General features: G+C 64.3%; 53 protein-coding genes (2 of these 53 cut by a window edge). 35 read left to right on the top strand and 18 right to left on the bottom strand.

Going from position 1 to position 56,374, the window contains the following annotated elements; all coding sequences use genetic code 11:
• On the bottom strand, positions 1-634 hold the 5' portion of the coding sequence (locus tag ACOZK4_RS16285) for a TetR family transcriptional regulator (RefSeq protein ID WP_421592783.1). The gene continues 8 nt to the left of window position 1, outside the view; only the first 634 of its 642 coding nucleotides appear in the window; the start codon lies at positions 632-634; the stop codon falls past the left edge of the window.
• Positions 635-721: 87 nt separating this feature from the next.
• Between ACOZK4_RS16285 and ACOZK4_RS16280 the strand changes: the two genes are divergently transcribed.
• The 3 genes from ACOZK4_RS16280 (at position 722) to ACOZK4_RS16270 (ending at position 2,796) form a co-directional block, all read left to right on the top strand.
• Positions 722-1,378, top strand: coding sequence for an O-methyltransferase (locus ACOZK4_RS16280; RefSeq protein ID WP_421592782.1), 657 nt, complete (start codon positions 722-724; stop codon positions 1,376-1,378).
• A 44-nt stretch (positions 1,379-1,422) separates the two neighbouring features.
• Positions 1,423-2,316 (top strand): SDR family oxidoreductase, encoded by an 894-nt coding sequence (locus ACOZK4_RS16275; protein WP_421592781.1) that lies wholly within the window; start codon positions 1,423-1,425, stop codon positions 2,314-2,316.
• A gap of 174 nt (positions 2,317-2,490) precedes the next feature.
• The gene (locus ACOZK4_RS16270; protein WP_421592780.1) at positions 2,491-2,796 is read left to right on the top strand and encodes a hypothetical protein; all 306 of its coding nucleotides are present in this window, start codon (positions 2,491-2,493) and stop codon (positions 2,794-2,796) included.
• A 45-nt stretch (positions 2,797-2,841) separates the two neighbouring features.
• Here ACOZK4_RS16270 and ACOZK4_RS16265 read toward each other — a convergent pair whose 3' ends face one another.
• Positions 2,842-3,408 carry a helix-turn-helix domain-containing protein gene (locus ACOZK4_RS16265; protein ID WP_421592779.1) on the bottom strand — a complete coding sequence of 189 codons (567 nt, stop codon included), beginning with the start codon at positions 3,406-3,408 and terminating at the stop codon, positions 2,842-2,844.
• A gap of 54 nt (positions 3,409-3,462) precedes the next feature.
• Here ACOZK4_RS16265 and ACOZK4_RS16260 point away from each other — a divergent pair, with 54 nt between their 5' ends.
• Positions 3,463-4,863: an L-lactate permease gene (locus ACOZK4_RS16260; protein ID WP_421592778.1), complete on the top strand. Its 1,401-nt coding sequence runs from the start codon at positions 3,463-3,465 to the stop codon at positions 4,861-4,863.
• A gap of 92 nt (positions 4,864-4,955) precedes the next feature.
• Here the strand turns inward: ACOZK4_RS16260 and hutC are convergent, their stop codons facing one another.
• Positions 4,956-5,711 (bottom strand): histidine utilization repressor, encoded by a 756-nt coding sequence (gene hutC, locus ACOZK4_RS16255; RefSeq protein WP_421592777.1) that lies wholly within the window; start codon positions 5,709-5,711, stop codon positions 4,956-4,958.
• 173 nt (positions 5,712-5,884) lie between these two features.
• Between hutC and ACOZK4_RS16250 the strand changes: the two genes are divergently transcribed.
• The 6 genes from ACOZK4_RS16250 (at position 5,885) to solA (ending at position 11,685) form a co-directional block, all read left to right on the top strand.
• Positions 5,885-6,727 (top strand): transporter substrate-binding domain-containing protein, encoded by an 843-nt coding sequence (locus ACOZK4_RS16250; RefSeq protein WP_421592776.1) that lies wholly within the window; start codon positions 5,885-5,887, stop codon positions 6,725-6,727.
• Between the two features lie 94 nt (positions 6,728-6,821).
• Entirely contained in the window at positions 6,822-7,547 is a 726-nt protein-coding gene (locus ACOZK4_RS16245) for an ABC transporter permease (RefSeq protein ID WP_421592775.1), read from the top strand.
• Positions 7,547-8,254 carry an ABC transporter permease gene (locus ACOZK4_RS16240; protein ID WP_421592774.1) on the top strand — a complete coding sequence of 236 codons (708 nt, stop codon included), beginning with the start codon at positions 7,547-7,549 and terminating at the stop codon, positions 8,252-8,254. The genes ACOZK4_RS16245 and ACOZK4_RS16240 overlap by 1 nt, the downstream gene beginning before the upstream one ends.
• A 12-nt stretch (positions 8,255-8,266) precedes the next feature.
• On the top strand, positions 8,267-9,043 hold the full coding sequence (locus ACOZK4_RS16235; protein ID WP_421592773.1) for an ABC transporter ATP-binding protein: 777 nt from the start codon (positions 8,267-8,269) through the stop codon (positions 9,041-9,043).
• On the top strand, positions 9,040-10,527 hold the full coding sequence (locus tag ACOZK4_RS16230; protein ID WP_421592772.1) for an HAL/PAL/TAL family ammonia-lyase: 1,488 nt from the start codon (positions 9,040-9,042) through the stop codon (positions 10,525-10,527). Before ACOZK4_RS16235 ends, ACOZK4_RS16230 begins: the two co-directional genes overlap by 4 nt.
• A 12-nt stretch (positions 10,528-10,539) precedes the next feature.
• Positions 10,540-11,685, top strand: a complete 1,146-nt coding sequence (gene solA / locus ACOZK4_RS16225) for an N-methyl-L-tryptophan oxidase (protein WP_421592771.1) — start codon at positions 10,540-10,542, stop codon at positions 11,683-11,685.
• Positions 11,686-11,695: 10 nt separating this feature from the next.
• Here the strand turns inward: solA and ACOZK4_RS16220 are convergent, their stop codons facing one another.
• The gene (locus ACOZK4_RS16220; protein ID WP_421592770.1) at positions 11,696-12,730 is read right to left on the bottom strand and encodes a LacI family DNA-binding transcriptional regulator; all 1,035 of its coding nucleotides are present in this window, start codon (positions 12,728-12,730) and stop codon (positions 11,696-11,698) included.
• A 182-nt stretch (positions 12,731-12,912) separates the two neighbouring features.
• Here ACOZK4_RS16220 and ACOZK4_RS16215 point away from each other — a divergent pair, with 182 nt between their 5' ends.
• From ACOZK4_RS16215 to ACOZK4_RS16195, 5 genes are all read left to right on the top strand, one after another.
• Positions 12,913-13,818: a carbohydrate ABC transporter permease gene (locus ACOZK4_RS16215; protein WP_421592769.1), complete on the top strand. Its 906-nt coding sequence runs from the start codon at positions 12,913-12,915 to the stop codon at positions 13,816-13,818.
• Positions 13,819-13,828: 10 nt separating this feature from the next.
• Positions 13,829-14,701, top strand: coding sequence for a carbohydrate ABC transporter permease (locus ACOZK4_RS16210; protein WP_421592768.1), 873 nt, complete (start codon positions 13,829-13,831; stop codon positions 14,699-14,701).
• Between the two features lie 28 nt (positions 14,702-14,729).
• A complete protein-coding gene (locus tag ACOZK4_RS16205; protein WP_421592767.1) occupies positions 14,730-16,046 on the top strand; it encodes an ABC transporter substrate-binding protein in 1,317 nt (438 codons plus the stop codon).
• Positions 16,047-16,186: 140 nt separating this feature from the next.
• Positions 16,187-17,536, top strand: a complete 1,350-nt coding sequence (locus ACOZK4_RS16200) for an alpha-glucosidase/alpha-galactosidase (protein WP_421592766.1) — start codon at positions 16,187-16,189, stop codon at positions 17,534-17,536.
• A gap of 77 nt (positions 17,537-17,613) precedes the next feature.
• Complete coding sequence (locus tag ACOZK4_RS16195; protein ID WP_421592765.1) at positions 17,614-18,708, top strand: ABC transporter ATP-binding protein; 1,095 nt, start codon at positions 17,614-17,616, stop codon at positions 18,706-18,708.
• A 5-nt stretch (positions 18,709-18,713) separates the two neighbouring features.
• On the opposite strand, the gene ACOZK4_RS16190 is transcribed toward ACOZK4_RS16195, so the two are convergent.
• Positions 18,714-19,712, bottom strand: coding sequence for an iron ABC transporter substrate-binding protein (locus ACOZK4_RS16190; RefSeq protein WP_421592764.1), 999 nt, complete (start codon positions 19,710-19,712; stop codon positions 18,714-18,716).
• Between the two features lie 276 nt (positions 19,713-19,988).
• On the opposite strand from ACOZK4_RS16190, the gene ACOZK4_RS16185 reads away from it, so the two are divergent.
• The 3 genes from ACOZK4_RS16185 to dapB are packed head-to-tail and all read left to right on the top strand — an operon-like array spanning position 19,989 to position 23,336.
• A complete protein-coding gene (locus tag ACOZK4_RS16185; protein ID WP_421592763.1) occupies positions 19,989-21,512 on the top strand; it encodes an ABC transporter permease in 1,524 nt (507 codons plus the stop codon).
• Positions 21,509-22,552, top strand: a complete 1,044-nt coding sequence (locus tag ACOZK4_RS16180; RefSeq protein ID WP_421592762.1) for an ABC transporter ATP-binding protein — start codon at positions 21,509-21,511, stop codon at positions 22,550-22,552. Before ACOZK4_RS16185 ends, ACOZK4_RS16180 begins: the two co-directional genes overlap by 4 nt.
• Position 22,553: 1 nt before the next feature.
• Positions 22,554-23,336, top strand: coding sequence for a 4-hydroxy-tetrahydrodipicolinate reductase (gene dapB / locus ACOZK4_RS16175; RefSeq protein ID WP_421592761.1), 783 nt, complete (start codon positions 22,554-22,556; stop codon positions 23,334-23,336).
• Positions 23,337-23,390: 54 nt separating this feature from the next.
• On the opposite strand, the gene ACOZK4_RS16170 is transcribed toward dapB, so the two are convergent.
• The 4 genes from ACOZK4_RS16170 to mprF all read right to left on the bottom strand — a co-directional run bounded on the left by ACOZK4_RS16170 (position 23,391) and on the right by mprF (position 29,814).
• Complete coding sequence (locus ACOZK4_RS16170) at positions 23,391-24,902, bottom strand: DegQ family serine endoprotease (RefSeq protein WP_421592760.1); 1,512 nt, start codon at positions 24,900-24,902, stop codon at positions 23,391-23,393.
• Positions 24,903-25,112: 210 nt separating this feature from the next.
• Positions 25,113-25,526, bottom strand: a complete 414-nt coding sequence (locus tag ACOZK4_RS16165; protein ID WP_421592759.1) for a hypothetical protein — start codon at positions 25,524-25,526, stop codon at positions 25,113-25,115.
• Positions 25,527-25,846: 320 nt separating this feature from the next.
• Entirely contained in the window at positions 25,847-27,217 is a 1,371-nt protein-coding gene (locus ACOZK4_RS16160; protein ID WP_421592758.1) for an AcvB/VirJ family lysyl-phosphatidylglycerol hydrolase, read from the bottom strand.
• Positions 27,214-29,814 (bottom strand): bifunctional lysylphosphatidylglycerol flippase/synthetase MprF, encoded by a 2,601-nt coding sequence (gene mprF, locus ACOZK4_RS16155; protein WP_421592757.1) that lies wholly within the window; start codon positions 29,812-29,814, stop codon positions 27,214-27,216. Before mprF ends, ACOZK4_RS16160 begins: the two co-directional genes overlap by 4 nt.
• A 235-nt stretch (positions 29,815-30,049) precedes the next feature.
• On the opposite strand from mprF, the gene ACOZK4_RS16150 reads away from it, so the two are divergent.
• The 14 genes from ACOZK4_RS16150 (at position 30,050) to ACOZK4_RS16085 (ending at position 44,267) form a co-directional block, all read left to right on the top strand.
• Entirely contained in the window at positions 30,050-30,355 is a 306-nt protein-coding gene (locus ACOZK4_RS16150) for a putative quinol monooxygenase (protein ID WP_421592756.1), read from the top strand.
• Positions 30,356-30,377: 22 nt separating this feature from the next.
• Entirely contained in the window at positions 30,378-30,692 is a 315-nt protein-coding gene (locus ACOZK4_RS16145) for an EthD family reductase (protein WP_421592755.1), read from the top strand.
• A gap of 41 nt (positions 30,693-30,733) precedes the next feature.
• Positions 30,734-31,591: a sigma-70 family RNA polymerase sigma factor gene (locus ACOZK4_RS16140; protein WP_421592754.1), complete on the top strand. Its 858-nt coding sequence runs from the start codon at positions 30,734-30,736 to the stop codon at positions 31,589-31,591.
• Positions 31,592-31,803: 212 nt separating this feature from the next.
• The gene (locus ACOZK4_RS16135; protein WP_421592753.1) at positions 31,804-33,069 is read left to right on the top strand and encodes a DUF3419 family protein; all 1,266 of its coding nucleotides are present in this window, start codon (positions 31,804-31,806) and stop codon (positions 33,067-33,069) included.
• A 5-nt stretch (positions 33,070-33,074) separates the two neighbouring features.
• On the top strand, positions 33,075-33,734 hold the full coding sequence (locus ACOZK4_RS16130; protein WP_421592752.1) for a class I SAM-dependent methyltransferase: 660 nt from the start codon (positions 33,075-33,077) through the stop codon (positions 33,732-33,734).
• A gap of 85 nt (positions 33,735-33,819) precedes the next feature.
• Positions 33,820-35,574: an alkaline phosphatase gene (locus ACOZK4_RS16125; protein WP_421592751.1), complete on the top strand. Its 1,755-nt coding sequence runs from the start codon at positions 33,820-33,822 to the stop codon at positions 35,572-35,574.
• 78 nt (positions 35,575-35,652) lie between these two features.
• Positions 35,653-36,117 (top strand): hypothetical protein, encoded by a 465-nt coding sequence (locus ACOZK4_RS16120; RefSeq protein WP_421592750.1) that lies wholly within the window; start codon positions 35,653-35,655, stop codon positions 36,115-36,117.
• 2 nt (positions 36,118-36,119) lie between these two features.
• Positions 36,120-36,806, top strand: coding sequence for an ABC transporter ATP-binding protein (locus ACOZK4_RS16115; RefSeq protein ID WP_421592749.1), 687 nt, complete (start codon positions 36,120-36,122; stop codon positions 36,804-36,806).
• Entirely contained in the window at positions 36,803-38,059 is a 1,257-nt protein-coding gene (locus ACOZK4_RS16110) for an ABC transporter permease (RefSeq protein ID WP_421592748.1), read from the top strand. The genes ACOZK4_RS16115 and ACOZK4_RS16110 overlap by 4 nt, the downstream gene beginning before the upstream one ends.
• Positions 38,060-38,182: 123 nt before the next feature.
• On the top strand, positions 38,183-39,577 hold the full coding sequence (locus ACOZK4_RS16105) for a PLP-dependent aminotransferase family protein (RefSeq protein WP_421592747.1): 1,395 nt from the start codon (positions 38,183-38,185) through the stop codon (positions 39,575-39,577).
• Positions 39,578-39,727: 150 nt separating this feature from the next.
• Positions 39,728-40,117, top strand: coding sequence for a DUF983 domain-containing protein (locus tag ACOZK4_RS16100; protein ID WP_421592809.1), 390 nt, complete (start codon positions 39,728-39,730; stop codon positions 40,115-40,117).
• Between the two features lie 147 nt (positions 40,118-40,264).
• A complete protein-coding gene (locus ACOZK4_RS16095) occupies positions 40,265-41,611 on the top strand; it encodes an NAD(P)/FAD-dependent oxidoreductase (RefSeq protein WP_421592746.1) in 1,347 nt (448 codons plus the stop codon).
• 140 nt (positions 41,612-41,751) lie between these two features.
• Entirely contained in the window at positions 41,752-42,651 is a 900-nt protein-coding gene (locus ACOZK4_RS16090) for a DMT family transporter (RefSeq protein WP_421592745.1), read from the top strand.
• A gap of 131 nt (positions 42,652-42,782) precedes the next feature.
• Positions 42,783-44,267: an MDR family MFS transporter gene (locus tag ACOZK4_RS16085; protein ID WP_421592744.1), complete on the top strand. Its 1,485-nt coding sequence runs from the start codon at positions 42,783-42,785 to the stop codon at positions 44,265-44,267.
• 7 nt (positions 44,268-44,274) lie between these two features.
• On the opposite strand, the gene ACOZK4_RS16080 is transcribed toward ACOZK4_RS16085, so the two are convergent.
• Together ACOZK4_RS16080 and ACOZK4_RS16075 are read right to left on the bottom strand one after the other, a co-directional pair.
• Positions 44,275-45,330: a bifunctional transcriptional activator/DNA repair enzyme AdaA gene (locus ACOZK4_RS16080; protein WP_421592743.1), complete on the bottom strand. Its 1,056-nt coding sequence runs from the start codon at positions 45,328-45,330 to the stop codon at positions 44,275-44,277.
• Positions 45,331-45,401: 71 nt separating this feature from the next.
• Positions 45,402-46,070, bottom strand: coding sequence for a DUF2161 domain-containing phosphodiesterase (locus ACOZK4_RS16075; protein WP_313528481.1), 669 nt, complete (start codon positions 46,068-46,070; stop codon positions 45,402-45,404).
• A gap of 272 nt (positions 46,071-46,342) precedes the next feature.
• On the opposite strand from ACOZK4_RS16075, the gene ACOZK4_RS16070 reads away from it, so the two are divergent.
• Positions 46,343-48,091 (top strand): peptidoglycan D,D-transpeptidase FtsI family protein, encoded by a 1,749-nt coding sequence (locus tag ACOZK4_RS16070; protein WP_421592742.1) that lies wholly within the window; start codon positions 46,343-46,345, stop codon positions 48,089-48,091.
• Between the two features lie 147 nt (positions 48,092-48,238).
• A complete protein-coding gene (locus tag ACOZK4_RS16065; protein ID WP_421592808.1) occupies positions 48,239-49,186 on the top strand; it encodes a GGDEF domain-containing protein in 948 nt (315 codons plus the stop codon).
• On the opposite strand, the gene ACOZK4_RS16060 is transcribed toward ACOZK4_RS16065, so the two are convergent.
• The 7 genes from ACOZK4_RS16060 to ACOZK4_RS16030 form a co-directional block, all read right to left on the bottom strand.
• Positions 49,187-49,513: a cupin domain-containing protein gene (locus tag ACOZK4_RS16060; protein WP_421592741.1), complete on the bottom strand. Its 327-nt coding sequence runs from the start codon at positions 49,511-49,513 to the stop codon at positions 49,187-49,189. It abuts the gene before it with no gap.
• An 8-nt stretch (positions 49,514-49,521) separates the two neighbouring features.
• The gene (kduD, locus tag ACOZK4_RS16055; RefSeq protein WP_421592740.1) at positions 49,522-50,277 is read right to left on the bottom strand and encodes a 2-dehydro-3-deoxy-D-gluconate 5-dehydrogenase KduD; all 756 of its coding nucleotides are present in this window, start codon (positions 50,275-50,277) and stop codon (positions 49,522-49,524) included.
• The gene (gene kduI, locus ACOZK4_RS16050; protein WP_421592739.1) at positions 50,274-51,116 is read right to left on the bottom strand and encodes a 5-dehydro-4-deoxy-D-glucuronate isomerase; all 843 of its coding nucleotides are present in this window, start codon (positions 51,114-51,116) and stop codon (positions 50,274-50,276) included. The genes kduD and kduI overlap by 4 nt, the downstream gene beginning before the upstream one ends.
• Positions 51,117-51,140: 24 nt before the next feature.
• Entirely contained in the window at positions 51,141-51,872 is a 732-nt protein-coding gene (locus ACOZK4_RS16045) for an ATP-binding cassette domain-containing protein (protein WP_257947058.1), read from the bottom strand.
• A complete protein-coding gene (locus tag ACOZK4_RS16040) occupies positions 51,872-52,891 on the bottom strand; it encodes an ABC transporter permease (protein WP_421592738.1) in 1,020 nt (339 codons plus the stop codon). Before ACOZK4_RS16040 ends, ACOZK4_RS16045 begins: the two co-directional genes overlap by 1 nt.
• A 72-nt stretch (positions 52,892-52,963) precedes the next feature.
• On the bottom strand, positions 52,964-53,914 hold the full coding sequence (locus tag ACOZK4_RS16035) for a substrate-binding domain-containing protein (protein ID WP_313528467.1): 951 nt from the start codon (positions 53,912-53,914) through the stop codon (positions 52,964-52,966).
• Between the two features lie 125 nt (positions 53,915-54,039).
• Complete coding sequence (locus ACOZK4_RS16030) at positions 54,040-55,554, bottom strand: aldehyde dehydrogenase family protein (protein WP_421592737.1); 1,515 nt, start codon at positions 55,552-55,554, stop codon at positions 54,040-54,042.
• A gap of 124 nt (positions 55,555-55,678) precedes the next feature.
• Between ACOZK4_RS16030 and ACOZK4_RS16025 the strand changes: the two genes are divergently transcribed.
• Positions 55,679-56,374, top strand: partial view of a GntR family transcriptional regulator gene (locus tag ACOZK4_RS16025; protein WP_313528463.1) — the 5' portion only. 6 nt of this gene lie beyond the right edge of the window; 696 of the gene's 702 nt are visible here — the first part of the coding sequence; its start codon is at positions 55,679-55,681; the stop codon falls past the right edge of the window.

Here is a 56,374-nt window from a genome sequence, read left to right as displayed (position 1 = left end):
CCCCCTTGTCAGTCATGCCGCCGATATAGGTGCAGAACATATCGGCCATGGCATCGGCATAGGCCTCGATTTCCGCTTGGTTTCGCGGCGTTTCTGAAAATTCCTTGCCGACCGTGCTCATCGTCGTCAGGATCAGGTCCGCGGCCGTCTGCCGAGCGGCGGCGCTGCTGCTCGGAAGCACCTCCAGCAGGAACCGTTCGAAAATCGGATCGCCGGCCTCCTTCGCCGCGCGGGCCTCCGGCGCATCGCGATACAGCGGGGCGGCGTCGTCGAGCGCAACACGGACCGTCGCCTCCTCGCATTCGGACCGGATGAAGGCATGGACGAGGTCTCGCAATCGCTGGAGCGGCGGCTGTGTGCGGTCATCCAGAATGCGGACCAGGAGATCCGTGGTCTCCTTCCACTCGTCGCTCTGCAGGCGGAACAGGATCGAAGCCTTGTTGGGAAAGTACTGATAGAGCGATCCGATGCTGACGCCGGCTCTTTCCGCCACCCGCGCGGTGGTAAATCTCTGCGCCCCCTCCTCCGCCAGAACCTGAACAGCAGCCTGCAAAATGGCCTGAACAAGTTCGTTCGAGCGCGCCTGCCTCGGCTGTTTTCTTGAGGATATTCCGACAGTTGGCCGTTCGGTCATCGGGGCGTCCGGGAATGCGATTAGCGAATGCGATGAATTATTCGTATTTTGGATTTCAGCACAAGCCCCCTTCCTGACGGAGTTTTCATGAACACCCTGACGACAGAACCGCTCGCCTCCCTCCTCGACCGCCTGTTCGTGGAGGCCGATGCGGCCACCAGCCCGGCGATGGCATCATTTTCACGCGCCGAGCGGGAACGCCTCATCCGCAGCAAGACCGAATATCTCGATCTCTACGGGCGCCTGAAGGACCTCTGGCTCCCGGTTTCGCGCGAAACGGGGACGCTGCTTTACATGCTGACCCGCAGCAGCGGCGCCAAATCGATCGTGGAGTTTGGCACATCCTTCGGCATTTCGACGCTCCACCTTGCCGCCGCCCTGCGGGACAATGGCGGCGGGCGGCTGATCACCAGCGAGTTCGAGCCGTCGAAAGTCAAGCGGGCACGCCGGAACCTGGTCGATGGCGGCCTTGCCGATCTCGTCGACATCCGCGAGGGTGATGCGCTCAAGACCCTCAGCACCGATCTTCCCCAGAAGATCGACCTGCTGCTGCTCGACGGCGCCAAGGCCCTCTACCGCGATATTCTCACTTTGGTGGAAGACCGCCTCAAGCCCGGTGCGCTTATCGTCGCCGACAACGCCGATGACAGCCCCGACTACCTCGCCCATGTCCGCTCGGCCACCTCGGGCTATCTCTCGGTGCCCTTTGCGGACGATGTGGAACTGTCGATGCGGATCGGATGAACCCGCCTTCCCCTTACAAATCCCCCAAGACCTGGAGTAACGCCATGCATGTATTCATAACGGGAGTGACCGGCTGGGTCGGCTCGGCCATTGCCGACGACCTTCTGCGCGCCGGCCATCGCGTCACCGGGCTCGCCCGCTCCCCGGAAAAGGCAGCGCCTCTTGCCGCCGCCGGCGCCGACATCGTCCAGGGATCGCTCGAAGACATCGAGATCCTGCGCCAGGCGGCTTCGGCAGCGGATGCCGTCATCCACACGGCCTTCAACCATGACTTCATCCATTCCGTGGATCATCAGGGTTTTCCGAGGTTTCTCCAAAACGCCGCACAGGATCAGCATGTAATCGAAACGCTCGGCGGCGCGCTCGAAGGATCGGAACGGCCGCTGCTGGTCACGTCGGGCCTGTCCGGCTTGACAAGGGGCGCCACCGAGACAGACCTCCCCAATCCCGCTGCTCCTCGCAAGTCCGAAACCGCTGCAAGAGCGCTTGCCGCACGGGGCGTGCACGCGGCAACCGTGCGGCTTGCCCCATCGGTCCACGGGATCGGCGACTACGGCTTCGTGCCGATCCTCATAAAGGTGGCGCGGGAGACCGGGGTGTCGGCCTATATCGAGGATACAGAAAACTGCTGGTCAGGCGTTCACAGGCTGGATGCCGCTCGCGTCTACCGGCTCGCGCTGGAGCAGGGCGTGACGGAAGACGTCTACCATGCCGTCGCCGACGAGGCCGTTCCGTTCAAGGAAATCGCCAGCGCAATCGGCCGCCGGCTCGGCCTTGCCGTCGAGGCGCGCCCGCGCGAACATTTCGGCTGGTTCGCGGCGATGGCGGGCGCTGATATGGCAGCTTCCAGCGCACGGACCCGCACCCTGCTCGACTGGCATCCTTCCGGCTCTAGCCTTCTTCGCGACCTCGATGAACCCGCCTGTTACGGCCTGTAGTCGGCGTTCAAACGGCTTCCGCCGATATTGTTCTTACTCGGGTCAGCACCACAACAAGGGGATATTTAAGCCTGCACGACCGGCAGAAAGAAAGGAACGAAGTCGTGCAAAGTTTGGGTTGACCCGGTTCGACGGCAGCGCGACACTTCCCGCAGTGAAGCAGGAGGACAGACGATGGATCAGCCAGAGCGGTGGCGTCATATGACAAGTGCGCCGAGGGACGGCAGCCGAATCCTCGTCACGGTCCGCTCGTCGGAACAGGGTGCGGCCGAAGTCGATGTCGCCTACTGGTCGCATGGCGACCGGTTCGGCGCGGAAGGCTGGCGCGCCTCCGATTCCGCCCCCGGCTGCATCATCGAATATGCCGAACCGGAGCTGAAGTGTTGGATGCCGATGCCCTCGGCCAGTCTCAACCGCGCCGCCGCGCCCTCCCCCTGGGAAGGCGAGGACGCCCAGCAGCTCGATGGGTCCGGGATCTAGCCGATCCCGCCCCGGCCGTTTCGGCAGTGCCCGGAGGGCGCTGTTTCAAGGGCTGAGGATCGTCAGGATGAGACGCACCGGATCATCTCCGACATTGGCGAACCAATGTTCGCAATCCACGCGCAGAACGACGGTATCGCCGGTTTCCAGCGTCACCGTCTCCTGTGCATGGATTTCGAGACGGCCGGACAGAATATGGAAAATCTCCCGGCTCCCCGGTTTGTGGGCAGCAAACCGGCTCGACACGGCACCGGGCGGGACGGTGTAGGCCAGAAGCTCGATATCCGGGCTCGGCCGCGCCAGCGCGAGCCGCTCGATCCCCGTCGCTTCATCGTAGAAACGAAGGTTCTCGCCGGCCCGGATGATTTCGGCACTCTCCCGTTCGACCAACTCTGAAAGCTCGCATCCGAGACCCCGCGCGATTGCCAGCGCATTGCGCAGGCTCGGGCTGAGAAGACCGCGCTCGACGCGGGAGAGCGCGGCGGCCGAAACGCCGCTGGTTTCGGCAAGCTGATCGAGCGTCACGCCCAGCTGCGTGCGGCGCGTGCGCACCGCATTGCCGAAGCGGATGTCCTGCTCCTGTGTTTCCGTTTCCAAAGTCACCTCGATCATTGACTTTTGCACATAGGCAAAATAATTTGCATATATGCAATATTGGTATTTCCCATGATCCTCATCCTAAGCGCACTGCCGGTTCTGTCCACCATCCTCGCCCTCTCCTTCGGTGCGAGGTCTCTGCACGCCGCCCTTCTCGGCACGGGCTCGGCCATTCTGGCGATCCTTCTTGCCTTCCCGATCCCCGCCGACGGCATGGCCGCCGCCGCGATGCGGTGGCTGCCCATCATGGCGGAGGTCCTGCTGATCGTCGCCGGCGGCCTGCTGCTCTCCGAGGTACTGCGCGATGCCGGCGGACAGTCTTCGCTCGCAAAGTGGATCCGTGGACGGGCGGGGCACGGCGTCGGCGCTATCCTGCTCGTCGTGCACGGCATCACGCCCTTTGCCGAATCGCTCACCGGGTTCGGCATCGGTGTCACCATCGGCATTCCGCTTCTGGCCTACTTCGGCCTGCCGGCGCGCAAGGTGGTGGTTATCGGCCTGCTCGGATTGTGCGCCGTCCCCTGGGGCTCGATGGGTCCGGGAACCCTGATCGCCGCCACCATGGCCGGCGTTCCCTTCCCCACGCTGGGCGTCGTCTCCGGCGTCATCAGCCTCATTCCGTTCGTCGTCTCCGGCGTCGTCGCCGCATGGCTTGCCAGCCCACCGGTAAACCGGGGCACCGCCGTCCTGCAGGGCGCGCTTTCCGGCATGGCCCTGACGATCGCGGTCACGGTGGCCAACACGCTGTTCGGCACGGCACCCGCCGGCGCCCTCGGCGCGCTCGTCATGATCACCTTCCATCTGCTGCGCGGCCGCCAGCAGGACACCCTATCCCTGGGCCCTTCCGGCCGCAGGTCGCTTGGCGCCTATGGCGTCCTGCTTGGCGGGGTGCTGGCCGCAGGCCTGATCGTGAAGCTTGCCGGTTTGTCCGAAGGCTGGCGCTATATCGCATCGCCCGCCCTCTGGCTGTTCATCGCGGCCGGATGGTTTGCCCGAGGGCGACCAGCCGCGCAGCCGGTGCGGCGCGCATGGACCGCCTGGAGGCAGGTTGCGCCGGTCACGGGCCTGTTCATCCTGCTGGGCGTGCTGATGGCGATCTCGGGCATGGCGGCCTTTCTGGCGCAGACCCTGGCCGGCGCCGGCCCGCTCTATCTCGCCGCCGCCCCGTTCGTCGGCGCGATCGGCGGGTTCGTCACCGGTTCGAACAGCGGCGCCAACGCCATGTTCGCCGCCACGCAGGCGGAAATCGCCCGCTCGCTCGGCGTCGATGTGCTGTGGTTCATGGCTATCCACAATGTCGCCGCCGCGTTCCTGCTCATGGCCTCGCCGGGCAAGATCGAGATGGCCGTGCAACTCGCCCCCGCGGACACGGCCGAACACCGGCGCTGGATTCAGACGACGATCCTCGCCACCGCCTTTGTCGTCGTCACCCTGCTGGCGATCGTCAATATCGGCCTGGGATTGCGGTAACGCTGGCAAACCGGCGCTTTCGCGCCCCGCCATGCCGCGTGCCGGCTATCCGGCGCGCGAATTATGTGTAAAACGCCATGTTCCATATACAATCACGGAACTGGTATGGTTCCGCTGCGGCTTTCCAGCCGATAGCGCTGGCCGGGATAAATGATCCGGGCGGTCGAGACGATGTTGCGATCCGACCAGGTCCGGCGGCGGATCATCAGGCAGGGCTCGGTTTTCAGGATCATCAGCAGCTTGCATTCCCACGGCTGCGGCACCGTCGCCTCGACGACATGTTCCGAACCGCTGAGCGGCGCGACGGCCGAGAGATAGGCATTGGGCGTGATGGCGGAAAAATCCTGACTGAGATAATCAGGCGCGACACCCGGATGAACGTATCGATCCTCGATCTGGACCGGCACCCCCTCCTCGCTGTGAACGATGAGAGAGTGAAAGACCGGCGCGCCGATCTCCAACCCCAAAGCGTCCGCAACATCCGGCGGCGCCGAGGCTTTTGCCAGCGCAACCACCTTGGCTTCGTGGATATGGCCGCGTTCCGCGATCTCTTCGGCGATGTTGCGCACCTCGAACAGTGCCGACACACCCTTGCGCTCGGCGACGAACGAGCCGATGCCCTGGATGCGGACGAGCTCGCCTTCATTTGCCAGTTCCCGCAGTGCCCGGTTGGCGGTCATTTTGCTGACGCCGAGTTCAGCCACCAGTTCGTTTTCCGAGGGTACGCGGTATTTCGGCGGCCATTCACCGCTGTGGATGCGGTCGAGGATGATCTGCTTGACGCCGGCATAGAGGGGTGTTGCGTCGTTCGCCGCCAGCTCCCTGCGCATTTCGCCGCCACGTTTCATCGCCGCATCCTTCGATATTCCGCTCAATTTCCAAAAATCTAAACTTCCATCTTGCATAACACAAATTTTTTCTTATGGTACCATATACAACTTCCCCAGAGCATAAGCGATGGCGGCAAGCCGGCGCAGATCGGCAGGCAACGACGATCAACGAACCTCAGAGGAGTCTTCACATGGAACTGCGGAAAATCATTCTTGCGGGCGCGGCTGCTTTGGCAGCGCTCTCCGCCCCGGCCCTCGCCAAGGACTGGAAGACGGCGACGATCACGCTCGAAGGCGCCTATGCGCCCTGGAACCTCACCAATGCCGACGGCACGCTGGGCGGTTTCGAGCCGGAACTCGCCAAGGTGCTGTGCGAACGCGCCAAGATCGAATGCACGCTGGTCGCTTCCGACTGGGACGGCATGATCCCGGCCCTGAACGCCGGCAAGTTCGACGTGATCATGGACGCGCTGTCGATCACCGAAGAGCGCAAGCAGATCATCGACTTCACCATTCCCTATGCCGCAACCCCGGCGGCCTTCGCGACGGCAGCCGACAGCCCGCTGGCCAAGGCGGCCGGAACGGGCGCCATCATCAAGATGACGGCAGGCCAGACCGGCGTGAAGGAAATCGACACGCTGAAGGAAGCCTTCGCCGGCAAGACGATCGGCATCCAGGCCGCGACCGTCTATGCGAAGTTCATCTATGACAATTTCGGCGCGACCTCCGAAATCCGTGAATACAAGACCGGTGCAGAGCGCGATCTGGACCTCCAGAACGGCCGTATCGATCTCGGCTTCGACGATGCCGTCTATTTCGGCAACGCTTTTGCTGCGGCGAACGGCGCGCTGGCCTTCACCGGTCCGGAAATCGTCGGCCCGATCTGGGGCGAAGGCGAAGGTCTCGGCATCCGCAAGGCGGATACGGATCTGCGCGACAAGTTCAACGAGGCCATCAAGTCGGCGCTGGCCGATGGAACCGTAAAAGACCTGTCGATGAAGTGGTTCAAGGTCGACGTCAGCCCGGCGGAATAAGCCGCGCAATACGTCGTCGCGATCGCGGCCTCCGGCAACGCTGCCGGAGGTCCGTATCGCATTTGCTTGATGCCGCAATCGACGGGACACGGACATGGCAAGTTTGGAACTGCTGGGCTTCGGCCAGAATGGGTGGGGCGCGCTGCTTTTGGTCGCCACGCTGATGACGCTGGCGGTGACGGCGACCGCACTTCTGATCGGAGCCCTGCTCGGCACCGTGGTGGCGACCGCCAAACTATCGGGCAATGCGCTTTTGGTCAGCCTCGGCAATGTCTATACGACCGTGTTTCGCGGCGTGCCGGAACTGCTGATCATCTATCTCATCTATTTCGGCGGCTCGTCTGCGGTCACCGCCGTCGGCCAGTGGCTCGGCTATGAGGGCTTTCTCGGCCTGCCGTCCTTCGCGGCCGGGGCGCTTGCCGTCGGCATCATCTCCGGCTCCTACCAGGCCGAAGTCTATCGCGGCGCCTATCTCGCCATCGCCAAGGGCGAGCTCGAAGCGGCCTCGGCGATCGGCATGAACCGCGGGCTGCGCTTGCGGCGCGTCGTCATGCCCCAGGTGCTGCGCTACGCCATTCCCGGCCTCGGCAATGTCTGGCAGCTCACGCTGAAGGATTCGGCGCTGATCTCGGTCACCGGCCTTGCCGAGTTGATGCGAACCAGCCAGGTGGCCGCAGGCTCGACCCGGCAATATTTCCTCTTCTACATCGTCGGCGGCGTTCTCTATCTGGTGCTCACCAGCTTTTCGGACCGGGTGTTCAACCGCGCCGAACGGCGCGCCAACCGCAGCATGCCGACCGCAGCCATGGGGCAGGCCTGATGGATATCGCCTTCCTTTCCTCCGCGATGGTCACGCTCCTCAAGGCCGTGCCCATGACGCTTCTCCTCTTCTCGCTCTCGGTGTTCTTCGGCTGCCTTCTGGCGCTGGTGATCGTCACGATGCGGGTTTCCGGCAACCGGATCCTGTCCGGTTTCGCCAAGGGCTATATCTTCATCTTCCGCGGCTCGCCGCTCCTGATCCAGATGTTCCTCGTCTTCTATGGCCTCGGCCAGTTCGGCGTCATCCGCTATTCGTTCCTGTGGCCGTTCCTGCGTGAACCCGTTGTCTGCGCCGTCCTGTCACTCGCGCTCTGCACGGCCGGCTATTCGGCGGAAATCTTCCGCAGCGGCATCCGTGCCGTCTCGCCGAAGGAGATCGAGGCGGCCCGCGCCATCGGCATGTCGGGTTTCCTGCTGGTCCGCCGCATCATCGCACCCATCGCCTTCCGCCATGCGCTTCCGGCCTATTCGACGGAAATCGTGCTGATGATGAAGTCGACGGCGCTCGCCTCCCTCGTCACCGTCTGGGAAGTCACCGGCGTCGCCCAGCGGCTGATTTCGCAGACCTACCGCACGATGGAGGTCTTCCTCTGTGCGGCGCTCATCTATCTCGTGCTGAATTTCCTGATCCTGCAGGGCATGGCGCTGCTTGAATATTCGCTCTCCAAACATCGCCGCGCGGCCTCGCCGTCGGCCGTCAAAGCCTGAGGGAGACCCCCGATGCCTGGTGTGACCCGCCTTTCCGTCCGCAATATCCGCAAGAGTTTCGGCAATCACGAGGTGCTGAAGGGCATTTCGCTCGACGCCGAAGACGGCGACGTGATTTCGCTGCTTGGCGCCTCCGGCTCCGGCAAATCGACCTTCCTGCGCTGTATCAACCTCTTGGAAACGGCCAGCGACGGCGAGATATTCGTCGATGGCGAACAGATCCGCATGGTGAAAAAGAACGGCCAGAGCCGGCCGGAAAGCCAGAAGCAGGTGGACCATATCCGCTCCGAACTCGGCATGGTGTTCCAGAGCTTCAATCTCTGGTCCCATATGACGATCCTGCAGAACGTCATCGAAGGCCCCATCCATGTGTTGAAGCGGCCGAAGGCCGAATGCATCGCCGAGGCGGAAGCGCTGCTCGAAAAGGTCGGTATCGCCGACAAGCGCCATGCCTATCCCGCCCATCTCTCCGGCGGCCAGCAGCAGCGTGCGGCCATTGCCCGCGCGCTCGCCATGAAGCCGAAAGTCATGCTGTTCGACGAGCCGACGTCGGCGCTCGATCCGGAACTGGTCGGCGAAGTGCTGCGCGTCATGCGCGCGCTGGCCGAAGAGGGCATGACGATGCTTGTCGTCACGCACGAAATGAGTTTTGCGCGCAACGTTTCCAACCGCGTCGTTTTCATGCGCCAGGGCCTTGTCGACAGCAGCGGCACGCCGGATGACATGTTCGGCAGCGGCGCATCGCCGGCCTTCCGCCAGTTCATCGGCTACTTCGGCGGTGAACAATGAGCGTCGTTCTCGACGGCGGACTGTCCTGGCGGGAGGTCGCTCGGATCGGCACGGGAGACACGCTTGTCCTCTCCGACCGCGCCACCGCCCGCGTCGCGCATGCGCGAAAAATCGTCGATGCCATCGTGGCGGCCGGCATTCGCGCTTACGGCGTCAATACGGGCGTCGGCGCGCTTTCCGATACGGTCGTCGATGTGGCCTCGCAGAGCCGTCTTTCGCGCAATATCGTGCTCAGCCATGCCTGCGGCGTCGGCCCGCTTCTGCCGCCGCGCGCGGTGCGGTCGATCATCGCCGCCCAGATCGCCAATTTCAGCCATGGCCATTCGGGCGTACGCCCTGTTGTCGTCGGCCACCTCGCGGCCTTTCTGGCTGAGGATTGCATTCCCGAAGTGCCCTCCAAGGGGTCGGCCGGATATCTCAGCCACAATGCGCACATCGCCCTCGTGCTGATCGGCGAGGGCCATGCCGTCGTGCGCGGCAAGCGGATGACGGGCCGCGAGGCGCTCGCCGCCATCGGCCTCGCGCCGCTGGTGCTGGAGGCCAAGGAGGGTTTGAGCCTCGTCAACGGCACGGCCTGCGCGACGGGTCTCTCCACGCTCGCCTTGTCGCGTGCCGAGCACCTGCTCGAATGGGCCGATGCGATCGCCGCGCTGACGGTCGAAGCGGTCGGTTGCCAGATGGCGGCTTTCGGCGAGGCCGTTCTGGCGCTTCGCCCGTCCGCGGGGATTGCCAAAGTCGGTGCGACGCTGCGGGCGCGGCTTGCCGGCAGCGGCCTGATCGCGGCGGCCATCGGCAAGCGCACGCAGGATGCACTCAGCCTGCGCGCGGTTCCCCATGCGCATGGTGCGGCCTGGGATGTATTCGAGCAGAGCGGCGCGGTCGTCGATCGCGAACTGGCTTCGGTTACCGATAATCCCGCCGTTTCCGGCACACCGGATCAACCGGTCGTGTCCTCGCAGGCCCATGCCGTGGCGCCCGCGCTCGGGCAGGCGGCCGATAGTCTAGCGACCGCCATCGCCCAGATCGCGGCGATGAGCGAGCGGCGCATGGATCGGCTGGTCAATCCGCTGGTCAGCGGCCTGCCGCCCTTCCTGGCCAGCGATGCTGGCAGCCATTCCGGCTTCATGATCGCGCAATATACCGCGACGGCGCTCAGCAACGAAAACCGCCGTCTGGCCGCGCCTGCCGCCATGGACGGCGGCATTACCTCCGGCCTTCAGGAGGACTTCCTCGCGCATCCGACGGCGGCAGCCAACAAACTGCTCGCGATCCTCGACAATGCCGAACATATCCTCGCCATCGAACTGATGGCCGCGGTCCAGGCGCATGACTTCCTGACCGGCACGGCCGAACGCGCTCCCGGCACGGCGGCATTGCATGCCATGGTCCGTGCAAGAGTGGCGCACTACGAGGACGACCGGCCGCTCGGCGCCGATATCGAGGCCCTGAGAGCGTTGATCGCAGACGAAAAGCCGGCAGCCTGACCGGGAGGGACCATGCCCGCAGAATTCGACGTCGCCGTCATCGGCCTCGGCGCCATGGGAAGTGCTGCGGCATCCTTTGCCGCAGCACACGGTGCGCGTGTGCTTGGCATCGAAGCGCATTTTCCGGCCCATGCGCTCAGTTCCTCGCATGGCGACAGCAGGCTCATCCGGCTCGGCTATTTCGAGGATCCGTCCTATGTGCCGCTCTTGCGGCGCGCCTATGAAAATTGGCGGTCGCTGGAAGCGCGGCTGCGGGCGGACATCCTGACCGTCACCGGCGTGCTGCAGATCGGCCGGCCCGACAGCAAGATCGTCAGCGGCACGAAGGCCTCCTGCGACCTGCACGGCCTGGCGCATGAAATTCTCGACAAGACCGAGATGGCGCGGCGCTACCCAGCCTTCGCACTGGAGGACGGCGAGATCGGGCTGCTCGATCCGCAGGGCGGCTATATCAGGCCCGAGGCGGCGATCATGGGCTATCTCAAGCTTGCGGCGGAAGACGGGGCGGAACTGCATTTCGGCGAGCGGGTGACGGCGATCGAACCGTACGAAGACGGTGTCGATATCCTCACCACGACCGGCCGATACCGGGCGCGAAAAGTGATCGTCGCGACCGGTGCGTGGATTGCCGAACTCGTCCCCGAGCTCGCCGCCCATGCCGTGCCGATCCGTCAGGTCGTCGCCTGGTATCAGCCGGAGGACGGTTTTGCCGCCCAGCCGAGCCGCATGCCCTGCTTCCTACGCGACGAGGGCGAGAACGGTTCCTATTTCGGGTTCCCGGCCATCGGTATCGATGGCGTCAAGATCGGCCGCCATGCACATTTCCGCGAGCCGATCGATCCGACGGCCGCCAATCCGCCGGTCAACGAGGCCGATACCGCCCTGCTCGACGGTTTCGCCCGCAAACGCCTGCCGAAGGTGGCCAGCACGCGCATGCGCGCCACGACCTGCCGCTACACGATGCTGCCGAGCGAGGATTTCCTGATCGACTTCAGCCCCGCCCACCGCAATGTCGTGGTGTCCTCGACCTGCTCCGGCCATGGCTTCAAATTCACCAGCGTAATCGGCGAAATCTTGTGCGATCTCGCGCTCGACGACGGCTCGGCGCTGCCGACATCCCTCTTCACCTTCGAGCGGCATTTCGGCTCTCGGGGCTGATCGCGAGCATTCAGCCCTTGGGCGCCGCCTGCGTCGATTCCCGCACGACCAATTGCGGCTCCATGCGCACCCGCGTGTTTTCCAGCGGCCGGCGGTGAAGGCGGGCGAAGAGCATTTCGGCGGCGAGCTTGCCCTGGCTGACGCCATCCGTGCGGATGGTGGTGAGCGGCGGCGTCAGCCAGCGGGCGAAGGGCAGATCGTCGAAGCCGACGATGGAAAGGTCGGTCGGCACGCGGCGGCCGAGTTCGTGGGCGGCGTTCAGCACGCCGATCGCGATCGTATCGTTGCCGGCGAAAATGGCCGTCAGGTCGGGCCGGTGGGTGAGCAAGGCCTTTGCTGCAAGGTAGCCGCTCTCGGGACTGAAATTTCCGTCGCCTATTGCGTCCTCGTCGAGTGTCAGCCCGTGTCGGGCCAGCCCGCCGGACAGCGCCGTCAGGCGTGCATTGGTCGATACGAAATCCCGCGGCGAAAAGGTGATGGCGCCGATGCGGCGATGGCCGAGACCGACCACGTGGTCGACCGCCTTGCCGATGACGTCGCGCGTAGTGAAGGTGACGGAAACCTCGGCGGGATGGCGCACCGAGCCGACGAGCACAAGCGGAAAATCCTTCTCGATCAGCGAGACCAGCGCCCGGTCGCCGGCCCGCGGGTTGACGACGATCAGCCCGTCGATGCGACGCGATTCCACCAGATTGTCATAGGCCCCGGCCTCGCCGGTCGCCTCCAGCCCCTCGACCAGCACATGAAAGCCCATCTGCCGATTGGCCTTCTCGATGCCGTAGAGGACCTGCGGAATGAACTGGTCGACGAGCAGGATCGACGGGTCGGAGACGATGAGGCCGATCGTTTCCGACAGTCCACTGACGAGCATACGGCCGGCGGAATTCGGCTTGTAGCCAAGCTCGGCGGCGGCCTGCATCACACGCTCGCGCGTCTCCTTGCTCAGCGTCACGCTTTCCGAACGGTTGAGCACGAGGGAGACCGTGGCACGGGACACGCCGGCCAGACGGGCCACATCGTGACTGGTCACGCGGTTGCTTGCCATTCCACTCCCCGAGCTCACCAGGCGCAATTTTTTCCGAGCGTCTTCAATCTCTTCGCCCTTCCCGAGAGGTAACGCCTGTCTGCGCGCTTGACAACAGGAATATCCTCCAGCTATTCAAAGCTAACACGTGTTAGCAATGGATTTCTTGAGGAGTAACACGTGTCAGTCAGTGGAGGAAAACCATGACGAAGGCGGGCACCGGTATGTCACGCGCCCGCAGGCGGCGGAAGGAAACCCTGACAGGCCTCCTGTTCGTCGCCCCGGCGCTCGTCGGCTTCCTCGTGTTCTACCTCCTGCCGACGCTGCGGGCGGTCCAGATCAGCCTGACCGACTGGAACCTCATGCGCGCACCGAAATTCATCGGGCTTGCCAACTATGCGAAGCTGCTGGGCGACGAGAATTTCTGGCATTCCGCCTGGGTCACGCTCGCTTACGTGCTCTACAACATTCCGATCCAGACGATGCTCGGCCTACTCCTGGCCGTACTGTCCGACAGGCTCGCCCGCGCGGTATCGCTGCGTGCCGTGATCATAGCGCCCTATCTCATCTCCAATGTCGTCGCGGCCCTCGTCTGGCTGATGATGCTCGACCCGATCCTCGGTCTGGTGAACGGCTTCCTCGAAGTGGTCGGCATCGGCCGCCAGGGTTTCCTCGCCTCGCCGGATCAGGCGATGGTGTCGGTGGCCGCCATCTCGACCTGGCGGCATACGGGCCTGACCGCGCTGCTTTTCTATGCCGGCTTGCAGGCCATTCCGCGCCATCTCTATGAGGCCGCGCGGCTGGAGGGGGCCGGCGAGTGGACGATGTTCCGCCGCATCACGCTGCCGCTTTTGCGCCCCGTGCTCGCCTTCGTGCTGGTAACCAGCCTCATCGGCTCCTTCCAGGTCTTCGACGTCATCGCGGTGGCGACGGCCGGCGGCCCGTCCAACTCGACGCGCGTCATTCTCTGGTACATCTACGAGAACGCCTTCAAATTCAACAAGATGGGATATGCCTCCGCAATCTCCGTCGTGCTTTTCGTCACCCTGATCCTCGTCACGCTGCTGCAGATGCGGCTGCTGAAGGCGGATCAGTCGGATCTCACCTGAGGAGGCGGCCATGAAGACCATCACCCCGCAGGCCGCACTCGGCTATCTCGTGCTCGCCGTCTTCGTCTTTCTTTCGCTGCTGCCGCTGTGGATGGCGCTGAAGATCGCCCTGACCTATCCCAGCGACGTCTATACCAGCGCCGCGAGCCTGACGCCCGAAACCTTCACGCTCGGCAATTTCCTGCGCGTCATGGGCCTGCCCTCGGATATCGAGCTCACGGCCTCCCGCGCTTCGCCGATCGACTTCATGCTCGCGCTGCGCAACAGCGTGATCTACACGGCGCTGACGGTCTCCGGGCAGATCTTCTTCTCGGCGCTTGCGGCTTACGCCTTCGCCCGCATGAGCTTTCCGGGCCGCAACCTGCTGTTCTTCGCCTTTCTCGCCGCGACCATGATCCCGAGCATGGTGCTGTTCATCCCGAACTTCATTCTCGTCAAGCAGCTTGGCCTTCTGAACACCTTCACCGGCCTCGTCGCGCCGACCATCCTGATGACGCCCTTCGCGGTCTTCTTCCTCAGGCAGTTCTTCCTGTCCTCGCCGAAGGAGTTGGACGAGGCGGCGCGGCTGGAGGGCGCCTCGCAGTTCCAGATCTTCTGGCGCATCGCGCTGCCGATCCAGAAAGGGCCGATTGCGACACTCGGCATCCTGCTCGCCATCCAGTCCTGGAACGAGTTCTTCTGGCCCTTTCTCGTCGGCCGCGATGCCAGCGTGCGCGTCATGGCCGTCGCGCTCTCGGACTTCATGAGCCAGACCGGCCGCGGCAATCCCGACTGGAGCGGGCTGATGGCGGCCATCGTGCTCTCGATCATCCCGGTCATCGCCCTGCTCGTCGTGTTCGGCCGGCAGATCGTGGAATCGCTCCAGACGAGCGGCATGAAATAAGTCGATAAATCAAAAGGAGGAGACACCAATGAAACGATACCTGATCGGCGCGATCGCCGCCACGACGGCCCTCACCAGCCTCAGCCCTTCCTTGGTACATGCCGAGGACATCACGCTGACCTACACGATGTGGGACGGCAACCAGGCGCCCGTCTATCGCCAGTGCGCCGACAAGTTCGAGGCGGCCAATCCCGGCATCAAGATCAAGATCTCGCAGGACGCCTGGGACAATTACTGGACCACGCTGACAACGTCCTTCGTATCCGGCACCGCCCCCGACGTCTTCGTCAACCACCTGAGCCGCTTCCCGGAATTCCTGACGAACGGCGTTATGGTCGATCTGTCCGAACGCATCGCCGCCGATCAGGTCGACATGAAGGCCTATCTGCCGGGCCTCGCCGAAGTCTGGGCCAAGGACGGCCAGCAATGGGGCATGCCGAAAGACTGGGACACGATCGCGCTCGTCTATAACAAGAAGATGATCGCCGATGCCGGTATCAAGGAAGAAGACCTGAAGAATCTCGACTGGAACCCGAAGGACGGCGGCTCGCTGGAAAAGCTGCTGGCCCATCTGACGCTCGACCAGAACGGCAAGCGCGGCGACGAGCCGGGCTTCGACAAGTCCAAGGTCGCCGTCTATGGCTGGGCGACCGACCGGACGGACGGCTACGGCCAGACCCAGTGGAGCTTCCTCGCGGTCTCCGATGGTTTCAAGCCGATCGACAAGGCCTGGGGCACGCAATACGGCTATGACAGCCCGGCTCTTGCCGAAACGCTGACCTGGCAGCGCGATCTCGCCCTGAAGAAGGGCTTTGCGCTGAGCCAGGAACAGACCGGCAAGCTGAACGCCACCGCCATCTTCGCGGCCGGCAAGGCGGCGATCGTACCGGACGGTTCGTGGAACATCGGCACCTATCGCGATGCCTCCAAGATGGAGATCGGCTTTGCGCCGGTGCCGAAGGGTCCGGAAGGCCGCCGCTCGATGTTCAACGGTCTGGCCGACAGCATCTGGTCCGGCTCGCAGCATCAGGACGAGGCCTGGAAGTGGGTGAAGTATCTGAGCGGCTCGGAATGCCAGACCATTGTCGGCAAGGCCGGCGTCGTCTTCCCGGCCCGTCAGGAAGGCGTGACGGCGGCTGAAGAGGCGCACAAGGCGAGAAATCTCGACGTTTCCGCCTTCGTCATGCTGGCAACACCCGAGACGACCTTCCCCTTCCCGATCTCGGACTACGCTTCGGAAATCTCCACTGTTCTGACCACGGCGGTGGAAAACGTGCTGCTCGACAAGGGCGATCCGGCGACCCTGCTGAAGGACGCCAACGACCAGGTCAACGGCATGTTCTAAAACACAGCGCCGGCTTCATCCGGCGTTCACGCTCCCGCTCCTGGCGCGTCCTGCGGCAGGCGCATCCACCGGCGTCACCCTCCCGGACGCCGGTGGATCATTCCACACTTGACCGCAACATCATCTTTCGAGGATCCGTCATGCGACGCCCCAAAATCACGTTCATCGGCGCTGGCTCCACCGTTTTCATGAAGAACATCATCGGCGACGTGCTGCATCGTCCCGCCTTCAAAGACGCCGTCATCGCCCTGATGGACATCAATCCCGAGCGCCTCGCCGAAAGCGAGATCGTCGCCGGCAAGCTCATCAAGACGCTCGGCGCGCGCGCCACGATCGAGACCCATACGGAGCACCGCGGCGCCCTTGCCGGCGCGGATTTCGTCGTCGTCGCCTTCCAGATCGGCGGCTACGAGCCCTGCACCGTCACGGATTTCGAAATCCCGAAAAAGTTCGGCCTGCGCCAGACGATCGCCGATACGCTCGGCATCGGCGGCATCATGCGCGGCCTCAGGACCGTGCCGCATCTCTGGGCGATCTGCGCCGACATGATGGAGGTGTGCCCCAACGCGATCCTCCTGCAATATGTCAACCCGATGGCGATCAACACCTGGGCGATCGCCGAAAAATTCCCCGCCATACGCCAAGTCGGCCTGTGCCATTCGGTGCAGGGCACGGCCTATGAGCTGGCGCGCGACCTCGACATTCCCGTAAGCGAAATCCGCTACCGCGCCGCCGGCATCAACCACATGGCGTTCTTCCTGAAGTTCGAGCATCGCCAGGCCGACGGCAGCTACCGCGACCTCTATCCGGACCTCCTCGCCGGTTACCGCGACGGCCGCTTCCCCAAGCCCAGCCACTGGAACCCGCGCTGCCCCAACAAGGTGCGCTACGAGATGATGACGCGGCTCGGCTATTTCGTCACCGAAAGCTCGGAGCATTTCGCCGAATACACGCCCTGGTTCATCAAGGAAGGCCGCGAGGACCTGATCGAGAAGTTCGGTATTCCGCTCGATGAATATCCCAAGCGCTGCGTCGAGCAGATCGCCCGCTGGAAGGAAGAATCGCGCGCACTCACCGGCAGCGACACGATCGAGTTGAAGGAGAGCCACGAATATGCCTCCTCCATCATGAATTCGGTCTGGACCGGCGAACCCTCGGTCATCTACGGCAACCTGCGCAACAATGGCTGCATCACCTCGCTGCCGGCCAATTGCGCCGCCGAAGTGCCTTGCCTCGTCGACGAGAACGGCATCCAACCGACCTATATCGGCGAGCTGCCCACCCAACTCACCGCTCTGATGCGCACCAATATCAACGTGCAGGAGCTGACGGTGAAGGCACTGACGACGGAAAACCGCGAGCACATCTACCACGCCGCGATGATGGATCCGCACACCGCCGCCGAGCTGGATCTCGACCAGATCTGGAGCCTCGTCGACCAGTTGACCGCCGCTCACGGCGCGTGGCTGCCCGAATGGGCACGTGGCTGAGACCACCCTTCCCGCGACGGGCCGGCATCCGGCCCGTCCATCTGTACGTGAAAACCGGCAAGAGCAGGCGAAACACCATGTCCTTCCTGAAGATCGACAATGTCATCAAGCAGTTCGGCAACCTCCAGGTCGTCAAAGGCGTCTCCATCGAAGCGGAAAAGGGCGAGTTCATTGTCTTCGTCGGCCCGTCCGGCTGCGGGAAGTCGACGCTGCTGCGCATGATCGCCGGCCTGGAGGAGACCTCCGAGGGCACGATCTCCATCGACGGCGAGGACCTGACCCACGCCGACCCGGCCGACCGGCATGTGGCGATGGTCTTCCAGTCCTATGCGCTGTTTCCGCATATGTCTGTTTATGACAACATCGCCTTCGGCATGCAGATCAACAAGGTGCCGAAGGCCGAGATCAAGGCCCGCGTGCTGGAAGCGGCACGCATCCTGCAGATCGAGGCCCTGCTCGAGCGCAAACCGCGCCAGCTTTCCGGCGGCCAGCGCCAGCGCGTCGCCATCGGCCGCGCCATCGTGCGCAAGCCGAAAATCTTCCTGTTCGACGAGCCGCTGTCCAATCTCGATGCCGAACTGCGCACGCAGATGCGCGTGGAGATCGCCAAGCTCCATCAGGAGATCGGCGCGACGATGATCTATGTCACCCACGACCAGATAGAGGCGATGACGCTCGCCGACCGCATCGTCGTGCTGCGGGGCGGCCTGGTGGAACAGGTGGGCTCGCCCGCAGACCTCTACGACCGGCCCGCCAATCTCTTCGTCGCCGGCTTCATCGGCTCGCCGCGCATGACTTTTCTGCCCAGCCGGATCGAGGCGGCGAGCGAGGTGGAAATCCGCGTCTCCTCCCCCGCCTTCGCCCGCCCGCAGACGATCTCCGGCCCCTTCGCGCATCTCCCGGACGTCGGCAGCACCATCACACTCGGCCTGCGCCCGGAATCCTACCGGATCGACGCCGCTGATCCCGTTCTGACGGCGATGGTCGAAATCACCGAACATCTCGGCGGATCGACGCTTGTCCATGCCCGCACGAGCGACGGAAACTCGCTGATCATGGCGACGTCGGGACGCGCCGATCTGCGCCCCGGCGATGCCCTGCCGCTTTCCTGCACCGGTTCACCCCACGTCTTCGATGCGCAGGGCTTAAGCCTTGCCGCCACGCGGACGTAAGGGTCTCAGAGCAGGCCGGCGGCCGTCATCAGCTCGACGACCTTCTTGCTGTCGAGCGTGGAGGCCTCGACCTTCGGGGCATCCAGATCCTTGAGCGGAACGAGCTTGGGATTGGCATCGCCGGCGATTGCATATTCGAAGGACGTGCCGTCACGCAGGATCGCCTGGCCGGCCTTGCCGGTGATCCACTTCAGGAAGGCCTGCGCCTCCTTCTGGTGCGTGCTGGTCTTCAGGATGCCGCCGCCGGAAATGCTGACGAAGGCGCCCGGATCCTGGTTCTTGAAATAGTGCAGCGCGACGTTGCCGCTGTTTTCACCGGTCTTCGCCTGATCGCCGAACCAGTAGTAGTGGTAGATCACGGCCCCTTCGACTTCACCGGCATTGACCGCCTTCATCGCCACGCTGTTGCCTTTGTAGGGCGTCGCATTTTCCTTCATCGCCGTCAGCCACGCCGCCGCTGCCTGCTCGCCCTTCAGCTGGAGCAGCGCACCGACGATCGCCTGGAAATCCGCGCCGTTCGGGGACGCGCCCCAACGCCCCTTCCAGGCGGGATCGGCAAGGTCGAGCATCGATTTCGGCAGCTTGTCTTCGGCGAGCTTCGTCTTGTCATAGGCAAAGACCGTCGAGCGTGCGGCGATGCCCGTCCACATGCCATTGGCCGGGCGATAGTCCGCCGGCACCTGGTCGAGCGTTTCCTTGTCGACGGGCGCAAACCGCCCAGCCGCATCGAGCAGTGCCATGGCGGGCGAGTTTTCGGTCAGGAAAAGATCGGCGGGGGTCAGGTCGCCTTCCTGCAGGATGAGGTTGGCGAATTCCATGTCGCTGCCCTTGCGGACCACGACCTTGATGCCGGTCTCCTTTGTGAAGGCATCGATCCACGCCTTTCCAAGCCCCTCGTGCTGGGCATTGTAGATGACGAGTTCGCCGGCATCCTGCGCCGTGGCGCCGGAGGCAAGTGCCGTGAGCGACAGGGCGGCAAAGGTCAATCGGATCGACAGGGTCATGATAGTCTCCTTCACAAGGCCGAGATACCGCCCACAAAACTGGGCAAGCGCACTCTACTTATAGCGGCATCGCGTCCCGCGCCAGTGTCACCACGCCGCAGGTAAACATCTCGGCAGCGCAAACCATTGCCTTTCACTCAAGAAATCCTTAGGGCAGGAGCGGATGATCCGCCGCGTGCGAAACAGTCCGCTCGTTCTCATGGCATGAAGGCATGGGCCTTGTTGCAGGATAGTACAGTTCAGACATTCGCCCGGCCTTGGCCGGCTCGCCAGCGCATGCGCGCATCGCTGCCGAATGTCTCCGTCACCATGCTCGCCGGGCTGGTGGCCTTGTTCAGCCTCGTGCCGCTCGGCTTCATCGGCTGGGTGACCTACGATGTCGGCTGGGAGACGGTGAAGACGCTGGTCTTCCGCCCGCGTATCGGAGAACTCGTTCTCAGCACGCTCTACCTCGAACTGCTGACGATCCCGCTATCGATTGCGTTGGCCGTCGCCATGGCATGGCTGACCGAACGCACCGATATTCCCGGCGCCCGCCTCTGGGCATGGCTGGCGATCACGCCGCTCGCCGTGCCCGCCTTTGTGCACAGTTATGCCTGGGTCAGCCTCGTGCCCAGCATGCGCGGCCTGGCCGGCGGCACCTTCGTCGCCGTGCTCGCCTATTATCCGTTTCTCTATCTGCCGGTCGCCGCAGCACTCCGGCGGCTCGATCCCGCCGTTGAGGACGCCGCGGCCTCGCTCGGCTTGGCACCTGTCGCCGTCTTCTTCCGCGTCGTGCTGCCGCAGCTCAGGCTCGCCATCTGCGGCGGCTCGCTTCTGATCGGCCTGCACCTGCTTTCGGAATATGGCCTCTTCGCGATGATCCGCTTCGACACGCTGGCGACCGCCATCGTCGACCAGTTCCAGTCCTCCTATAACAGCCCCGCCGCCAACATGATCGGCGGCGTGCTCGTCGGGTGCTGCCTGTTCCTGCTGGCGCTGGAAGTCCTGCTGCGCGGCAATGAGCGTTATGCGCGCGTCGGCACAGGTGCCGCGCGACCCGCCGAACGACGCCGGCTCGGCCGCCTCGCTTTGCCTGCCCTCCTCCTGCCGGTGGGGCTCGCCGCCCTCACCCTAGGAGTGCCGCTGATAACGCTCGGCCGCTGGCTATGGCTCGGCGGCACCGGCATCTGGGACAGTGAAGTCACCGGCGCGGTGAGCGAAACCCTGCTCCTAGCGCTTGCCGGCGGCGTGCTCGCGACGGTCGTTGCCGTTCCCATGGCCTGGCTTTCGGTGCGCGCGCCCGGACGCTTGCAGCGGCTTCTCGAGGCTTGCCATTATTATGTCGGCTCGCTGCCGGGCGTCGTGGTGGCGCTGGCGCTCGTCTCAATCACGGTGCGCTTCCTGTTGCCGCTCTACCAGACGTTTGCCATGCTGCTTGCCGGCTACGTCCTGCTGTTTCTGCCGCGCGCCATGGTGGGTCTCAGGGCCAGCATCGCGCAGGCGCCCGTCGAACTGGAGCGCGCCGCCATGGCGCTTGGGCGCACGCCCGTGCAGGCGCTGCGGCAGGTCACGCTGCGGCTTGCCGCACCCGGTGCGGCTGCCAGCGTCGCCCTCGTCGCGCTCGGCATCACCAACGAGCTGACCGCCACCCTGATGCTTGCGCCGAACGGCGTCGAGACGCTGGCGACGCGCTTCTGGTCGCTGACGAGCGAGATCGACTATGTCGCCGCCGCGCCCTACGCGACGATGATGGTGGTGCTCTCGCTGCCGCTGACCCTTCTCCTCCATGCCCAATCGAAACGGACGGACGGCCAATGACGCTGCTCTCCCTTGAAGCCATCAGCAAGCGCTACGGCGAGGTCCAGGCCCTGGATGGCGTCAGCCTCTCGGTCGGGCCAGGCAGCCGCACGGCCGTGGTCGGCCCCTCGGGATCCGGCAAATCCACGCTGCTGCGCATCATCGCCGGCTTCGAATTCCCCGACAGCGGCCGTGTATCCTGCGGCGGAACGCTCTTGGCCGAAGGGCCGGCCGGTGTGCCCGCCCACAAGCGCGGCATCGGCATCGTCTCGCAGGACGGGGCGCTGTTTCCGCATCTGAGCGTCGCTGAAAACATCGCCTTCGGCTTCGAGCGCGGCAAGGCGGACCGCGCGAAGCGCATTGCCGATCTCCTCGACATGGTGGAACTTGACGGCAGCATGGCGACCCGCCGGCCGCACCAGCTCTCCGGCGGCCAGCAGCAGCGTGTGGCGCTCGCCCGCGCGCTCGGCCGCGAGCCGCGCCTCATGCTGCTCGACGAACCGTTCTCCGCCCTCGATACCGGCCTTCGAGAAGCGATGCGCAAGGCCGTCGCGCGGGTTCTGCACCATGCCGGCATCACCGCCATTCTCGTCACTCACGATCAGACCGAGGCGCTCTCCTTCGCCGACCAGGTGGCGGTGCTGCGGGAGGGCAGGCTGATCCAGGCCGGTTCACCGCAGACCCTCTACCGGCAGCCCTGCGACCGGGAAACGGCGCTCTTCCTCGGCGATGCGGTTCTCCTGCCGGCCACAATCGGTGATGGCTTTGCCGATTGTGCGCTCGGGCGTGTGGCCATCGATGGCAACCGGACCGGCAAGGCGGAGATCATGCTTCGGCCGGAGCAGATCAGCATCGCCATCGACCACGCCGCGCCGAAGACCGGTGCCCGCGTGGTCGATGTCCAGTTCGGCGGCGCCGTCTCGACGGTCGCCGTCGCCCTGCCGGACACATCCCTGCCGCCTGTCCTGATCCGCACATCCGGCATCGCCCTCCCCAGTCCCGGCGATATCGTACAGCTCGACATTGCCGGCCGTGCGCATGTCCTCGCCCAGGGCGCTTGAAATGACCTCTCCGATCAACGTCGCCGTCGCGGGATCGCATGGACGCATGGGCCAGGCGATCGTTGCGGCGCTGCAGTCGGACACGTCGTTTCACTATATCGGTGGGATCGGCCGGTCTGGGCACGAGGAAGCAGGCTTCCTCTCTAACGAAGAGGCGTTCGAAAACGCCGACGTCATCATCGATTTTTCAACGGCGGCATCCGCCACCACACTCGCCGAGCGATGTGCCAGTCGACGCGGCCCGGCGCTGGTCATTGGCGCGACGGGCTTCGGCCGGGACGAGGAAGACAGGATCGCGGCGGCCGCGCACCAGATTCCCGTCCTGCGCTCCGGCAACTTCTCCATCGGCCTCAATCTCCTGACGAGGCTGATCTCGCATATGTCCGCAACCCTGCCGTCCGACGCCTGGGATATCGAGATCACCGAGGCCCACCACCGCCGCAAGGTCGATGCCCCCTCGGGAACGGCGCTCATGCTCGGCGAGGCGGCGGCGCAGGGGCGTGCGGTTTCGCTTGAGAGCGTTGAACGGCGCGGCCGCGACGGGATGACGGGCCTGCGGCCGGAGGGCGAGATCGGGTTCTCGGTGGTCCGCGGCGGCGGCATCGTCGGGGAACACAGCGTGATGTTCGCCGCCGAGGAAGAGGTGATCACGATCTCCCATTCGGCGCTGGGACGCAGCATGTTTGCCCGTGGTGCGCTGGTGGCAGCCCGCTGGATCGCCGGCAAACCACCGGGCGCCTATACGATGGCGGATGTGCTCGATCCGGCCGGCTCCAAGCGCTGAACACAAAACACCGCCCGGCGGAACCGGACGGTGTTGCATCGTGGTCGCGGCCGGTTATCCGACCGAGAAGGGCACGGTAACGAAAGTCTGCTCGTCCTGACGCTGGACGAGCAGCAGCACGGCCTTGCGCCCGGCCTTGCCGGCCTCGGCCACGGCGCTCTTCGCCTCGCGTCCCGATTCGACCGGCTTCTGGTTCACCGAGAGAATGACATCGCCGGGTTGCAGGCCGGCCTCGGCGGCCGGTTTGTCGGGGCTGACGCCCTCGACGACGGCACCGTTCTCGCCCTTGGGCAGGCCGAGCGACTGGCGCATGTCCGCCGTCAGGTCGCCGAGCTGGACGCCGATGGTCGGCACGCGCTGGCCGGCCTCACCCGACTTGCCGCCGGCATCGGCCAGAACCTGCCCGCTGCCATCGTCATTCGCGCCGATGGTGATCGTCAGGTCCTTGTCGGCACCGTCACGCCAGACTGTCAGGCCCTGCTTTTCGCCGGGCGAGAGATCGGCCACCATGCGCGAGAGATCGCGCGGCGAGCTCACCGCCTTGCCTCCAAGCGCCGTGACAACGTCGCCCGAGCGGATACCGGCCTTGGCAGCAGGCGTGCCGTCATCGACCCGCGCCACCAGTGCGCCGGCCGGCTTGGCCAGGCCGATCGCATCGGCGATATCGGCGGTCACCGGCTGGATCTGCACACCGATGAAACCATGCTCGATCGAGCCGTCCTTCATCAACTTGGCAACCACGGTCTGTGCCTGATCGGACGGGATGGCGAAGCCGACACCGACGCTGCCGCCGTTCGGCGAATAGATCGCCGTGTTGATGCCGACCACATTGCCGTCGATGCCGACGAGCGGACCGCCGGAATTGCCGTGGTTGATCGGCGCGTCGATCTGGATGAAATCGTCATAGGGCCCGCTGTGCAGATCGCGGCCGCGGGCCGAGACGATACCGGCCGTGACCGTCGTGCCGATGCCGAACGGATTGCCGATGGCAAGGATGGGATCGCCGGCGCGCAGCGTGTCCGACTGTCCCCAACCGATGGTGGCGAGCGGCTTGTCCGTCTCGATCTTTACCACGGCAAGGTCGGATTTCGGATCGGCGCCGACCAGCTTGGCGGGCAGTTCCGTGCCGTCGTCGAGCGTCACCTTGATCGTGCTCGCCTTGTCGATGACGTGGTTGTTGGTGACGATATAGCCGTCGCGCGTCAGGACGAAGCCGGAGCCGAGCGCTTCGGCCTTGCCGCTCGGGCGCTGGTCGGGCACCGGAATCTGCCGTTCGCCGAAGAAGTCGCGGAACTGCTGGTCGAAGGGGCTGTCGCCGCCGAAGGGCGAGCTGCCGTCTGCAGAGGCGTTCTCGGCCTTCAACGTGGTCGTGATGGTGACGACGGCGGGCTTGTCGGCCGAGACGATGGCTGCAAACGAGCCGTCCGCAAGGGCCGAACCGAAACTTTGCGGCGCGGCGGCTTGCGCGGCCTGCGTGCCGAGAAGGCTGGAGGCGGCCACGGGCACCACCAGCAGGGCAACGCCGAGAAGCGCTGCGACACGATATTTTTCAAGAATTCTGGTCATGGTCGTCTTCCTTTGTTCGGCGCCCCGGTGCCTTTGCGCCGGCGCCGGAGCGCACGAAACCGGACCGCAGGTGCAGGGCGGCCGATCTCGTTTGTGGTTGATGGAAATCGTGGCGGCCCCGAGAGCGAGGCTCAGCCTGGACGCCGGCCCCAAGAGCGGAGGCAGCGGGGTTCATCCGGCGGGCACGGTGTCGCCCGCCGGATGGAAACGTCAGCTCATCCGGGGTACATCCCGGTTGAGCTCGCGAATGTCGCCCTTCAGGCGCAGGAAGGTGGCCTTCGGGATCGCGCCATTGTGCATGTCGGCAACCGTCATGGCGTGATGGCGAATGCTGCTGGCCTCGCCTTCGAACTTGCGCGCGGCGCTGGCCGAGAGCTTGTTCATGGCCTCGTCCCGCTCGATCTTCCTGTCGGTCGCGCGGACCTCGGCGAGCACCTGGCTGAGACGCGGCTTGTGGACCTGCGTCGGCGTGACGATAGCGGGCGTCGGCTGGACGAGCGGTTCGGAATCGTGTCCGCCCATGCCGACGGCGGAGCCTTCATGCCTGCTGGCGGCGAAGGCGCCGCCGGTGGCAAGCGAGAGCGCGATGGTGGCGAAGGCGATGGTTTTGAATGTCGAGCGCATGATGCGTATCCTCGATGAATTGGGGACGGTTTGCTTCCCCGGCAGGCTGTCCGGTGTCGTCGCGTCGCGGTTGCTTCCCGCCGGCGGCATCCAGCCTGTCACCATCTATAGGCCCGCCGATTGGCTCCGGTCATGTTACAATTAAATAAAGTTTCGGCCGGCATTTCTGCCAAAGTATTGCCCGGATTGAGGAATTCCCCCGCACCAAATTCCGCGAAACGGCTGTCCGTTCAAAGGCTTGCCCAAACCTGCGCCGGACGGAGACGATCCGTCCTCCATGAAGGATCTGTAATCTTTGCGGGGCGCCGGTTCACGCGGGCTCAATTTGCCGAAAGCCGCGCCTTGAGCCCGTTGACGATGCGATCGGCCAGACCTTCATAGTCTCCGTCGAAATGATGTCCGCCTTCGATGGCGATCGATTCCACGCCGGAGGCTTTGAGCGTCGGGCAGGGATCGTCGTCCTCCTCCGTGCCGGAAATGCACTGCACGCGCTTGGGATCGATCTTGGCGATATCATCGACGGGATCGCCGCCCGCCCCCTCGCCTGCCACGCCAAGCCAGCCGGTGACGGAAACCTCGTAGTCGACCTGATGGGAGAGCGCCATGAGCGTGAGTTGCGGCACGCGGGCGCGATCGTCGGGCGAAAGCAGGTTGTAGGTCGCCGGCAGGATGTCCGAGCCGAAGGAGTAACCGACGAGCAGGACGTGCTTGACGTTCCATTCCTTGCGGAAGGCCTCGATGATGCGGGACAGGTCATCCGCCGTCTCCTGCGGCTTGCGCTGCGACCAGAAGTAACGCAGCGAATCCACGCCGACGACGGGAATGCCGCGCTGCTGCAGGGCGCCGGCCACCTGCTTGTCGATGTCGCGCCAGCCGCCGTCCCCCGAATAGACCACCGCCATCGTATCGAACGCCGGCGTCGCCTTGAGCACGGCGAGCGGCAGGCCGAGCGGGCTGTCCGCATCACCGGCCGCATCGATATGGTCGGCGAGCGTCTGGGCCAGAACATCCGTGGCGGAGGCCGTCTCATCCCGCACATCGATATCGGCATGCGCCTTTTGCAGCGCCGCGACGTGATCGCGCCCGGCCTGCGGCGCCTTGCCGGTGAAGAGCACCGTCACCGGCGCCGGCAGCGCGCCGTCGGTAAGGCCATAGACGGTGCGCCCGTCAAGCTTCGTCTTGGACGCGGGCGTGCAGAGAACCTTGTCGAGCGGAATGCCGGCCTGAGGATCCACCGCGATCGCCTCGCCGATCGTGGCGGCGGGGCTCTGGGCGATCATCGCCAGCGCCAGCGCACCACCCTCGCCGATGCCGGCGATGACGGGTGGATTGTAGCTCGTCGCCCCACCGGCCCGCTGGACCTGATGGGCGAGCGATTCCACGTCGGAGATCATAAAGACACAATCGCCGTCATCGGCCTGCAAGGCCTTGAGATAGGACGGGAAATCGATGCCGACGACGGCCGCTCCCTTTTCGACGAGGGCGTCCGCTTCCTTGTCTTCGTCAGCCCCCCAGCCGTTCGCATCCGAAATCAGGAAGACGCTGGCGCTCGGCGCATCGTCCGGCAGGAAAATATGATCGGCAGGGATCATGCCGGTCGCAAAGGTCTTGTCGGCCTCCTGCGCGAAGCCGATGAGGGGCGCGGCCCAGGCAAAGAGGGCGGCAAGCACGAGAGGGCGGGAAAGCTTCATTTCGAGATCACTCCTTTGACGCCGCCGCCGATGAGGAAGGTCACGTCCATCAGGGCGAGCGCCGCACCCGTGGCATTCGAAACAGCAAGATAGCGCGGCTCCCAGCGCGGATGGAACTTCGATTTGAAGGCGCGCAGGCCTTTAAAGTTATAAAATCGCTCGCCGTGTTCGAACAGTACGCCGCCGACGCGGTCCCACACGGGGGCAGCCTCGCGCTGCGCCATTCCGGACAGCGGTGCCATGCCGAGATTGAACTGCCGGTATCCCTCGGCCTTGAGATAGTCGAGAATGCTGGCGAAGAGGAAATCCATCGTGCCCTTCGGCGCCTCGGGCGCAAAGCGCATGAGATCGACGGTCGCTTCGGCTTTGGTGTCGGTCACCATGAGTGTGGCGAAGGCGACGATATCGTCTTCCAACCGCACGACAGCGACGGGTTGCTCGAGCACATAGCTATCCTCGAAAGCGCCGAGCGAGAAGGTCTTCTCCTTTGCATCGTGATGGGCAAGCCAGCCGTCGGAGACGGCGCGCAACGCCGGCAGGATCGCCACGACATCCTGCGGCGGCACCACGGTGAAGGTGAGGCCGTCGCGAAGGCCACGATTGTGCGACTGCCGGAGATTGGCAAAACGGCTGCCCTTCATCTCAAACTGCGGAAGATCGATGATGGCCAACTCCCCGAGCTTGAAGGCGCGCAGGCCCACATCCGCGCAGGCCGATAGCAGGATCGGCGAGATCTGGTAGAAGGCCGCCCGCCCGCCGCCGGCCCTTGCGGCGCCGACGAATTGCCAGACGAGTTCCGGAAACTCCTCTTCCAGACCGATCGGATCGGCAAGCGCAATCCAGGACCGGCCGTGGATGCCGTACATGATGTAGGACTTGCCCGACGGCGAGAACAACAACCGCTTGTCGCCCATGCGCACGAGATTGGCATCGGCGAAATCCTGGCCCATGGTGATGGCGACCGCCTGTTCCAGCTCTTCCGGCGTCGGCCCTTCTGTTCGGAAATGCGCCGGCCGCAGCAGGCTGAACAGCGCCAGAGCCGAGGACGCAATGGCAAGCCCCAAGAGAGCACGCAGGCCGCGCGGCGCCTCCTCGGAGAATTCGAACTGCCACCACAGTTCACGCGCATAGTCCGTATCGCGATAGACGAAGAGCAGGATGAGCGTCGCTGTGACGATGATGACGGCGATCGCCGCAAGCCAGGATGGCCCGAGCGCCTGGCGCAGCAGCGAGGAATGCCGGTCGAAGGCGCGGGCATTGGCAAGCAGCGCGACGATGAACAGTGCAAGCAGGCCCGCCTCGAAAACGGCGATGGCCTTGAGGAACGCGAAGGCGAAGGCGACCGAGGCGCCCGCCAGCGCCACCCACCAGGCGCCGTCCAGTCGCTGCCCGAGCCCGCGGGCGGCGACGATCAACAGCAGGCCGAGGAGGCTCGACAGGAAATGCGCGCCCTCGACGATCGGCAGCGGCAGGTAGCCTGCGAGGAAATCGAGGTCCGAATCGGGTGTCGGCACCACGCTGGAAAAGATCAGCATGGCACCAAGTATCAGCGAGAGGGTGGAGATCAGCGCAGGCGCCAGTTTGCCGGCGAGTTGCGCCGCCTCGGCAACGCCGGGCCGCAACACGAGCTGCCGCATCTCGGTGATCAACAGCAGCACGGTGGCAAGCAGAAGCGGCAGCACATAGTAGATCAGGCGGTAGAGCACGAGGCTGCCGAGCAGCTGGTCGATGCTGATGGCGTTGGAAAGCCCCGCCATGATGACCGCCTCGAACACACCGAGACCGGCCGGAACGTGGCTGAGCACGCCAAAACCGATCGCCACCGCATAGACCGCAAGGAAGGTCGGCCAGCCGACTTGCGTGTCGGGCAGCAGCACATAGAGCACGGAGGCGGCGGCGGCGATATCGAAGGCCGAGACGAGGAACTGGCGAGATGCGGTGCGGCTGTCCGGCAGCCGGAGTTCAAAACCCTTGAAGCGCAACGCATGCCCGTTGCGGCCGCTGTAGAACAGCCCGATCAGGACGATGAGGATCAGAAGGGCGGCGGCGCGCAGCCAGAACGCATCGACACCGAGAATGCCGGCGACGCGCGGGGCGACGGCGAGCGCCGCAAGCGCGCTGACGGAGAGCAGGCCGAGGCCGAAGGCGAGCGTGACGAAGGCGATGACACGGGCGATGTCGCCCGGCGCCAGCCCGAGGCGGGAATAGGCGCGAAACCGGATTGCCCCGCCGCTCAAGGGGCCGAAGCCCACCGTGTTGCCGACCGCATAGGCCATGAAAGCCGTCACCGCGACGGACGGGAACGGCGCCTTGCGGCCGATATAGTCGAGCGCATTGGCATCGTAGAGGATCAGCGCCAGGAAACTCAGCAGGGTGAACCCCGCCGCGAGCGCAATCGCGCTCCAGGAGGTCGCCGAAAGTGCGGCCAGCACATCATCGTAGCGCACCTCCGCCGTCAGCCGGTAGATTCCGAAGGCGACAAGGGCGAAGACGAAGAGGCTCGCAACGGCAAGAATATAAAGGCGGTAGATCAGGAACAGGCGGACAAGCCGCGACGCTCCGGTTTCATCGACGACCGCACTGCTCTCATCCGACATGTTCTGCCCAGCCTTGATTTGGTGGCCGTATACTGGCGCAGGTTGTGGCAAATATCGGGCAGCTTTTCGCCTGCATGTCGCGATTGGCCTGCGGCGTATTATCCACTTTCCCTCACGAAGGGCCGTGCGGAGCAGCTTCCCCTTCCGATTGCCCCACCAAAAAATCCTCTAAGTCGCGATCCGTTTTCATACTCCGCGTCGTCCTTGGCACATCCGAACCTGAAGAAGACATGCCATGTCCGACGCACCCGTTATCCTGATCAACCTGCTCCGGGTAAAACCCGGAAAGCAGGATGCGCTTGTCGCGCTTCTCCACGAAAACATCGACACCGTCATCCGCACGCTGGACGGCTGGAAAGCGACCCGCGTGATCGGGGCATCCGACGGCACCGGCGTTGTCATCTATTCCGAATGGGAGACGCTTGCGGCAATCGAGGCGATGCGGAACGATCCGCGCATGCAGGCCTATTTTCCGAGGATAGCGGAACTGGCAAGTCTGGAGTCCCTTCTCGGAGCAATCGCGTCGCAAACGGCACGGTAGGCAATCAAAGCAGGAGAACACTATGGCCCAGATGGTCGTGATCTATCGCACGCCGCAGGATATCGCGGCCTTCGACCGGCACTATTTCGATATCCACGTGCCGCTTGCCAAGACGCTTCCAGGCTTACGGAAATACGAGATCAGCGACGGCCCCATCGCCGCACCGGCGGGCTCCGACGATGTCTATCGCATCGGGAGGCTGTCTTTCGATAACCTCGCAGCCCTCCAGGCGGCCTTTGCAAGCCCTGAAGGGCGGGCAGCCGCGGCCGATCGTCGGCTGTTTGCGCCTGACGATTCAGCCGTTCAAATCTATCTCTTCGACAGTAAGGTGCTCTGACTTCAGGTCCACCGGACGAGGAAGAGGCAGGAGCGATAAACATGGATATGGAAGAATTCGAGGAACACCTGAAGACGCTGCGTCCGCGCCTCCATCGTTATTGCGCGCGCATGACGGGATCGGCCGTCAGCGGCGAGGATGTGGTGCAGGACACGCTGCTCAAGGCATTCAACGCCCGAAGCCAGGGCATCGAGGTGGACAACGTCGAGGGCTGGCTGTTTCGCATCGCCCACAATACAAGCCTCGACTTCCTGCGCAGCCGGGCGCGCAACACGGTCGTGCCGCTGACCGAGGAGATCGAAGCCGCTCCTCTCGCCGGCACCGATATCGTGACCATCGGCTTCCGGACCTTTCTGCGGTTGCCGGAGCTTCAGCGCTGCGCGGTGATCCTCAAGGACGTTCTCGGACATTCGGTCGAGGAGATCGTTGATATCGCCGACTGCTCTCCGACGGCAGCCAAATCGGCGCTCCAGCGTGGGCGCGGTGCGCTCAGGCTGCTGGCGTCAGAACCGGAGGACACAAGACTACCGCTGATGTCCGATATCGACCGGCGGAAGATCACGGCCTATGTCGATTTCTTCCGCAGCGGCGACTTCGACGCGATCCGCGCCATGCTTGCCGATGATGTAAAGCTCGAACTGGTCAACCGCCTCCGCCTGCAGGGGCGCGAGAAAATTACCCCCTACTTCACGCGCTATGCCGAAGTGGCGAAATGGCGCTTCGCCTTGGGTGCAATCGAAGGGCAGCCGGCCATGCTGGTCTTCGACGGCACCCGCACGACGGAGAGCCCCACCCATTTTGTCCTGATCGAATGGTCGGACGACCGAATCACCGCGATCCGGGATTTCCTCTTCGCGCCCTATGTGCTCGAGGCCATGGACTGGGTGCGGCTCGGCTAGCGCCCTGCGTGGGCCATCCCAAGCCTACGGCAGCGGATCGAAAGGCCGATGTCATTCCCGTGTCATCGCAATCTGTTGAAACGCTGCCCCATGCCGTCGGGCAAGTGTGACAGCTCCGTTCCGGGAATGTCCGTTGCATGACAGGCACACGCGCCGCTGTCTGGTGACAGCGCGCGGTGGTTACGGACAGTCCAGCTCAGGAACCAAGCCCGATGATCGAAACGGTCGCTTCTCCAGCCCTCTCCCCAGTCGCAGCACGCAAGGAGGCGGTCGGCAAGCGCCTGAACCGCGCGGTGCGGCGCAACTCGCTGCTATCGGCGTCGGGCCTGTCGGAATATGTCTTCTCGCGGCTGTTTCGCAATCTCGTCTATGCACAGATCTGGGAAGATCCCGACGTTGACATGGCCGCGCTGAACATTGTGCCGGGCAACACGATCGTCACCATCGCCTCGGGCGGCTGCAACGCGATGTCCTATCTGATCGCCGATCCCGCCCGCATCGAGGCCGTCGATCTCAATCCCGCGCATGTCGCCTTCAACCGCCTGAAATTCATGGCCGCCCGCCACCTGCCCGACTACGAGACTTTCTACCGCTTTTACGGCAAGGGCGACGACCGGCGGAACCTTGACGCCTACCAGCTCCATCTGCGCCCGCATCTCGACGACGAGACGCGCGACTATTGGGAAAGCCGCACGCTGACCGGCCGGCGCCGCATCTCCATCTTCCATCGCCGGCTCTATCGCCACGGCCTGCTCGGCGGCTTCATCGGCCTCGGCCATACAATGGCCCGTCTCTATGGTGCGAATCCGCGCGGCCTGCTGGAGGCCCGCACGCTTGAGGACCAGAAGCGCTTCTTCGACGAGACGCTGTCGCCGCTGTTCGACAAGCGGCTGATCCGCTGGGCGACGGGGCGCAAGAGCTCGCTGTTCGGCCTCGGCATTCCGCCGCAGCAGTATGAAGCCCTATCGGGCGCCGGCAATGGCATGGCGGAAATCCTGCGTGCCCGCGTTGAAAAACTCGCCTGTGGCTTTCCGCTTTCGGAAAACTATTTCGCCTGGCAGGCTTTCGGCCGCAGCTATGGCAAGGACGAACAGGCACCGCTGCCACCCTATCTCCTGCGGCAGAATTTCGAAACGGTCCGCAGCCGCGCCGAACGCATTTCCATCACCAACACGTCGCTGACGGAATTCCTGGCGGCCAAGGCGTCGCAGACGGTCGATCGCTTCATTCTGCTCGATGCGCAGGACTGGATGACGGATGCGCAGCTCAATGCGCTGTGGAGCGAAATAACCCGCACCGCCGCGCCGGATGCCCGCGTCATCTTCCGCACCGCACCGGCCGAAAGCCTGCTGCCGGGCCGTGTCGCGCAGACCATCCTCGATCGCTGGGCCTATCAGGAGACGGAATCGCGTGCCCTACACGAGAAGGACCGGTCGTCGATCTACGGCGGCTTCCACCTCTACACCTTCAAGGGCTGAGCGCCATGAACACCGTCTCCGATCACGCCCTGCTCATGGACCGCATCTACCGCTGGCAGCGGCGGTTCGGCATCTATGATGCGACCCGCAAATATTATCTGCTGGGCCGCGACCCGCTGCTTTCGGGCCTTGCCCCGCCCCCCGGCGGTTGCGTGCTGGAGATCGGCTGCGGCACGGGGCGCAACCTCGTGAAGGCCGCACGGCTCTATCCGCAAGCCCGCTTCAACGGCATCGATATATCCCAGGAAATGCTGACAGCGGCACAAGCGGCCATAGAGACTGCCGGACTGCAGGATCGGGTGCGCCTTGCCCGTGCCGATGCAGCGAATTTCGACCCGCAATCGCTGTTCGGGCAGAACGAATACGACCGCATTTTCATTTCCTATGCCGTATCGATGATCCCGCAGTGGCAACGCGTCATGGAAGCCGCCGTCGCCGGCCTGTCGCCGGACGGTGAATTGCATATCGCCGATTTCGGCGACATGCAGCGCCTTCCCCGCTGGTTCAAGAGCGCCGTTGACACCTGGCTCGGCTGGCACCACGTCACCCCACGCGCCGAGCTGTTCGAGGTGTCGTCTGAGCTCGCCGCAACCCATGGCGGCACCGTAGGGGTGCGGCGCCTGCATCGCGGCTTCTCGTGGCTCGTGACGATCCGAAAAGCCTGACCGAAGACCACCCCTCTTGTAATACGCCTGTCACGCAGGCTTCTTATCGCAGGAGGGCAACGCACCGCTTTAGAGAGGCACTCCCATGCGTCAACTCCTCCTCGCCTTCGCATCGGCCACGATGCTAGCCGGCGCCGCCCAAGCCGCCACCGTCTACCCGCTCGACCGTGCCACGATCCTCGTTGGCTCCCCCTTCGACTTCAAAGTCGAGTTCGATGCCGTCGTGAAGCCTGAGGACGTGAAGGTCACGGTCAACGGCCAGGACTACGAAGCCGTCTTCGGCAAAAAGGCCGAATTCGTTGCGGAAGAAAAAGGCGGGGAAGACAAGGTTCTGGGTTCCGCGCTCATCCTGCGCGATCTGACGATCGGCGCCGCCGGCGCATACAAGATTGAAGTTTCCGCCGGCAGCGAAGCCAAGTCCATCGCCTGGGACGTCTACGAGACGGTCGCTCAACCGAAGGCCAAGAACATCATCTTCATGATCGCCGACGGCCTGTCGGTCGCCCATCGCACGGGTGCGCGGATCATGTCAAAGGGCATGACCGAGGGCAAGGCCAACGGCCGCCTCGCCATGGACGACATCCCGCCGGTCGCCTTCATCGGCACCTCCTCGACGCATTCGATCGCCACCGACAGCGCCAACACGGCCTCGGCCTACATGACCGGCCACAAGTCGCGGGTCAACGCGCTCGGTGTTTATGCCGACCGCACGCCCGACAGCCTCGACGACCCGAAGGTCGAGACCATTGCCGAAGCGCTGCGCCGCACGACGAAGAAGTCCGTCGGCATCGTGACGACGGCCGAAGTCGAGGACGCCACTCCGGCCGCCCTCGTCTCCCACACCCGCAAGCGCGCAGACAAGGCCGAGATCGTCGGCATGATGTTCGACGTCAGGCCGGACGTGCTGTTCGGCGGCGGCTCGGCCTATTTCCTCGGCAAGGATGTCCCCGGCTCCAAGCGCAAGGACGACAAGGACTATATCGCCGAGTTTAAGAATGCCGGCTATGCGCTCGCCATAGACAAGACGGAACTGGCCGCGACTGCCGGCTCGAACCAGGAGAAGCTGCTCGGCCTCTTCCACACCGGCAACATGGACGTGACGCTCGATCGCGAATTCCTCAAGAAGGGCACGGTCGACAAGTTCCCGAACCAGCCGGGCCTCGTCGACATGACCAAGGCCGCGCTAGACAAGCTCTCCAAGAACCCGGACGGCTTCTTCCTGATGGTCGAGGGCGCCTCGGTCGACAAGATGAGCCACCCGCTCGATTGGGATCGCGCGCTCGTCGAAACCATCGAATTCGACAAGGCCGTCGCCGTTGCCCGCGAATTCGCCGACAAGAACCCCGATACGCTGATCGTCGTCACGGGCGATCACACGCACGGCGTCTCCATCATCGGTACGGTCGATGACGAAAAGCCCGGCACGGAAATGCGCGAGAAGGTCGGCACCTACGACAATGCCGGCTTCCCGAACTACGAGGACAAGGACGGCGACGGCTATCCGGATCGCGTCGATGTCTCGCGCCGCCTGTTCATGGCCGCCAACAATGGCCCCGACCATTACGAGACCTTCCGTCCGAAGCTCGACGGCCCCTTCGTTCCCGCCGTCCAGAACGAGGCGAAGGAGTATATCGCCAACGAAGCCTACAAGGATGTTCCCGGCGCGGTCTTCGTGCAGGGCAACATTCCGAAGGACGAGGATAGCGGCGTTCATGCGGTGGACGATGTCGTGCTTCAGGCCGCCGGCCCTGGCTCGGAGGGCTTCCGTGGCTATATGGAACAGAGCGACGTCTATCGCGTGCTCGCCGATACCTTCGCGCTCGGCACGGCCAAGAACTAAGGGCGTCTTGCCCCAAAATGGACAGGCGGTCTCGCACCGCCTGTCCATGCCATCGTGAATGAACAAGGAAGCAGGCGCATGACGGATACTCCCCGCACGTTTCTCACCCGGCGGCGGATGCTCTCGGCGCTTGCGACCCTGCCCGTGCTTTCGCTCGCCCGCCCGGCATTTGCCGCCGAAACGCTCGGCTTCGGCGAACTCTACAAAAGCTTCGGCGTGCTGGGCCTTGAATTTTCCGACAAGGTGAAGCGGCTGAACGGTGAGGACGTCACCGTCGAGGGCTTCATGGCGCCGCCACTGAAGGCAGAGGCGAACTTCTTCGTGCTGACGGAAATTCCGATGTCGCTCTGCCCCTTCTGCTCCTCCGATGCGGACTGGCCGGACAATATCCTCGTCGTCTATCTCTCGGAAAAACAGACCTTCGTGCAGTACAATGCACCGATTGAGGCACATGGCGTGCTCGAATACGGCGCCTGGACCGATCCGGAAACCGGCTTCCGCAGCCAGCTGCGGCTGCGCGAAGCCGCCTTCAACACGGTCTGACCATGCTGGCGCTCGATATTTCCGGCTTGGAAATGCGCTTTCCCGGCCTCGATACGCCGGTGCTTTCCATTCCCCGGCTTCATCTTCCCGCCAGCGGGCAGCTTGCCGTCACCGGCGCCTCCGGCTCCGGCAAGAGCACGCTGGTCAATGCCATCACCGGGCTGGAAACCGCGACAAGCGGCTCCGTCTTCTGGGGCGAGACGAACATTTCTGCGCTCTCCGCCGGCCGACGCGATGCGTTCCGCGCCGCCCATATCGGACTGGTCATGCAGGATTTCCACCTCTTTCCCGGCCTCTCGGCGTTCGAAAACGTCGTGCTGCCGGCGCGTCTTTCCCGCCGGCTGACGCCGGCCATTCGCGAACGCGCCCTACATCTTTTGGAAACGACGGGCATCGCGCGGCCCAGCCAGCTTATCGAAACCCTGTCGCGCGGCGAGATGCAGCGTGTCGCGGTGGCGCGGGCGCTGCTGTCGAAACCCGGAGTGATCGTCGCGGATGAACCGACCGCCAGCCTCGACCGCCGCACCGGCGAGGAGGTCTCCGAACTGATCGTCCGCCTCGCCCGGCAGGAGGGCGCAACGCTCGTCGTCGTCACCCACGATCCCGTCCTCATGGAGCGGCTCGAGCAGCGCATTGTCCTGGATGGCGGCCGCATCGTCGAAGACAGCGCGGAGGTGCGCGCGGCATGATGCGTTTCATCCTTGCCGATCTCAACCGCTTCAAAGCCGGCGCGCTGGCCGTCGTCATGCTGATTGCGCTCTCCGTCGCCCTCAGCGTCACCGTCACCTTGCAGGAGCGTGCGGTGCGCCTCGGCAGCGCGCGGGCGGCGGAAAAATTCGACCTTCTGGTCGGCGCGGCTGGCAGCGAGACGCAGCTTGCCCTTTCCGCCGTATTCCTCCAGCCCTCACCGCTACCACTGATGTCGGGCCGCGTTCTGGCAAAACTGTCCGCCGATCCGCGCGTCGATTTTGCCGCGCCCGTCGGCTTCGGCGATTACGCGGATGGTCATCCCGTCGTCGGTACGACGAGCAGGCTGATCGCTACCCTCTCACCAGTGCTTGCCGAGGGCACCACCTTCTCTCGTCTCGGCGATGCCGTTATCGGCGCTGATGTGCCCAGGCGCATCGGCGCCGAGATCAAGCCGATGCATGGTGGCGCCGACGAGGGCGGCCATACCCACACCGAGATTGTCTACACGGTGACCGGCCGAATGGCGCCGACGGGCACCGCCTGGGACCGCGCAATCCTCGTACCGATCCGGGCCGTCTGGCAGTTGCACGGCATGGCCGCGGACGACACGCGCAACCATGCCGACGAAACGCATGGGAGCGCCGAGCAGGAGGACCACGATCATGAAGCGCATATCGAGGCCGATGCCGCGATAGATGAACATTTCGATACCGAGACACCCGGCATTCCCGCCGTTCTCGTCAAGCCCAAAACCATCGCCGACGCCTATCGCCTGCGCCAGGAATACCGTAGCGAGACGACGCTGGCCGTCTTCCCGGCCGAGGTTCTGACCCGCCTCTATGCGACGCTCGGCGATGCGCGCGGCCTGCTGCTTGCCATCGCCATCGGCACGCAGGTCATCGTGATCGCCGCTGTACTGCTGGTCACCATCATGCATGTCGGTGCGCGCCGGCGGCAAATCGGGGCACTGCGCGCGTTTGGCGCGCCGCGCCGCGCGGTCGTCGCCATCGTCTGGGGGGAACTCTTTCTGCTTTTCCTCGCCGGCTTCGCAGCCGGCTTCGCAATCGGCTATGGCGCCGCCCACCTCATATTGGCCACCCTCACCGCCACGACCGCCCTCCGCATGCCGGTGGAATTCGCAAGGGAAGACCTGTCGCTGGCCTTATGGTTCATCGTGCTCGCCGTTGTGGTATCCATCCTCCCAGCGCTATCGACACTTCGCTTAAGCCCGGCGCGCGCCTTGAGAGGGTGACCGGCCATAGTTCCTTCGGACAGCGTTTCTGCGCCCCGCGACGCTTTGCCCACCTTCTGCGGATGACAAGCGCGAATACAGGCAATATACAGTCAATATTCGCGCAGCCTGGAATCACCTCTTATGAAAACATGGCATCCCGATCTCAGCGTGAGCGATAGCCCGCTCTATATGGCGCTTGCCGAGGCGATCGAGCGCGACCTCCGCCACGGAACACTCTCGGCCGGCGACAAGCTGCCGACCCATCGCGATCTCGCCGGACGCCTTGCGATCGATGTCACCACGGTCGCCCGCGGCTATGTCGAAGCGCAGAAACGGGGCCTCGTACAGGCGCATGTCGGCCGTGGCACCTTCGTGACGGGCGCTGCACGCACCGCCTCCGAAACGGTCCAGCCGGATGCCCGTCGCGCGGCGATCATCGACCCTTCCATGAACATGCCGCCGGAGCCGGACGATCCCGCCCTCGTCGCCCGGATGCGCGCGGGTTTTTCAGCGCTTGCGGCCGATCTCGTGCCGCTCCTGCGCTACCAGACGTTCGGCGGCGCGCCCATGGACAAGGAGGCCGCCGCCCTGTGGCTAGGCCGACGCGGTCTCGTGCCCGCTCAGGAGCGCATCTTCATCGCGCCCGGCGCCCATCCTGCACTGCTCGCCATCCTCGGCATCTTGGCAAAACCCGGCGAAACGGTGCTGTCCGAAACCATCACCTATCCCGGCATACGCTCGATTGCCGCACAACTGCGGCTGCGGCTAACCGGACTTGCCATGGACGATGACGGCATTCTGCCGGAGGCGTTCGTCGAGGCCTGCGAACGGGAAACCCCGAGGGCGCTGTACCTTAATCCGACGTTGCAAAATCCGCTGACTTTCACCATGCCGGCAGCGCGGCGGGCGGAAATCGCCGCCGTCGCGCAAAAATACCGTGTGCCAATCATCGAGGACGATGCCTATGGCTTTCTCCCCCTGAACAGACCGGCGCCGCTCACTAGCCATGCGCCCGATCTTACCTGGCATATCGGCGGACTTTCGAAATGCATCGGCGCGGGCCTGCGTCTCGCCTATGTTGTCGCGCCCGAGGACGGCCGCGCCCTCTGGTCCTTTGCCGGCGCGATGCGGTCCGGCAATGTCATGGCCTCGCCGCTGACCGCGGCGCTCGCCACCCGCTGGATCGGTGACGGCACGGCGGATGCCATCCTCGACTTCCTGCGCGAAGAAGCCGCCGCCCGCCAGGCGATGGTCGCGAGCCTGCTCCCGCCCGGCAGCTACCGTGCGGACCCGCTCAGCTTCAACATCTGGCTGCCCCTGCCGCATGGCTGGACGCGCTCGACATTCAGCGCCCATATGCGCACCTCCGGCCTCGGCACCGTCGCAAGCGATGCCTTCGCCGTCGATGGCACGCCGCCCGAGGCGGTCCGCGTCTGTCTCGGCGGGCCGATTGCCCGTCCGCAACTCCAGAGCGCGCTCGAATTCATGGCGCATGCGCTGGAAGGCCCGCCCGAAATGGCCGGCTCCTTCTTCTGATCGCCTGAACGTCCTTCCTCTTCGAAAATCAAGCGCACGGCCTTGCGCGGGGCTGCGTCAGTATGTCTGCTGGACATATTGAATGGATTGATGCATCAATATACCTGCAATAAATGAACGTATTGAATGGCATCAAGAAAGGTGCACATCATGGACAAGGACTATCCTGCACTGCCCCCCATGCAGACCGGCGTCCGGGGCCGCTGCCCGCGCTGCGGCCAGGGTCATCTGTTCAACGGCTTCCTGACGCTCGCGCCGAAATGCGAGGCCTGCGGGCTCGATTATTCCTTCGCCGATCCGGCCGACGGCCCGGCCTTCTTCGTCATCTGTTTCGCCTGCGTGCCGAGCGTGGCACTGGCGGTCTGGCTGGAAGTCGTGTTCAGCGCCTCGCTGCTCACGCAGTTCCTGGTGACCGGCCCCTTCATGCTCCTGACCTGCATTCCGCCCCTCAGGCCCTTGAAGGGCTGGCTCGTCGCCAGCCAGTATTTCTACAAGGCCGAAGAGGGCAAACTGGTTCGCCGGGCTCCGGAGCCGAGCTGATCGCACCGTCCGCGCAGCCGAGGCCTCGCAGCGGAGATTGCTGGGAGGATTGTGCACACTTCGGCGGATTCCGGTGGTTTGGATTGGCTTTATCTGGTACGCCCGGAACACAAGCATCAACCCCGCCTGCCACACAGAATGTGCGCCGTGTCCAGCTTTCCTCTTTCTCAAACCGACCCCATTCGCCATCCCGGTCCACCGCCCCAGGCATCGGACGTGGTGATCATCGGCGGGGGCGTCATCGGTGTTACGACCGCCCTCTTCCTGGCAAAACGGAACATCTCCGTCACCCTGATCGAGAAGGGCCGGATCGCTGCGGAACAATCGTCGCGAAACTGGGGCTGGATCCGCAAGCAGGGGCGCGATGCGGATGAGTTGCCCATCGTCATCGAGGCCTGCCGGCTCTGGCAGCAGCTCGCCGAGGAGTGCGGCGAGGATATCGGCCTCACGCAGACCGGGGTGACCTATCTCGCCCGGACCGAAAAGGATCTGGCGAAATTCGACGGCTTCATGAAGATCGCCGCCGATCATGCGCTCGACACCCGCCTGCTGGATTCCGGCGAAACCGCAAAGCTCTTCAACGGCATCGCGCAGCGCTACGCCGGGGCGATGGTTACGCCTTCCGACATGCGCGCGGAGCCCTGGGTTGCGGTGCCTGCCCTTGCCCGCCTCGCCGCCCGCAGCAGCGTGACGATCGTGGAGAACTGCGCCGCCCGTGCGCTGGATGTATCGGCCGGCCGGATCACCGGCGTGTGGACGGAAGCCGACCGCATCGCCACCTCCACCGTGCTGGTGGCCGGCGGCGCCTGGTCCTCCCTCTTTCTGCGAAAACACGGCGTTTCCATTCCGCAGCTCAGCGTGCGGGCGACAGTCGCGGCCACGGGGCCGCTGCCGGATATTCACGCGGGCGCGGCGGCCGATGCGCATGTGGCCTTCCGCCGCCGGCAGGATGGCGGCTATACGCTCGCCCCCGGAGGTAGCAGCCTGCTTTATCTCGGGCCGGATGCCTTCCGGCACGCCACGAAATATCTTCCAGCCTTGATGGCCAATCCTCTTGGCACCCGTTATCTCCCGGCCGCGCCGGCATCCTATCCCGACAGTTGGTCGACAGCGCGGGACTGGACGCCGGATGCGGTGAGCCCCTTCGAGAGGATGCGCGTTCTCAACCCTGCGCCCGAACAATCGGGCCTGCAATCGATTGAGCGCAATTTCAAAGCGCTTTTCCCGCAGTTTGAAACCGTTCCCATCAAGACGGCCTGGGCCGGCATGATCGACGCCATGCCCGACGTCGTACCGATCGTCGACCGCGCGCAGGCGATCGGCGGCCTGTTCGTGGCGACCGGCATGAGCGGCCATGGTTTCGGCATCGGGCCGGGCATCGGCCGCGTCGTCGCCGATCTCATCCAGGGCAACGATCCCGGTCACAATCTGCACCGCTTCCGCCTCTCGCGCTTCAGCGATGGAGGCGCCCTTCGGCTGGGGCCTGCCCTCTAGAGTTTGTCAGGGAAAAGTGGGAACCGGTTTTCTCGAAAAGACAAACGAAAACAAAAGAATCTAAAGCAGGTCTGGTTCAGACTGAACCAGACCTGCTTTAGTCCGCCAGGCGGACGAAACAGATTGCATTCGAGGCCATTATGAGTTCGGGACTGATCGACACGAAACCGCTGGCTGGCATTGCGCTCGCCTCCGCCGGCTATGCCTGCTTCGCCCTGCAGGATGCCCTGGTGAAGTGGATGGTCGCCACCTATGAGGTGCCGCAGATCCTGTTCATGCGCAGCCTCGTCATCGTGCTGGTCTCGGGCGTCCTGCTGCGGTTCTACCGGCATCCGTCCATTCTGAAGAGCCCCTATCGCGGCACGGTCGTGCTGCGCGCTGCGCTGATGCTGATCGCCTGGCTGCTCTATTACAACGCGGCGCGTTATCTCGGCCTTGCGGAGCTGACGACGCTCTATTTCTCCGCCCCGATCATCACCGTCTTCCTGTCGATCCTCGTGCTCAAGGAGGCCGTCGGCGCCGGGCGTTGGATTGCCTGCGTGGGCGGTTTCGTCGGCGTGGTGATCGCCGCCAATCCATCGCATTCGCCAAACCTCATTCCCGCCGCGATGTGCCTCGTGGCCGGCTTCTGCTGGGCGTGGAGCACCATCCTGATCCGGCTCGTCAGCCGCAGCGAAAGCACGCTAACGCAGATGTTTGCGACCAGCCTGCTCTTCGGCCTCGCCTGCGCGGCCTCCTTTCCCTGGATCTGGAAGACACCCGACGCGGAAGGCTGGATGCTGATGCTCAGCCTCGGCCTCGTCGCAACGCTCGGCCAGTTCTTGCTCTATGAAGGGTTTCGCTACGCGCCGGCTTCGGCGCTGGCACCCGTCGAATATACCGGCCTCATCTGGGCTTTCGTCTATGGCTATACGATCTGGGCGGAGATCCCCGCCTTGAACGTCTTCATCGGCGCCATCCTCATCGTTGCCTCAAGCATGGTGCTCGTCCTCTGGGAACGCCGCGGAGAAATCGCCGCCCGGAATCGTGCGGTTACTTGACCGGGTTTCGCGGAGGCGAAATTTAGCCTTTCGCGGCCGCCGAGTGTCGCAAGGGTTGACTATCCCGTTTCCTGCCCATCTTTGACTATGCATTGGCCGCAGCGGCCATGGACTGTGATCGGACTGCCGGAATGAACGAGACCACCCGCGTGAACGAAACCCAGGCGACGGCCATCACCCTGTCCGAGCCGGAGAAGAATGTCATCATTGCGGGCGTTCTCCTGTCGATGCTTCTCGCAGCCCTCGACCAGACCATCGTGGCACCCGCCATGCCGACGATCGGCAAAGCGCTCGGGCATGCCGACTACCTGCCCTGGATCGTCACCGGCTATCTTCTCACCGCCACCGCCATGGCGCCGCTCTACGGCAAGATTTCGGATGTCTATGGTCGCCGCCCGACGATCTTCGGCGCCATCATCATCTTCCTCTTGGGCTCGCTGATCAGCGCGCTCGCGCCCAACATGCTGGTGCTGATCCTTGGCCGCGCCGTGCAGGGCCTGGGCGGCGGCGGCCTGTTTGCGCTCGCACAGATCGTGATCGGCGACCTCGTGCCGCCGCGCGAACGGGCGCGCTACGCCGCCTGGATTTCCGGCACCTGGGCCGTCGCCTGCATCGCCGGCCCGCTGATGGGCGGCACCTTTGCCGAGCACCTGCACTGGTCGGTGATCTTCTGGGTAAATATTCCGCTCGGCATCGCGGCACTCATCATCATCAACAATCCCCTGAGGAAACTGCCCGTCGTCGGCCGCGCGCACAGCATCGACGGGGCGGGCGCTGCCCTGCTCATCACCGCCACGGCCCTTCTTCTTTTGGCACTCAACTGGGGTGGCAGCCGCTATACATGGCTGTCGCCGGAAATCCTCGGCCTGCTCGGTTGCTCGGCAGTCTTCTGGGCGCTCTTCGCGCTCAGGCTGCGGCGCGCCGCTGAGCCGTTGATCTCGCTGGAGGTTCTCGCCAATCCGATCGTGCGCTACGGCACGCTCGCCATGTTCCTCGGGCAGACCGCCAATGTCGGCCTGGCCGTCTATATTCCCGTTTACGGGCAGTCCTTCCATGGGCTTTCGGCCAGCAGTTCCGGCATCGTGATGCTCGGCCTCTTGCTCGGCACCGTCTTCGGTGCGACGACCAGCGGGCGGACCATTCCGCGCTTCACCCATTACAAGCGGCTCGCGATCGGCGGCGGCGCTTTCAGCGTTCTCTGCCTCGTCGCGCTGGCCTTCCTGTCGGGGCACACGACGCTCTTCACGCTGGAACTCTTGACCTTCGGCGTCGGCTTCGGGTCCGGCATGACCTTCCCGGTCGCCACCATATCCGTGCAGAATGCCGTCGATCAGGCCCATCTCGGGGTCGCGACCGGCGTGCTGACCTTCCTGCGCTCGCTTGGCGGCGCGCTCGGCGTCGCCATGCTCGGCGCCATCGCGCTCAGCAACGGCCTGCCGCTTGGCGGGGAACATGTTCAGGCAGTCGGCGCCGGCGTCAGGGAGGCCCTGCCCTTCACCTATATCTTCATCGCCTGCGCCGCCGCGACCGCCCTGTCGCTGGTGCTCTTCTACCTGATGCCGGAAAAGCCGCTGCGTGGCCGCGCGGAAAGCGAGATCGCCGCCATCATCGAATAACCCCGCTTCACGCGGAACGGTATTCGCGCTCGATCTCCAGCAGACGCTGCTTGCGCCAAAGGCCGCCACCATAGCCGGTGAGCGCGCCATCCGTGCCGAGCACGCGATGGCACGGCACCATCAGCGCAATCTGGTTGGCCCCGTTCGCCCGCGCCACGGCGCGTGTGGCGGCGGGACGGCCGATCTGCCGGGCGAGTTCGGCATAGCTGCGCGTCGTGCCGGCCGGAATGCGGCGAAGCTCGGCCCAGACCTCCTGGCTGAACGGGCTGCCCGCCTGATGCAGCGGCGTTTCGAAGACGGCGAAGCGGCCGGCGAAGAAGGCGTCCAACTCGGCGCTCGCCTGCTCCGTCACCCCTGTCCGGCCAAGGCCGATGCCGTCCTTCGTTGCCGCCCGCAGCTTGCGCAATTCCATCGGAAGCGCCTTGCGGCCGATGAATTCCAGCAGATGCAGGTGGGTTTCGCTGGCGACGGCGACCATGTCGCCGAGCGGCGTGGCGATCCAGCTTGCCCTGAGCAGGCCATCCTGCTTGAGGCTGGCCGGCGCACAGCCGAGGATTTTCGCGAAGGCGGTGCGGAACGCGCTGGCGCTTTCGAACCGCGCCTCCTGCTGGGCGGCAATGACGCTGCTTCCGTCCGACAAGACCTCGAAACCCTCGCGAAGACGCCTTTGCCGGGCCATTTCCAGGAAGGTCATGCCGAACTGTCGTTTGAAGCTGCGCCGGACCGTCGAGAGGTCGTAGCCCATCCGCTCGACATGCTCCTCCGACCAGCGGATGTCCGGCCGCTCGTCGAGTGCGGCCAGCAAGGCACCGATCGCCGGGTCGGCACTTGCGGCAGCCTGTAGCGGATGGCAGCGCTTGCAGGCGCGAAACCCCGCCTCGATGCATTCGCCGATCGTCGCGCGAAAAGTGCAATTGCCCGGCAGCGGTTTGCGGGCCGGGCAGGTCAGGCGGCAGAAGATGCCGGTGGAGGCGACGCAGACATAGGCCTGGCCGTCATAGCGCTCATCGCGAGCGACAAGCGCCTGGTAGAGGGTGTCGTGATCTGGAAGGGTAAACAGCATGACATCCTGATAACATTGCTTCCGGCGGCAGTCGGTCGAAAATCGGGCGCCTATTCAAAATGCTGGACCGGCTAGCCACGCGCCTCCGGCGACGGTTGCGGCCATCGCACCAAGGCCTCGCGGCCGGCGTCCGTCAGACCATAGATGCCCCGGTCGAGCCGCTCGAACCAGCCATATACATTCGATTGCAGAATCTTGCCCGCCTCGGGCACGCCGACGCGAATGTCGCGGACACGCAACGGCCCCTCGACCAGCGCCACCGCGCAACCAAGCGCCTGCTGGCGATAGGCGGTCATCAGCGGTGTGCGCGTGCTGCCGCCCAGCGCAGGATCGCCACGCCGCTTCTGGTGCTCGCGCATCAGCCGCGACCGGCGTTTCGGATTGGTCCGCGGCATGGGTGTTACGGAGCCGACGATGACACTGACCTCGCCTGCATCGGAAATGCCGAGCATGCCGATGCCGAGCCGGCGGCAGAGATCCCGATAACGCTTGTCGGCCTCCCGGCCGCGTCCCTTGGCTGAAACCTTCGCGGCAATCCAGACCTCGTCGGAAACGGCAGCGCGGTCGACGGCCTGAAGGATAAGCTCCAGATTGAAGCTGAGCTTGAGTTCGCAGATCACCACGACGGGCGGATCGTCGGCGCTGAGGCCAACCAGATCGCAGCCGCCGATTTCGCCCTTGACGACATAGCCCGCCTTTTCGAGGAAGCCTTTGACGGGCAGGTAGAGCGACGTTTCCATGGGCCTAGAGATCGATACGGAGAATCATCCGCCGACTATAACGATCACGTCGCGCGGGTCACCTCCCACCGTTTGCAGGCACAGGCCGAAAATCGCAAATCAGGCGTTAACCGGCATAGAGCAACTTTAAATGTATATTAATGCAAGTTTAATGATCTGCCGCCGTTCACGGACATTTTCCTTGGTTTTCCGCCATTTTTGCCCGCAGGCTTGCCTCTGCTTGGTGACGTGACACGCCATTAGGCAGGTACGCGTTCTCGTGCAGGTGGGAAATGATCGCTTTCATCATGCGGCTGAAAAGCCGCGCGCATTTCGTCGTCGCACCGCAACAGGGCGCGCACCTTCTGGGCACCAATGCCCGCCGACGCAAGCAGGCGCGCCAGCGTCTCGCCATCATGATCGGCCTGTTCACGCTTGCTTATGTCATTCTCGGTGCGCGGCTCATCCAATATGGTATTTCGGAACCCATCCAGTCAGCCTCGATCGGCGCGGGCCACGCCGTCGCCTCGCGCCCGAACATCGTCGACCGCAACGGCCTGCTGCTCGCGACCGATCTCAACATGGTCTCGCTCTATGCCGAACCCCGGCGGATCATCGATGCCGACGAGGTGGTGGAAAAACTCGCTTTGGTCGTGCCCAACCTTGACTGGAGCGAGACGCACAAAAAGCTGCGCTCGCAGAGCGCCTTCCAATGGCTGCGGCGGCAGCTGACGCCCAAGCAGCAGTCCGATATTCTGGCGCTCGGCCTGCCCGGCATCGGCTTCCGGCCGGAAAAACGGCGCATCTATCCGGGCGGCGCCACGGCTTCGCATATCGTCGGCCATGTCAATGTCGATAACCAGGGCCTCGCCGGCATGGAGCGCTATCTCGACAGCCAAGGCCTTGCGGACCTGCGCGCGGCGGGCCTCACCAACGACACGCGGCTCGAGCCGGTCAAGCTTTCCATCGACCTGCGCGTCCAGAACATCGTGCGCGAGGTCGCCGCAAAGGCGATGGTCGATTACAAGGCGGAAGCAGCGGGTGCCGTCATCATCGATGTCCAGACCGGCGAAGTGCTCGCCATGGCCTCGGTGCCGGATTACGATCCGAACGAGCCCTCGCGACGGCTGGCCGATGGCAGCATCGACAAGGAATACGAGAAGGGCTGGTTCAACCGCATCAGCAACGCGACCTTCGAAATGGGCTCGACATTCAAGAGCTTCACGCTCGCCATGGGTCTGGACGAGGGCAAGATCAACCTCAATTCGGTCGTCGATGCCTCCCGCCCCATCCGCATGGGCGGCTTCACCATCCGCGATTTCAAGGGCAAGAACCGCCCGCTCTCCATCCCCGAAGTCTTTCAGTATTCCTCCAATATCGGTACTGCCGCGGTGGCCGACATGGTGGGCATCGAAGGCCACCAGCAGTTCCTGACAAGGCTCGGCCTGCTCTCGAAGATGGAGACGGAAATGCCCGGTGTCGCGACACCCACCCAGCCGCGAACCTGGAAGAAGATCAATTCCGTGACGATCTCCTTCGGCCATGGCGTGGCGACGACGCCCCTGCAGACGGCGGTTGCCGCCGCCGCCCTGATGAACGGCGGCTATCTCGTGCCGCCGACCTTCTTGCCCCGCACGAAGGAAGAGGCGCAGGCGCTCGCCACCCGCGTCATCAAGGACAAGACGAGCGCCGACATGCGAACGCTCTACGACTGGAACGGCATCAAGGGTTCCGGCCGCCACGCGCAGGTCGAGGGTTTCCATGTCGGCGGCAAGACCGGCACGGCCGACAAGGTGATCAACGGGCGCTATGCGCGTGACATGAATTTCAATGCCTTCGTGGCGGCCTTCCCGATGGACAAGCCGCGCTACATTGTGTTGTCGATTATCGACGCGCCCCGGACCGGCGAGAATGGCGGCCGCACTGCCGCCTCCACCGCAGCCCCGATGATCAAGGCGATCATCCGCCGCGTCGCGCCGCTGCTCGGCGTGCAACCACGCTTCGGCGATCCGGGGGCGGACATGCAACTGGTCGACTATTGAGGGGCAAAGGCCGCCGGCCTGTTCCGTTCTGGCGCAATCCGCGCCCGAAACGGCACCGTCGGGGGAATGTCATCTAAGACTTTGTTTATCCGGCACCTCTAGATTTCAGGCGAGAATCATCCTGAGGACATGACGCCCTTGGCCGCTATGCAAATGATGCTGCACCTAGTGCAGCTGATGGAACACGCCGGCAATCTCATCGCGGTCTTCGACCCGGAGGATCGCCTTCGATTTGCCAACCGGGCATTCCGCGCCGCCTGGTTCATCGGGGATGACGAAGAACCTCTCTGGTCCGAACTCATGCGCCGCAACTACCACACGCGGCGCGGTACGGTCATCGAGACCGCGAATTTCGAAACCTGGCTGCATTCCACGCAGGCGCGGCGGGGCAAAAGCGGTTTCCGCGCCTTCGAGACCGATCTTCATGACGGCCGATGGCTCTGGATGGCCGAGACGATGCAGCCCGACGGCTGGATGCTCTGCATTGCCAGCGACATCAGCTCCATCAGGCCGGACGAGCGGTCGTTGCGGCAGGACCGCGACATCGCGATCAAGGCCTCGCAGACCGACGAGCTGACCGGGCTTCCCAGCCGTCGCTATGTCATGGGTAAGCTCGGCGAGCTCGTCTGCTCGGCCGGCGGCGGCGAGCAGGATGTCGGCTGCCTCGCCGTGCTCGACATCGACAATTTCAAATATATCAACGACCGGTTCGGCCATGGCATCGGCGATGCAGTGCTCAGGGATTTCGGCATCACGCTGCAGCGCCACGTCCGCAGGACCGATATTCTCGGCCGTGTCGGCGGCGAGGAATTTCTGCTCATCCTCCCCAACACCACGATGGAGGATGCCGAGGCGATAGTTCAGCGCATGCTGGTCGCCGTCCGCCATTCCCGGCCCGTGCCCGAGCAGGCCAGCTTCCGCTACACCTTCTCGGCCGGGCTCGCCTGGATCGCCCGCGGCGACGATCCCGCCGCCGTCTATCGTCGGGCCGATCTCGCGCTCTATGCCGCGAAGATGCGCGGACGCGACCAGATCAGCATCGAAATCCCGCCCGACCGGCGCCTGGGCCCGACGACCGCGGTATCTTCGGAGTGATCACAGGAAATCGTCACGGCACGGCGTGAACGTATCGATCAGCAGGCCGGGCATCAGCGCAACCACGCCGTGCACAAGATTCGGCGCAACGATGAAGCTGCTGCCGGCGGCAAGCCGTGTGGTGACGCCATCCACCGTGACGTCGAAAGCACCTTCGGCCACATAGCTCACCTGCGTGTGCGGATGGGAATGCAGCGCGCCGATGGCGCCCTCCTCGAACCGGAAGGCGACGAGCATGAGTTCCGGCCGATGGCTCAGCACCGCGCGGCAGTTTCCGGGGGCGACTTCGGTCCAGACGGTATCTTCGGGGAGCGTATAGGGCTGCATGGGTCCTCTCATCGGGCAAGCCAGCCGCCGTCGACGGGCAGGATGGCGCCATGGACGTAATCGGAGGCCGGGCTCGCAAGGAAGATCGCGGCGCCGGCCATGTCTTCCGGCCGCGCCCAGCGGCCGGCGGGAATGCGCTTCAGGATATCGGCATTGCGCTCGGCATCGGCCCGCAGCGCCGTCGTGTTGTTGGTCTCGACATAGCCGGGCGCGATGGCATTCACATTGATGCCGCGCGCCGCCCATTCGTTTGCCAGAAGCTTGGTGATGCCGGCAAGGCCGCTCTTCGCCGCCGTATAGGACGGCACACGGATGCCGCCCTGGAAGGAAAGCATCGAAGCGATGTTGATGATCTTCGCCGGCCGCCCCGCCGCAAGTGCTGCCCTGGCGAAGGCCTGGCAGAGGAAGAAGACGGATTTCAGGTTGGTGTCGAGCACCGCATCCCAATCCTCTTCTGTGAAATCAAGCGAATCCGCCCGACGGATGATCCCGGCATTGTTGACAAGGATATCCGGTGTCGCACCGACGGCCAGAGCCTCGGAGAGAACGTTGGCAGCACTGCCCGATTTGGAGAGATCCGCCGTCACGCTGACGAACCGCCGACCGGACGCCTTCACCTCCACTTCGGTCTCCGCCATGGCGGAGCGGCCGACGCCGACGATATCGGCGCCCGCTTTCGCCAGTCCCACGGCGATGGCCTGGCCGATGCCGGTATTGGCACCAGTGACGATCGCCCAGCGGCCGGAAAGATCGAAGGTGGTCATCGCAGGGATTCCATCGGCACCTTGTCCATGTCGGTGAAGCTCATGTTGTCACCCGCCATGGCCCAGATGAAGGCATAGCGGCCCGTGCCGGCGCCCGAGTGGATCGACCAGCCGGGCGACAAGACCGCCTCATGGTTCTTCAGCACGACATGGCGCGTCTCGCTTGGCTCACCCATGAAGTGGAAGACCCGCGTCGCCTCCTGCATGCCGAAATAGAGATACACCTCCATGCGCCGGTCATGCACATGGGCCGGCATGGTGTTCCAGACGGAGCCCGGCTCGAATATGGTGAGGCCGACGAGAAGCTGGCAGCTCTCGCAGACATCGGGATGCACATACTGGTTGATGGTGCGGTGGTTGGATTCCTCCGCCGAGCCCAGATGCACCTTCTTCGCCATGTCGCGGGTGATGTGCACCGTCGGGCACTTTCGATGCGCGGGCGCACTCAGGACATAAAACAGCGCCGGCTCGGCGGGATCATCGCTGGCAAAGCCGAGCGCGCCCTCGCCCATGCCGATATAGACGCCCTCCTGAAAGCCGAGCGCATAATCCTTGCCACCGACGCTGACCGAGCCGGCGCCACCGATATTGATGATCGCCACCTCGCGACGCTCGAGGAACTGGTCCGTGCCGGTTTCGGCGACACGGTCGATCTCGAGCCGTTCGCCGGTCGGCACGACGCCACCAACGATCATGCGGTCGAGATGGCTGTAGGTGAGATTGATCTCCCCCGGCCGGAACAGCGTCTCGATGACGAAGCCATCGCGCAGGCCCTGCGTGTTGCGCCTTGCGGCGTCCTCAGGTCCAACGACCTGACGTACGGATACGGAAAGTGTCACGGCATATGCCTTTCAATAATGGGATCAGGTGAGCACGACATAGTCGGTGAGCTGGTTGATCGTCGTGTCGGCCTTGGCGACATCGAAGACCTTGGTGCCGTGGCTCATGATCACGAAACGGTCGCAGACCTGGTAGGCGTGGTAGATGTTGTGCGTCACCAGCACGCTGGAGACGTTCTCCGCCTTCAGCTTCAGCACCTGGTTCAAAAGCGCTTCCGTCTCGCGCACGGAGAGCGCCGAAGTCGGCTCGTCGAGCAGCAGCACGCGCTTCTTGAAATAGACGGCACGCGCAATGGCGACGGCCTGTTTCTGGCCGCCGGAGAGATTGCCGACCAGCGTATCCGGGCTGTCGATGCCCGAAATATGCACGGCGTTCTGAAGAACTTCCATGGCGATCTCGCGCATCTCGGCCTGCCGCAGGAAGCCGAAGCGATCCGTCAGCTCGCGCCCCATGAAGATGTTGCGGGTGATCGAGAGGCTGTCGACCAGGGCAGTGTGCTGGTAGATCGTCTCGATGCCGGCATCGGCAGAGTCCGAGCGGCAGGTAAAGAGAGTCTTCTTTCCATCGACGCTGAGATAACCATCCGTCGGCTTGTGAATTCCGGAGATCAAGTTGACCGTCGTCGACTTACCCGCACCGTTATCGCCGAGCAGACCGACCACTTCGCCTTCGCCGATATGGAAGCTCAGATTGCGCAGCGCGGTCAGGGCACCAAAACTTTTGGAAATATTGTGCAGTTCGAGAAGATTGGACATCACGCAACACCCCGCCGCTCGATGAGATGGTTGAAAATGGCGGCCAGCACGATCAGCGTCGCGATGAACATGTCGAGATAGAAGCCGGGTGCGCGCAGAAGCAGCAGCACGTCGGTGATGGTGTGGATGAGCAGCACGCCGAGGAAGACGCCGATGATCGAACCACGGCCGCCGCGCAGCGACAGGCCGCCGATGACGCAAGCGGCGATCGCCTGGAGTTCGAGGCCCGCACCTTGGCCGGGCTGCACGCTGCCGACGCGAGCGGTGGCAAGAATGCCGGCCACTGCTGCCATGCCGCCGGCAATGGCAAAGGCGATGAGCTTGACGCGGTTGGTGTTGATGCCGATCGCCTCGGCCGCGCCGCGATTGCCGCCCGTCGCGAAGACATGGTTGCCGAAGCGGTGACGGTGCAGCAGGAAATGGAAGCCGACGACGAAGAGCACGATCCAGATGAAGGCAGCGTTGATGCCTAAAAACGTGCCGGAAAACAGGCTGGTGAAGACCGGCTCGGGATCAAAGCGCACCTGCACCGCGCCATTGTAGAGCAGCACGGCACCGCGCCAGAACAGCAGGCCGCCGAGCGTCACGATGAAGGACGGCAGGCCGAAGCGGATCGTGATCTGGCCGTTGAGAAGGCCGATCAGGACACCGGCCAGAATGCCGAGCGGGGCCGCGACGAAGGCACTGACGCCGGCGCCGACAAGGCTCGCCATCAGCACGGCGGTGAAGGTGTAGACGGAGCCGATGGAGAGGTCGAACTCGCCTGCGATCATCAGCACACCGGCGCCGAGCGCCAGGCAGCCGAGCACCGGAACAGCCTTCATCAGGATCGTCACGTTCTGCGGCGAGAGATAGCGGAACTCATTGGGATAGAGCAGCGCGCCGGCGATGCAGACGATCTGCAACGCCATGAAGACGAGGAAGATCGCTCCGGCGGGCATGCCCATGATCTGCTTGAGGATGGATTGTCTTTGCGTGCGCGAACGGGGCGCGACGCTGTCGGCAAGGATAGGGGTCACGGTCTGGCACTCGATCTTTTTTCGGGGGAAGGAACCTGCCGGGGCACGCCGGCAGGTTCCCGCGCAGTCCGGTTAGCGGTAGCTGCCGATCAGCGGCTTGACCGAGCTGATGCGCGACTTGTCTAGGAAGGCACCCTGCCCGGTGTCGACGTCCGTCGGGGTCAGGCCGTATTTCTTGGCAAGCGCGATCTGGGCGATCGGATAGTAGCCCTGCAAATAGGGCTGCTGGTCCATGGTGGCGAACATCGCCCCCGATTCCACCGCATTGACGATCTCGACAGCAAGATCGAAGCCGCCGAACGGGATGTTGACGCCGGCATCCTTGATGGCGCCCGCACCGACTGTCGAGGTGACCGAGCCCGTGCCGAACAGCGCCTTCACATTCGGATTGGCTATGAGGAACTGCGCGATGATGTTCTGCGCTTCGGCCGGGTCGAGGCCGGCGCGCACCGTCTCGACCTTGATGCCGGCTTCCGTCATCGCCTTCTCGATGCCGCCGCCACGGGCGACCGCGAAGCTCGCCTCCGGAATTTCGCGCGGATTGAAGACGACATCGCCGGACTTCAGGCCGAATTCCTTGATCATGCGTTCGCCGAGCTCGACGCCGGAGGCGAACTCGTTCATGCCGACATAGGCCTGGCGGCAATTGCCCTTGGCGCCGTCGAGGTCGTCATTGTTGAAGCCGATAACGATGATGCCGGCCTTGGTGGCCGCGCAGATGCTTTCATCGAAGGCATCCGACGACGAGATCGCGACCGCGATGCCGTCAACGCCGCTCGCCGTCGCGCTTTCGATCAGGTCGTTTTGGCGCACCGGATCGTTGTTGGCATATTGCACGTCGAGATCGACGCCGAACTGGGCGGCTGCGTCTTGCGCGCCCTTCACCACGGGATTAAAGAACTGGACACTCGGATCGAGGTAGATGATCATCGTGGCCTTGACGTCTGCGGCAAGCGCCGTAGATGCCATCATCGTGGCAAGACCCGCGGCCATTGCCGCGGCTTTCAACCTGGTCATTTTCATTTGCGTATCCTCCCTTTGGATGTGCAATGCGGGTCCAAAAGACCCAAGTCTCGGCTGGCGGGCTCCGACCAAAGATTTCGCCAGCCGAGCTTTTCCTCCTCATGACCGCCCTTATGGGCAGCCCGTTACCCGAACCAGGGCGCAGGACGCCCGAACGTGACGTGCACGCCCTTGAACTGGGAATATTCATCGAAGCCGTAGCGGCCGAGTTCGCGGCCAAGCCCGCTCTTCTTGTAGCCGCCGATCGGCAGTTCCGGCGTGCCGTCGATCACGCTGTTGATCCAGCAGCGGCCAGCGCGGATGCGACGGATGCTCTGCAGCGCGTTTTCGAGATTGGTGGACCAGACGGAGGCCGACAGGCCGAATTCCGTGGCATTGGCCATCGCCACCGCCTCGTCCGCCGTCTTGAAGGTCAGCGTCGACAGCACCGGCCCGAAAATCTCTTCGCGGGCAATCGACATATCGGGCGTGACACCGGCAAACACGGTCGGTGCGTAGTAGAGACCGGCCTCCCTGCCGACCCTTTCGCCACCGAGCAGAAGCTTCGCGCCGGAAGCCACACCGGCCTCGACATAGGAATGCACCTTTTCCGCATGCGCCTCGGAGATCATCGCACCGATCTTGGTGCGCTCGTTCAGCGGATCGCCGAAGGTGACCTTGCGCGAGATATCGAGCAGGCGCTCCATCAGCGCATCGCGGATGCTCTCCTCGACCAGCAGGCGGCTGCCGGAAATGCAGCACTGGCCGGCATTGTGGTAGACGCCATAAGCGATGCCGTCGGCCGCAGCTTCGAGGTCCGCATCGGCAAAGACGATCTGTGGTCCCTTGCCGCCGAGTTCCAGCCCGACACGCTTGACGCTGCGCGCCGCGATCTCGCCGAGCTTGGTGCCGACACGCACGGAGCCGGTGAAGGCCACCATGTCGACACCGGGATCTTCCGCAAGCACCTGGCCGGCCGGATCGCCATAGCCGGTGACAACGTTGAATACGCCATCCGGAATGCCGGCCTCACGCGCCAGCTCCGCCATGCGGATCGAGGTGCCGGAGGTGAATTCCGATGGCTTCAGCACCACCGTGCAGCCGGCGCCAATCGCCCACGGCACGCGCTCGGAGGCGATGATGAAGGGGAAGTTCCAGGGCGTGATGATGCCGACGACGCCGACCGGTTCGCGCAGCACGAGGCCGAGGCGGTCATCGCCGATATTGTTGTGGCTCTGGCCTTCCAGCGCGCGGGCTTGCCCGGCGGCATAGGACCAGAGGTCGGCGCAGAAGCCGATCTCGCCACGAGCCTGGGCGATCGGCTTGCCGACCTCCAGGCTTTCGGCCAGCGCCAGCTCTTCCTGATGCACAAGGATAAGGTCCGCCACCTTGAACATCAGGCGTGAGCGCTCGGCGCCGGACATGCGCGGCCACGGGCCGGTATCGAAGGCACGGCGCGCGGCGGCAATCGCCAGGCGCACGTCATCCGCAGAAGCTTCCGGCCAAGTGCCGACAACCGCGCCGGCATGGCCGGGGCTTACCCGATCGATCGTCCGGCCGGATGCCGCATCGACGGACTTGCCATCGACAAGCATCTGATAGCGGGCTTTAATATTCAGCCGCGGGTCACGGGAATCGGGTGCAATGAAATTGGACAGCAATATCGTCTTTCGGCCGGCAATAGCTCGCCAGCCCCTCCCTGTTGATCCGGTTGTCAGGCCACCGGATTTCTGTTGCACATGAATTGTATGGTACTGTATGGTGGCTCAAATTGGTTGTCAACGCATGATGGCGGGAAAAGACGTGAACCTTGAATCCCTGAAGATCGACACGGGCGAAACCGCGGCAGCGCAGGTGGAGCGAGACCTGCGCGAATCCATCATCCGCCTTGAGCTCGCCCCCGGCATGCGGCTATCGGAACAGGACATCGCCACCCGCATGGGCGTGTCGCGCCAGCCGGTGCGCGAGGCGCTGATCGCGCTCGGCAAGTCGAAGCTCGTCGATATCAGGCCGAACCGTGGCACCGTCGTGGTGCGCATCTCGGCACGGCAGATGATGGAGGCGCGTTTCGTGCGCGAGGCGATCGAGACCGCCGTCGCCCGCCGCGCCAGCGAGAGCTTTGACAGCTGGACGCGGCGCAAGATCGACACGATCCTCGCCCGCCAGAAGGCCGCCCGCGACGGCGACGACCACAACGCCTTCCGCCGCGAGGACGAGCAGTTTCACATAGCCATCGCCGAGGGCGCTGGCTGTGGCCTCGCCTGGAACGCCATCTCCGACATCAAGGCGCATATGGACCGGGTCTGCAATCTTCAGCTCCGCCATCCCGATTCCATGAGCCGGCTGATCGCCGAGCATGAGGCGATCATCGACGCCATCGACACCCGCAATGCCGATACCGCCGAGGCCGCCATGCGCAGCCACCTCAACGGCATCCTCACCGACCTGCCGCAGATCGAGGCGTCCAATCCGGACCTGTTC

The sequence above is a fragment of the Shinella sp. M27 genome (genome assembly GCF_049199905.1).
Classification (GTDB): Bacteria; Pseudomonadota; Alphaproteobacteria; order Rhizobiales; family Rhizobiaceae; genus Shinella.
The sequence above is the reverse complement of the archived record's forward strand: the minus strand, read 5'-3'. Positions and strand labels throughout refer to the sequence as shown.

Excerpts from the sequence above, each read along its gene's own strand:
- ACOZK4_RS16165 (WP_421592759.1), bottom strand. The coding sequence starts at position 25,526 with ATGCGCTCGACATTCAAAACCATCGCCTTCGCCACCATCGCGCTCTCG.
- ACOZK4_RS16125 (WP_421592751.1), top strand. The coding sequence starts at position 33,820 with ATGCGTCAACTCCTCCTCGCCTTCGCATCGGCCACGATGCTAGCCGGC.
- ACOZK4_RS16170 (WP_421592760.1), bottom strand. The coding sequence starts at position 24,902 with ATGACCAGAATTCTTGAAAAATATCGTGTCGCAGCGCTTCTCGGCGTT.
- ACOZK4_RS16145 (WP_421592755.1), top strand. The coding sequence starts at position 30,378 with ATGGCCCAGATGGTCGTGATCTATCGCACGCCGCAGGATATCGCGGCC.
- ACOZK4_RS16180 (WP_421592762.1), top strand. The coding sequence starts at position 21,509 with ATGACGCTGCTCTCCCTTGAAGCCATCAGCAAGCGCTACGGCGAGGTC.
- ACOZK4_RS16235 (WP_421592773.1), top strand. The coding sequence starts at position 8,267 with ATGCCTGGTGTGACCCGCCTTTCCGTCCGCAATATCCGCAAGAGTTTC.
- ACOZK4_RS16240 (WP_421592774.1), top strand. The coding sequence starts at position 7,547 with ATGGATATCGCCTTCCTTTCCTCCGCGATGGTCACGCTCCTCAAGGCC.
- ACOZK4_RS16220 (WP_421592770.1), bottom strand. The coding sequence starts at position 12,730 with ATGGCAAGCAACCGCGTGACCAGTCACGATGTGGCCCGTCTGGCCGGC.
- mprF (WP_421592757.1), bottom strand. The coding sequence starts at position 29,814 with ATGTCGGATGAGAGCAGTGCGGTCGTCGATGAAACCGGAGCGTCGCGG.
- ACOZK4_RS16265 (WP_421592779.1), bottom strand. The coding sequence starts at position 3,408 with ATGATCGAGGTGACTTTGGAAACGGAAACACAGGAGCAGGACATCCGC.
- ACOZK4_RS16130 (WP_421592752.1), top strand. The coding sequence starts at position 33,075 with ATGAACACCGTCTCCGATCACGCCCTGCTCATGGACCGCATCTACCGC.
- ACOZK4_RS16230 (WP_421592772.1), top strand. The coding sequence starts at position 9,040 with ATGAGCGTCGTTCTCGACGGCGGACTGTCCTGGCGGGAGGTCGCTCGG.
- ACOZK4_RS16160 (WP_421592758.1), bottom strand. The coding sequence starts at position 27,217 with ATGAAGCTTTCCCGCCCTCTCGTGCTTGCCGCCCTCTTTGCCTGGGCC.
- ACOZK4_RS16205 (WP_421592767.1), top strand. The coding sequence starts at position 14,730 with ATGAAACGATACCTGATCGGCGCGATCGCCGCCACGACGGCCCTCACC.
- dapB (WP_421592761.1), top strand. The coding sequence starts at position 22,554 with ATGACCTCTCCGATCAACGTCGCCGTCGCGGGATCGCATGGACGCATG.
- ACOZK4_RS16060 (WP_421592741.1), bottom strand. The coding sequence starts at position 49,513 with ATGCAGCCCTATACGCTCCCCGAAGATACCGTCTGGACCGAAGTCGCC.
- ACOZK4_RS16190 (WP_421592764.1), bottom strand. The coding sequence starts at position 19,712 with ATGACCCTGTCGATCCGATTGACCTTTGCCGCCCTGTCGCTCACGGCA.
- ACOZK4_RS16120 (WP_421592750.1), top strand. The coding sequence starts at position 35,653 with ATGACGGATACTCCCCGCACGTTTCTCACCCGGCGGCGGATGCTCTCG.
- ACOZK4_RS16260 (WP_421592778.1), top strand. The coding sequence starts at position 3,463 with ATGATCCTCATCCTAAGCGCACTGCCGGTTCTGTCCACCATCCTCGCC.
- ACOZK4_RS16245 (WP_421592775.1), top strand. The coding sequence starts at position 6,822 with ATGGCAAGTTTGGAACTGCTGGGCTTCGGCCAGAATGGGTGGGGCGCG.
- kduD (WP_421592740.1), bottom strand. The coding sequence starts at position 50,277 with ATGACCACCTTCGATCTTTCCGGCCGCTGGGCGATCGTCACTGGTGCC.
- ACOZK4_RS16280 (WP_421592782.1), top strand. The coding sequence starts at position 722 with ATGAACACCCTGACGACAGAACCGCTCGCCTCCCTCCTCGACCGCCTG.
- hutC (WP_421592777.1), bottom strand. The coding sequence starts at position 5,711 with ATGAAACGTGGCGGCGAAATGCGCAGGGAGCTGGCGGCGAACGACGCA.
- ACOZK4_RS16035 (WP_313528467.1), bottom strand. The coding sequence starts at position 53,914 with ATGAAAATGACCAGGTTGAAAGCCGCGGCAATGGCCGCGGGTCTTGCC.
- ACOZK4_RS16080 (WP_421592743.1), bottom strand. The coding sequence starts at position 45,330 with ATGCTGTTTACCCTTCCAGATCACGACACCCTCTACCAGGCGCTTGTC.
- ACOZK4_RS16150 (WP_421592756.1), top strand. The coding sequence starts at position 30,050 with ATGTCCGACGCACCCGTTATCCTGATCAACCTGCTCCGGGTAAAACCC.
- ACOZK4_RS16135 (WP_421592753.1), top strand. The coding sequence starts at position 31,804 with ATGATCGAAACGGTCGCTTCTCCAGCCCTCTCCCCAGTCGCAGCACGC.
- ACOZK4_RS16185 (WP_421592763.1), top strand. The coding sequence starts at position 19,989 with ATGCGCGCATCGCTGCCGAATGTCTCCGTCACCATGCTCGCCGGGCTG.
- ACOZK4_RS16250 (WP_421592776.1), top strand. The coding sequence starts at position 5,885 with ATGGAACTGCGGAAAATCATTCTTGCGGGCGCGGCTGCTTTGGCAGCG.
- ACOZK4_RS16075 (WP_313528481.1), bottom strand. The coding sequence starts at position 46,070 with ATGGAAACGTCGCTCTACCTGCCCGTCAAAGGCTTCCTCGAAAAGGCG.
- ACOZK4_RS16200 (WP_421592766.1), top strand. The coding sequence starts at position 16,187 with ATGCGACGCCCCAAAATCACGTTCATCGGCGCTGGCTCCACCGTTTTC.
- ACOZK4_RS16270 (WP_421592780.1), top strand. The coding sequence starts at position 2,491 with ATGGATCAGCCAGAGCGGTGGCGTCATATGACAAGTGCGCCGAGGGAC.
- ACOZK4_RS16065 (WP_421592808.1), top strand. The coding sequence starts at position 48,239 with ATGCAAATGATGCTGCACCTAGTGCAGCTGATGGAACACGCCGGCAAT.
- ACOZK4_RS16085 (WP_421592744.1), top strand. The coding sequence starts at position 42,783 with ATGAACGAGACCACCCGCGTGAACGAAACCCAGGCGACGGCCATCACC.
- ACOZK4_RS16110 (WP_421592748.1), top strand. The coding sequence starts at position 36,803 with ATGATGCGTTTCATCCTTGCCGATCTCAACCGCTTCAAAGCCGGCGCG.
- ACOZK4_RS16140 (WP_421592754.1), top strand. The coding sequence starts at position 30,734 with ATGGATATGGAAGAATTCGAGGAACACCTGAAGACGCTGCGTCCGCGC.
- ACOZK4_RS16210 (WP_421592768.1), top strand. The coding sequence starts at position 13,829 with ATGAAGACCATCACCCCGCAGGCCGCACTCGGCTATCTCGTGCTCGCC.
- ACOZK4_RS16100 (WP_421592809.1), top strand. The coding sequence starts at position 39,728 with ATGGACAAGGACTATCCTGCACTGCCCCCCATGCAGACCGGCGTCCGG.
- solA (WP_421592771.1), top strand. The coding sequence starts at position 10,540 with ATGCCCGCAGAATTCGACGTCGCCGTCATCGGCCTCGGCGCCATGGGA.
- ACOZK4_RS16105 (WP_421592747.1), top strand. The coding sequence starts at position 38,183 with ATGAAAACATGGCATCCCGATCTCAGCGTGAGCGATAGCCCGCTCTAT.
- ACOZK4_RS16275 (WP_421592781.1), top strand. The coding sequence starts at position 1,423 with ATGCATGTATTCATAACGGGAGTGACCGGCTGGGTCGGCTCGGCCATT.
- ACOZK4_RS16090 (WP_421592745.1), top strand. The coding sequence starts at position 41,752 with ATGAGTTCGGGACTGATCGACACGAAACCGCTGGCTGGCATTGCGCTC.
- ACOZK4_RS16045 (WP_257947058.1), bottom strand. The coding sequence starts at position 51,872 with ATGTCCAATCTTCTCGAACTGCACAATATTTCCAAAAGTTTTGGTGCC.
- ACOZK4_RS16215 (WP_421592769.1), top strand. The coding sequence starts at position 12,913 with ATGACGAAGGCGGGCACCGGTATGTCACGCGCCCGCAGGCGGCGGAAG.
- ACOZK4_RS16115 (WP_421592749.1), top strand. The coding sequence starts at position 36,120 with ATGCTGGCGCTCGATATTTCCGGCTTGGAAATGCGCTTTCCCGGCCTC.
- ACOZK4_RS16070 (WP_421592742.1), top strand. The coding sequence starts at position 46,343 with ATGATCGCTTTCATCATGCGGCTGAAAAGCCGCGCGCATTTCGTCGTC.
- ACOZK4_RS16195 (WP_421592765.1), top strand. The coding sequence starts at position 17,614 with ATGTCCTTCCTGAAGATCGACAATGTCATCAAGCAGTTCGGCAACCTC.